Origin of the sequence: Mesorhizobium sp. LHD-90 (assembly GCF_030929505.1) — a bacterium.
In the GTDB taxonomy this organism is placed as follows: domain Bacteria; phylum Pseudomonadota; class Alphaproteobacteria; order Rhizobiales; family Rhizobiaceae; genus Kumtagia.
Map to the genome: position 1 here is coordinate 1 of NZ_JAVFVV010000022.1, position 57,671 is coordinate 57,671.

The 57,671-nt window shown below is 62.6% G+C and carries 45 protein-coding genes, 1 tRNA gene and 1 pseudogene (1 of these 47 running past the window's edge); 21 read left to right on the top strand and 26 right to left on the bottom strand.

Features of this window, described 5'->3' with window-relative positions:
* From RB623_RS25160 to RB623_RS25170, 3 genes and pseudogenes are all read right to left on the bottom strand, one after another.
* Positions 1 to 176: pseudogene (locus tag RB623_RS25160) on the bottom strand (HlyD family secretion protein); the annotation flags it as partial.
* Positions 177 to 179: 3 nt separating this feature from the next.
* Positions 180 to 635 carry a hypothetical protein gene (locus tag RB623_RS25165; RefSeq protein WP_308059861.1) on the bottom strand — a complete coding sequence of 152 codons (456 nt, stop codon included), beginning with the start codon at positions 633 to 635 and terminating at the stop codon, positions 180 to 182.
* 315 nt (positions 636 to 950) lie between these two features.
* Positions 951 to 2,294: an aromatic ring-hydroxylating dioxygenase subunit alpha gene (locus RB623_RS25170; protein ID WP_308059862.1), complete on the bottom strand. Its 1,344-nt coding sequence runs from the start codon at positions 2,292 to 2,294 to the stop codon at positions 951 to 953.
* Positions 2,295 to 2,411: 117 nt separating this feature from the next.
* Here RB623_RS25170 and RB623_RS25175 point away from each other — a divergent pair, with 117 nt between their 5' ends.
* Positions 2,412 to 3,305, top strand: coding sequence for a LysR family transcriptional regulator (locus tag RB623_RS25175; RefSeq protein WP_308059863.1), 894 nt, complete (start codon positions 2,412 to 2,414; stop codon positions 3,303 to 3,305).
* Positions 3,306 to 3,307: 2 nt separating this feature from the next.
* Here the strand turns inward: RB623_RS25175 and RB623_RS25180 are convergent, their stop codons facing one another.
* Complete coding sequence (locus RB623_RS25180; protein ID WP_308059864.1) at positions 3,308 to 4,564, bottom strand: FAD-binding oxidoreductase; 1,257 nt, start codon at positions 4,562 to 4,564, stop codon at positions 3,308 to 3,310.
* Positions 4,561 to 6,555 (bottom strand): prolyl oligopeptidase family serine peptidase, encoded by a 1,995-nt coding sequence (locus RB623_RS25185; RefSeq protein ID WP_308059865.1) that lies wholly within the window; start codon positions 6,553 to 6,555, stop codon positions 4,561 to 4,563. The genes RB623_RS25180 and RB623_RS25185 overlap by 4 nt, the downstream gene beginning before the upstream one ends.
* A 155-nt stretch (positions 6,556 to 6,710) precedes the next feature.
* Between RB623_RS25185 and RB623_RS25190 the strand changes: the two genes are divergently transcribed.
* The 8 genes from RB623_RS25190 (at position 6,711) to RB623_RS25225 (ending at position 16,887) form a co-directional block, all read left to right on the top strand.
* Positions 6,711 to 7,703, top strand: coding sequence for a membrane dipeptidase (locus tag RB623_RS25190; RefSeq protein ID WP_308059866.1), 993 nt, complete (start codon positions 6,711 to 6,713; stop codon positions 7,701 to 7,703).
* Positions 7,704 to 7,875: 172 nt separating this feature from the next.
* Entirely contained in the window at positions 7,876 to 9,435 is a 1,560-nt protein-coding gene (locus RB623_RS25195; protein WP_308059867.1) for an ABC transporter substrate-binding protein, read from the top strand.
* A 50-nt stretch (positions 9,436 to 9,485) separates the two neighbouring features.
* A complete protein-coding gene (locus tag RB623_RS25200) occupies positions 9,486 to 10,433 on the top strand; it encodes an ABC transporter permease (protein WP_308059868.1) in 948 nt (315 codons plus the stop codon).
* Positions 10,426 to 11,298 carry an ABC transporter permease gene (locus RB623_RS25205; RefSeq protein WP_308059869.1) on the top strand — a complete coding sequence of 291 codons (873 nt, stop codon included), beginning with the start codon at positions 10,426 to 10,428 and terminating at the stop codon, positions 11,296 to 11,298. Before RB623_RS25200 ends, RB623_RS25205 begins: the two co-directional genes overlap by 8 nt.
* Entirely contained in the window at positions 11,295 to 12,281 is a 987-nt protein-coding gene (locus RB623_RS25210; RefSeq protein WP_308059870.1) for an ABC transporter ATP-binding protein, read from the top strand. The genes RB623_RS25205 and RB623_RS25210 overlap by 4 nt, the downstream gene beginning before the upstream one ends.
* Positions 12,278 to 13,285: an oligopeptide/dipeptide ABC transporter ATP-binding protein gene (locus RB623_RS25215; protein WP_308059871.1), complete on the top strand. Its 1,008-nt coding sequence runs from the start codon at positions 12,278 to 12,280 to the stop codon at positions 13,283 to 13,285. Before RB623_RS25210 ends, RB623_RS25215 begins: the two co-directional genes overlap by 4 nt.
* A gap of 9 nt (positions 13,286 to 13,294) precedes the next feature.
* On the top strand, positions 13,295 to 15,322 hold the full coding sequence (locus RB623_RS25220) for a CocE/NonD family hydrolase (RefSeq protein WP_308059872.1): 2,028 nt from the start codon (positions 13,295 to 13,297) through the stop codon (positions 15,320 to 15,322).
* A 20-nt stretch (positions 15,323 to 15,342) separates the two neighbouring features.
* Positions 15,343 to 16,887: a trimethylamine methyltransferase family protein gene (locus RB623_RS25225; protein WP_308059873.1), complete on the top strand. Its 1,545-nt coding sequence runs from the start codon at positions 15,343 to 15,345 to the stop codon at positions 16,885 to 16,887.
* A 19-nt stretch (positions 16,888 to 16,906) separates the two neighbouring features.
* Here RB623_RS25225 and RB623_RS25230 read toward each other — a convergent pair whose 3' ends face one another.
* Positions 16,907 to 17,578 (bottom strand): TetR/AcrR family transcriptional regulator, encoded by a 672-nt coding sequence (locus RB623_RS25230; RefSeq protein WP_308059874.1) that lies wholly within the window; start codon positions 17,576 to 17,578, stop codon positions 16,907 to 16,909.
* A 572-nt stretch (positions 17,579 to 18,150) separates the two neighbouring features.
* Here RB623_RS25230 and RB623_RS25235 point away from each other — a divergent pair.
* Positions 18,151 to 21,204, top strand: a complete 3,054-nt coding sequence (locus tag RB623_RS25235) for a glycosyltransferase (protein WP_308059875.1) — start codon at positions 18,151 to 18,153, stop codon at positions 21,202 to 21,204.
* Between the two features lie 139 nt (positions 21,205 to 21,343).
* On the opposite strand, the gene RB623_RS25240 is transcribed toward RB623_RS25235, so the two are convergent.
* The 3 genes from RB623_RS25240 to RB623_RS25250 form a co-directional block, all read right to left on the bottom strand.
* Positions 21,344 to 21,769, bottom strand: a complete 426-nt coding sequence (locus RB623_RS25240; RefSeq protein ID WP_308059876.1) for a hypothetical protein — start codon at positions 21,767 to 21,769, stop codon at positions 21,344 to 21,346.
* A gap of 260 nt (positions 21,770 to 22,029) precedes the next feature.
* Complete coding sequence (locus RB623_RS25245) at positions 22,030 to 23,643, bottom strand: polysaccharide pyruvyl transferase family protein (RefSeq protein WP_308059877.1); 1,614 nt, start codon at positions 23,641 to 23,643, stop codon at positions 22,030 to 22,032.
* Positions 23,640 to 24,308, bottom strand: a complete 669-nt coding sequence (locus tag RB623_RS25250; RefSeq protein ID WP_308059878.1) for a class I SAM-dependent methyltransferase — start codon at positions 24,306 to 24,308, stop codon at positions 23,640 to 23,642. The genes RB623_RS25245 and RB623_RS25250 overlap by 4 nt, the downstream gene beginning before the upstream one ends.
* 164 nt (positions 24,309 to 24,472) lie before the next feature.
* Between RB623_RS25250 and RB623_RS25255 the strand changes: the two genes are divergently transcribed.
* The gene (locus tag RB623_RS25255) at positions 24,473 to 25,198 is read left to right on the top strand and encodes a methyltransferase domain-containing protein (RefSeq protein ID WP_308059879.1); all 726 of its coding nucleotides are present in this window, start codon (positions 24,473 to 24,475) and stop codon (positions 25,196 to 25,198) included.
* 74 nt (positions 25,199 to 25,272) lie between these two features.
* Here RB623_RS25255 and RB623_RS25260 read toward each other — a convergent pair whose 3' ends face one another.
* Positions 25,273 to 26,772: a hypothetical protein gene (locus RB623_RS25260; protein ID WP_308059929.1), complete on the bottom strand. Its 1,500-nt coding sequence runs from the start codon at positions 26,770 to 26,772 to the stop codon at positions 25,273 to 25,275.
* Between RB623_RS25260 and RB623_RS25265 the strand changes: the two genes are divergently transcribed.
* Positions 26,746 to 26,937 carry a hypothetical protein gene (locus RB623_RS25265; RefSeq protein WP_308059934.1) on the top strand — a complete coding sequence of 64 codons (192 nt, stop codon included), beginning with the start codon at positions 26,746 to 26,748 and terminating at the stop codon, positions 26,935 to 26,937. The genes RB623_RS25260 and RB623_RS25265 overlap by 27 nt on opposite strands.
* A 43-nt stretch (positions 26,938 to 26,980) precedes the next feature.
* On the opposite strand, the gene RB623_RS25270 is transcribed toward RB623_RS25265, so the two are convergent.
* From RB623_RS25270 to RB623_RS25300, 7 genes are read right to left on the bottom strand one after another with little or no spacing between them, the layout of a single operon-like run.
* The gene (locus tag RB623_RS25270; protein ID WP_308059880.1) at positions 26,981 to 27,838 is read right to left on the bottom strand and encodes a glycosyltransferase; all 858 of its coding nucleotides are present in this window, start codon (positions 27,836 to 27,838) and stop codon (positions 26,981 to 26,983) included.
* 20 nt (positions 27,839 to 27,858) lie between these two features.
* A complete protein-coding gene (locus RB623_RS25275; RefSeq protein ID WP_308059881.1) occupies positions 27,859 to 29,037 on the bottom strand; it encodes a cytochrome P450 in 1,179 nt (392 codons plus the stop codon).
* Positions 29,034 to 30,341: a polysaccharide pyruvyl transferase family protein gene (locus RB623_RS25280; RefSeq protein ID WP_308059882.1), complete on the bottom strand. Its 1,308-nt coding sequence runs from the start codon at positions 30,339 to 30,341 to the stop codon at positions 29,034 to 29,036. Before RB623_RS25280 ends, RB623_RS25275 begins: the two co-directional genes overlap by 4 nt.
* A complete protein-coding gene (locus tag RB623_RS25285) occupies positions 30,338 to 32,053 on the bottom strand; it encodes a fatty acyl-AMP ligase (protein ID WP_308059883.1) in 1,716 nt (571 codons plus the stop codon). Before RB623_RS25285 ends, RB623_RS25280 begins: the two co-directional genes overlap by 4 nt.
* A complete protein-coding gene (locus RB623_RS25290) occupies positions 32,050 to 32,955 on the bottom strand; it encodes a glycosyltransferase family A protein (RefSeq protein WP_308059884.1) in 906 nt (301 codons plus the stop codon). The genes RB623_RS25285 and RB623_RS25290 overlap by 4 nt, the downstream gene beginning before the upstream one ends.
* Before the next feature lie 8 nt (positions 32,956 to 32,963).
* A complete protein-coding gene (locus RB623_RS25295; RefSeq protein WP_308059885.1) occupies positions 32,964 to 33,251 on the bottom strand; it encodes an acyl carrier protein in 288 nt (95 codons plus the stop codon).
* Between the two features lie 21 nt (positions 33,252 to 33,272).
* Positions 33,273 to 34,535, bottom strand: a complete 1,263-nt coding sequence (locus RB623_RS25300; RefSeq protein WP_308059886.1) for a polysaccharide pyruvyl transferase family protein — start codon at positions 34,533 to 34,535, stop codon at positions 33,273 to 33,275.
* 83 nt (positions 34,536 to 34,618) lie between these two features.
* Here RB623_RS25300 and RB623_RS25305 point away from each other — a divergent pair, with 83 nt between their 5' ends.
* Positions 34,619 to 35,497, top strand: a complete 879-nt coding sequence (locus RB623_RS25305; RefSeq protein ID WP_308059887.1) for a phytanoyl-CoA dioxygenase family protein — start codon at positions 34,619 to 34,621, stop codon at positions 35,495 to 35,497.
* Between the two features lie 143 nt (positions 35,498 to 35,640).
* Here the strand turns inward: RB623_RS25305 and RB623_RS25310 are convergent, their stop codons facing one another.
* Positions 35,641 to 36,468 carry a phytanoyl-CoA dioxygenase family protein gene (locus tag RB623_RS25310; protein WP_308059888.1) on the bottom strand — a complete coding sequence of 276 codons (828 nt, stop codon included), beginning with the start codon at positions 36,466 to 36,468 and terminating at the stop codon, positions 35,641 to 35,643.
* Positions 36,469 to 36,981: 513 nt separating this feature from the next.
* Between RB623_RS25310 and RB623_RS25315 the strand changes: the two genes are divergently transcribed.
* A complete protein-coding gene (locus RB623_RS25315) occupies positions 36,982 to 37,728 on the top strand; it encodes a class I SAM-dependent methyltransferase (protein WP_308059889.1) in 747 nt (248 codons plus the stop codon).
* A 42-nt stretch (positions 37,729 to 37,770) separates the two neighbouring features.
* Here RB623_RS25315 and rfbD read toward each other — a convergent pair whose 3' ends face one another.
* From rfbD to rfbC, 3 genes are read right to left on the bottom strand one after another with little or no spacing between them, the layout of a single operon-like run.
* Positions 37,771 to 38,655 carry a dTDP-4-dehydrorhamnose reductase gene (gene rfbD, locus RB623_RS25320; RefSeq protein WP_374121743.1) on the bottom strand — a complete coding sequence of 295 codons (885 nt, stop codon included), beginning with the start codon at positions 38,653 to 38,655 and terminating at the stop codon, positions 37,771 to 37,773.
* A complete protein-coding gene (gene rfbB / locus RB623_RS25325) occupies positions 38,652 to 39,728 on the bottom strand; it encodes a dTDP-glucose 4,6-dehydratase (protein ID WP_308059891.1) in 1,077 nt (358 codons plus the stop codon). The genes rfbD and rfbB overlap by 4 nt, the downstream gene beginning before the upstream one ends.
* The gene (gene rfbC / locus RB623_RS25330; RefSeq protein ID WP_308059892.1) at positions 39,728 to 40,279 is read right to left on the bottom strand and encodes a dTDP-4-dehydrorhamnose 3,5-epimerase; all 552 of its coding nucleotides are present in this window, start codon (positions 40,277 to 40,279) and stop codon (positions 39,728 to 39,730) included. The genes rfbB and rfbC overlap by 1 nt, the downstream gene beginning before the upstream one ends.
* 188 nt (positions 40,280 to 40,467) lie before the next feature.
* On the opposite strand from rfbC, the gene rfbA reads away from it, so the two are divergent.
* The 3 genes from rfbA (at position 40,468) to RB623_RS25345 (ending at position 45,895) form a co-directional block, all read left to right on the top strand.
* Positions 40,468 to 41,337: a glucose-1-phosphate thymidylyltransferase RfbA gene (gene rfbA, locus RB623_RS25335; protein WP_308059893.1), complete on the top strand. Its 870-nt coding sequence runs from the start codon at positions 40,468 to 40,470 to the stop codon at positions 41,335 to 41,337.
* A gap of 57 nt (positions 41,338 to 41,394) precedes the next feature.
* The gene (locus RB623_RS25340) at positions 41,395 to 44,781 is read left to right on the top strand and encodes a glycosyltransferase family 2 protein (RefSeq protein ID WP_308059894.1); all 3,387 of its coding nucleotides are present in this window, start codon (positions 41,395 to 41,397) and stop codon (positions 44,779 to 44,781) included.
* A 136-nt stretch (positions 44,782 to 44,917) separates the two neighbouring features.
* A complete protein-coding gene (locus RB623_RS25345) occupies positions 44,918 to 45,895 on the top strand; it encodes a glycosyltransferase family 4 protein (protein WP_308059895.1) in 978 nt (325 codons plus the stop codon).
* Positions 45,896 to 46,056: 161 nt separating this feature from the next.
* Here RB623_RS25345 and RB623_RS25350 read toward each other — a convergent pair whose 3' ends face one another.
* The 3 genes from RB623_RS25350 to RB623_RS25360 all read right to left on the bottom strand — a co-directional run bounded on the left by RB623_RS25350 (position 46,057) and on the right by RB623_RS25360 (position 50,918).
* Positions 46,057 to 47,748, bottom strand: a complete 1,692-nt coding sequence (locus RB623_RS25350; protein WP_308059896.1) for a hypothetical protein — start codon at positions 47,746 to 47,748, stop codon at positions 46,057 to 46,059.
* A gap of 677 nt (positions 47,749 to 48,425) precedes the next feature.
* A complete protein-coding gene (locus tag RB623_RS25355) occupies positions 48,426 to 50,336 on the bottom strand; it encodes a glycosyltransferase (RefSeq protein ID WP_308059897.1) in 1,911 nt (636 codons plus the stop codon).
* Positions 50,337 to 50,842: 506 nt separating this feature from the next.
* A tRNA-Thr gene (locus RB623_RS25360) sits at positions 50,843 to 50,918 on the bottom strand.
* A 358-nt stretch (positions 50,919 to 51,276) separates the two neighbouring features.
* Here RB623_RS25360 and RB623_RS25365 point away from each other — a divergent pair.
* The gene (locus tag RB623_RS25365) at positions 51,277 to 52,389 is read left to right on the top strand and encodes a hypothetical protein (RefSeq protein ID WP_308059898.1); all 1,113 of its coding nucleotides are present in this window, start codon (positions 51,277 to 51,279) and stop codon (positions 52,387 to 52,389) included.
* Positions 52,390 to 52,409: 20 nt separating this feature from the next.
* On the opposite strand, the gene RB623_RS25370 is transcribed toward RB623_RS25365, so the two are convergent.
* Complete coding sequence (locus RB623_RS25370) at positions 52,410 to 54,038, bottom strand: cisplatin damage response ATP-dependent DNA ligase (RefSeq protein ID WP_308059899.1); 1,629 nt, start codon at positions 54,036 to 54,038, stop codon at positions 52,410 to 52,412.
* Entirely contained in the window at positions 54,038 to 55,048 is a 1,011-nt protein-coding gene (locus RB623_RS25375) for a ligase-associated DNA damage response exonuclease (RefSeq protein WP_308059930.1), read from the bottom strand. The genes RB623_RS25370 and RB623_RS25375 overlap by 1 nt, the downstream gene beginning before the upstream one ends.
* Positions 55,049 to 55,323: 275 nt before the next feature.
* Between RB623_RS25375 and RB623_RS25380 the strand changes: the two genes are divergently transcribed.
* From RB623_RS25380 to RB623_RS25390, 3 genes are all read left to right on the top strand, one after another.
* Positions 55,324 to 56,229: a methyltransferase domain-containing protein gene (locus RB623_RS25380; RefSeq protein ID WP_308059900.1), complete on the top strand. Its 906-nt coding sequence runs from the start codon at positions 55,324 to 55,326 to the stop codon at positions 56,227 to 56,229.
* A gap of 574 nt (positions 56,230 to 56,803) precedes the next feature.
* Complete coding sequence (locus tag RB623_RS25385; RefSeq protein ID WP_308059901.1) at positions 56,804 to 57,025, top strand: hypothetical protein; 222 nt, start codon at positions 56,804 to 56,806, stop codon at positions 57,023 to 57,025.
* A 111-nt stretch (positions 57,026 to 57,136) separates the two neighbouring features.
* Positions 57,137 to 57,671: the 5' portion of a ligase-associated DNA damage response DEXH box helicase gene (locus RB623_RS25390; protein ID WP_308059902.1), read on the top strand. The gene runs 2,132 nt beyond the window's last position; 535 of the gene's 2,667 nt are visible here — the first part of the coding sequence; the start codon lies at positions 57,137 to 57,139; its stop codon lies off the right edge, out of view.

The following is a 57,671-nucleotide window of genomic DNA, read 5'->3' on the forward strand; positions in this document are numbered from 1 at the left end:
AAGATGAGCGTGATCAGCGTGACCGCCAGGACAAGGCATGCGGTAATTCCCCACCGCAACTCGTACCAGACCGTGTAGATGGTGATCTCCCGGCCGATCCGCTTGCCCTGAACAAAGCGCCGGAACAGATAGTCCGGGACGACGGTCAGCAGCGAACAGAGGAAGACCTCAAGCATTTCTCACACTTTTTTGTCGGCAATGCTTGCGGAGGACAGCAATGGCGGTTGCGGCGTGGCCTGGTCCGCGGGCGCGGACGGAACGGCAACATCCGCCGCCGGAGGCCGGCGCTCGTATCGGCCGGCAATCCGGTTCAGCGAATCCGCGATCGAAACCACCGGCGTTCTGAAATCCGGAAACTGGATGAGCGCCAGAAGCAGCCCCGCGATCCAGAACAGGTGATTGTGGGTGAAGAGCGAAATGAGACCGAGCACACCGATGATCTCGATCTGCGTACGGTTCGCGCGGTGCGCCATTCGTTCCGGCAGAGCATGAAGCCGGAAGTAGAAGGCGCCGAGGAGCAGGACCATGACGATCAGCACCACGACCATCACGTTGAAGAGGACGTCGGTCTCCCCCGGGGACGTGACGAATGGCGGCAGGTGTTGGGTCGCCAGCGGATGGATCGGCTTGTCCATGGCGGAACTGCCAAGATTGAACGGTGTCTCAGGATACGGGCAAGCCGATCACGGAAGCAAGTGCCGTGGCGTAGCTTACCGTAAAGCGAGCCCGGGCGCTTTATGACTCTATCGGCTTTGACGAATGGCGGTGGATGAAACGGCCGAAATGCTGCCGGGGCGCCACGGCTCTTGCGTCCTGGTTTGCGCTGGTCGCCAAGCGACGGAAAGGTCGAGACTATCTCGAGACGGAAGAGATGGCGGCTGAAGAGGGGCTGAGTGGTGCCACCAGCGGTCATTGAAGTGCACAATTAATAGAGATCAATCTCGACCGGCTTAGTCGGACGGCCTTCGAATGGTGCAGGCAGCCTTCGGCGACGCGAAGAGCTGCGAGGGCGCGGCCCACTGCTCCCGCCGCTCGCCGCGCTGGCCTGTCATCAGCGCCTGCATCTGCGAAAGATAGGTCTCTATGAAGAACGCAGTCTGTGATTCCAGCGGCGTGTAGGGTCCTGGGCGATAGACACGCGAAGCGATGCCAAGCGCGTTGTCCTCGGTGATCTTCTTGTCCTGCACGGTGGTGACGTCCCACATCCAGGAGATCTTGTCCGCATCGACGTCAATGTCGGCATCCTTGTCGACCAGCCAGGTCAGGATGACGTCGGTCTCATTGGCGCTGCGCGGGACCATCTGGAACATTGTGAGATAGTCGTTCGGCGCGCTCAGGAACGACAGCCGGCCGATGCGGAATCCGTTCTCGCCGCCGTCATAGCTGATGCGGCCGCCCATCAAGCGGGACACGGGCTGGCCGTCATCCGAAAGGGTCAGGCGGCCTGAGCCGATCGGCTTGCGGTGCATGGCAAACGGCATCGTATCGAGATCGCCGGGCTCCCATATCCCCTTGTTGAATTCGGCGTCGCCGATGACGCTGTGCCAAGCCTCGATCTCGTCCTGCCATTTCCTGGCATTGTAGTCATCGCGCATCGCGGTGACTTTGACGTGGCCGTTTACCCGGAAATATTCGGGGTGCGCCGGGCGGCAATGGTAGCACTCGAGAAAATTCTCAAGCACCAACTTCCAGTTCGCCTTGGTCAGGTAGCTCTTCCGCGCGATTATCCGGGCGCCGTCGACGCCATTCTCGCGCAGGAGGTCCGTGAGGCCGGCTGCCGCCGGTTCGATGTCCGGCAGGCTCGAGCTGTCCAGGCCGCACAGCACCAGTCCGGCGATAACCTTCGTCGGAACCTTGTGCAGCCCAAGTTCCTCCGGATCGACGCCCTCCGGCAGATCGGCCCGCGTCTGCAATTCGCCAGTCAGCCGGAAACCCCAGGCATGGTAGGGACAGACCAGTAGGCGGCCGCGCCCGTCCTTGGTGCAGAGGCGCGATCCGCGGTGAGTGCAGACGTTGTAGTAGGCTGCGATGTCTGCCTCGCCGTCGCCGTGACGCACGACGATGATTTCCTCGTCGAACAGGTTGCGGACGATGTAGCGACCCTTTTCCGGCACCTCGCTGGCATGCGCCACGATCACCCATTGCCGTGGGAACCATAGCTGCCGCTCGAGTTCGAAAATCTCTGGGTCGAGGTAGAAGGCCTGCTGCAGCGACCAGTCCTTGCGGTGTTCTGCGATGAGGCCGAGGACGCGGTTGCGGTCGATGGCCGGTAGGGCCTTCTCGCTAGCGGGCATGGAAACACTCCGGCGGCTGGCTACGATGACTTTTCATCAGTGTTGCGGTGAAGTGCGCGTTCCATCAAGCATGATTTTGGCAGACTTCCATCTCGAAAAGGCATAAGCGATCATCCTATGAAGACGCTGAAGGCCTCGCTTCCGCTGCTCAACGCCATGGTCGCCTTCGAGGCGACGGCGCGGCATGGCAGCCTCACAGTGGCCGCGTCCGAGCTGGCGATCGCGCAATCCGCCGTCAGCCGCCACATCGCCAATCTGGAGACGCGGCTGGCGGTACAATTGTTGGCGCGCAAGGGCAATCGCATCGCGCTCACCGGCGAAGGCAGCACGCTTGCCGAAGCCATCCGCGACGGTCTCGGCACGATACGCGACGCCGTCGAGCGACTATCGGAGCCGGACCGCGACACTTTCGTCATCGGCAGCGGCTACGACCTCGTCCAGGCGTGGCTGATGCCCCGCTTCGAACTCGTCACCTCGCTGGTGACGAATGGGCGGGTCATGCTGCTTACCTCCAGCAATGCGGAAGACTTCAGCCGTCCGGATGTGGCGATCTCGATCCGCTTCGGCAAACCGGAAGACTGGCCGGGATTCGTTGCGCGGAAACTGTTCGACGGCGAGTGGTTTCCCGTCTGCTCGCCCGCATTCCTGAAGCGATATCCGATGCTCGGCTCCGAAGGTCCCTCGGTTTTTGCCGAGGTGCCTCTGCTGCACCTTTCCGCGGCAGCAGATGCGGTCGATAACTGGCGCTCATGGATCGGCACGGACCGCGACCTGCCCGGCCCGACCTTTTCGAGCTACATGCCGATGATGCACGAGGCCATAGCCGGCCGCGGCGCGGCACTTGCATGGGCGGGGTTCAGTGAAGAACAACTGAAGCTAGGCCAGCTCTTGCGCCTGACGCAAACATCCCGTCAGCATGCGGACGCCTTCTATCTCATCACCCGCAAGAAGACGAACGCAACCGTCCAGGCGGTGGCGCAAGCCCTGCTCGACAACGCCGCGGCGCGCTGACCCTATTCGGCTGCTGCCGCGAAGCGATGGGCGCCATGGCGCGCGCTCCAGGCGGGCATCGAGGCCTCGACTGCCGCCTCGTCCTTGAACGCGTCTGACGCATAGCGGTCGACGCGGAAGCGGGTCGGATCGATGATCTTTTCCCTGTCAAGGATGATTTCGGTGGCGAGGCGCCCGAGACCCGGGCCGTGGGTTACACCGCTCTCGTTGTCGCCGCCTACGACGACCACACTCTCATGCCCCGGAACATGTCCGACGAGCAGGCCGACATCGGGTGTGTAGCAGGGAATACCCTGTGTCCAGCTTGCCAGCTTCGAGTCGCGCAGCGGCGGGAAGACGGGCTCGAGTTTTTCCATCTGCTGGTCGACCATCGCCTGCATCAATTCCTCATTGTGCGGCCGACCAGGTTCGATCTCATCGCCACCCAGACGATGCAACGGAATGTAGTGGCTTCCCGTACCCCACATAACCGCACCGAAGGTTTCGCGCAGCCACAAGCGCAACTCGCGGCACTGGATGGTCGGCAAAGTCGACGGCAGGCCGCGATCGTCGGTGACGACGCGCGTGGCGACCACGCGCAGCATTGGCAGGCGCCAGCCCAGGCCGTTGAGGAGTTCATTGTTCCAGGCGCCGGCGGCGAGCACGACACCGTCCGCCTCGATCTTGCCGATCGTGGTCTCAAGCGTCACCTTGCCGTCGGCCTCCGTGATGGAGGTAACCCGCGTTCCGCTGCGGACGGTGCCGCCGAACTTCTCGATCTCGCCAAGCAGCACGCCAAGAGCGAGCGTGGTGTCGACCTGGATGCCATGCGGATTGTAGGCGCCGGAATGGACCTTTGCCGGGTCGACCAGACCGCCCATGATCGCGCCGATTTGGGCAGCGTTCAGGTCCTGCATCTCCTTCGGCGCGTAGGGCGACGTGAGTACAGGCATCACGAAGTCCTCGCGCCCCTGGCTGGTCAGCGCCATCATCAGCGTGCCGTTCTTTCGGTAGCCGATCTCGGTTCCGAGTTCATGCAGCATGCGATAAAAATCCAAACCATATTGCTGCAGCGTCAATCCTTCGGCGCCCATCAGCACCATGCCGGCAGACCAGTGCGAGACGAAGCCCGCGCCAGCGCCGGTTGTGGCCTTGCCGGGCTCGACTGCTTCAAGCAGCGTCACCTTCTTCGTTCCCGCCTTCAGCAGGTGATACGCAGTCGAGCAGCCGATGATGCCGCCGCCGACCACAACGATGTGCTTGTCGTTTCCTTTGGTCAAAGTCGCACTCCCTTGTCTTCTGCCGCGGGCGACGCCCCGCCCACATAGGTGTTCAGCCACCAGACGATGCGGGCGGCGGAGTCGAAATATTCCGGATAGACGCGAATGCTGTGGCCTGCATTGGGATAGGTCACCAGCGCGCTGGACGATCCGGAGCGCAATGCCGCGAAATGGCATTCGAGCGCCTGTGACGGCGGCGTGCTTTTGTCGATGCCGCCAGCCATCACCAGCGTCGGCACCTTCTTGCGCTGTCTGAAGAAAGCCGGGCTGCGGCTGTGGTAGGCGCCGCTGCCGTCCCACGGCGACGCGTCGAGGAACATTGCATCGAACTCCGGTATCTGCGTCGTGCGGTGCTGGCTATGCCAATCGCCGACCGGCGAGATGGGGATCGCGGCCGCGAACCGGTCGCTCCGTGTCGGCAGCCAGGCCGACATGAAGCCGCCATAGCTGGTGCCGGTGACCGCGACACGCGCGGGATCGACCCAACCCTTCGCCACCAGCGCATCGATGCCGCTCAAAATGTCGTCAACGTCGGCGCCGCCCATGTCGCCCTTGACCGCGCGGGCGAAGGCGTCACCGCGCCCCGTGCTTCCGCGCGGATTGGGAAAGAGGATCGTCCAGCCGCGGGCGGCAAGCAGCGGAGCGGCGCGCGTCCGCGCCATCCAGCGGTTGCGATGCGCGGATACGGGACCGCCATGCACGTCGACCAGCAGCGGCGTCGCGGCAGTGGCTTCCGTGGGGCGTACGAGCCAACCTTGTATGATAAGCCCATCGGGCGCTGTCCAAGAAAAGGGTTCGACGGCGCCGTGGCCTTCGATACCGCTCCCATCCGAGGTAGAGAACGAAGCAATTTCCCGCAAACCGCCGTCATCAACTTCCGCGAGAAATGGCGGGGTGGCGTAAGATTCCGCTACCAGCAGCGCGCCGCGGTCTCCGATGGGATAGGAAGCCGGCGCCCACTCGCCGGACGTCAGGTCGGTCGATGCCCAGTGCTCCGTCAATTGCCGCGTCTGCAGATCGTAGTCGGCTACCACCGTCTCATGTCCTCGCAGGCCCGCGAGATGCACGCGTCCAGGAGAGCGCCACTCCACGGAGGTGACGTCGATGCCGTTTGTCGGGACGATGTCGAACGCACCCGTTTTGGCATCGATCATCGCCAGTTCGCCCGCCACCAGGCCACGGTCGCTGCAGAAGGCGCGAATGATCGCGATCTTGCTTCCGTCGTCGGAACCGCGCGGCACCCCGATCTGGTCGGGAGGGAGATGCGAAAGGAGGATCTCGCCCGAACGCGCATCGATGATGGAAAGCCTCGCTGCGTACCAGCTTCCTTCGGCGTGGTGATCGCTGGTGACCGCCGCGACCTTATCAGGGCCGCACCAGCTTGCTTCCCAAACGTTCAGGGGATCGGCAGTCAGAGGCTCTGGTTCACCGGCGCAATCCCAAGTCCAGATCGAGCGCCAGAGGTCTTCTCCCTCGCCCCAACTGACCTCGGGAAGCCAGGGAGGGGCATCCGTTGACTGCTTCTGCGCATAGCCGCCATGGATGCCCGCGAGGTCCGCGCCCGTGCCGGCAACGACCAGCAATAGCCGGTCGCCGGCCGGCGACCAGTCGATCTGCTCGATGCGGCCGGCGACAACCGCGCCAGCGACTGCCTCGTTGCCGGCCCAAACCTCGATGCGGTCGAAGGCAGTCTTGTCGGTCGCGGTGGCGACCGCAAGCCGACGACCATCGGTCGACAACCGTATCTGCCGCGTTTCGCTGTCGCCGAGCCGGACGGGAACGCCGCCGGTACGCGCTACCCGATAAAGGCGATTGGTAACACCGTCCTCGAAGCCGCCGTCAAAGCTCTGCCCGATGAAGTAGGCATCAGGAATGTCTGCATGGCCGCAAGGTCCGCGCGCCGAGAAGACATGCCCATCCAAACCAAGCAGCCGGCTGTAGAGGTCGAGCGTCTCCGCAAACTGCGGCGATGACCGGAAATCCGCCTTCATGACAGCCTGTTCGTCCGCATCAGCCGCTCCAAACACTCTAGACACAGGTGTACAATGGATTGATCCAAGGCCGCGCGCAAGTGCGAATTCCTTGACCGCCGTGCATCAGGATGCACAGTTCGGTGCAGTCAATCTGCATAGCGAGGCGAAAATCCGTGGGCATTTCCGACCAGGTCCAGACCATCTTTGCCGACGAAGTGATCTGGGACGCGCATTCCGGCTTCATGCCAGATCCAGCGGCCAATCTCGACAATCTGCGGATCTGGCGGGACGCCGGCGTCGACTACCTCTCCATCGACGTCGGCTTCGATCTCCTGCCATGGGAAAAGACCGTCGCGACGCTCGCCGCATTCCGCCATTGGATCCTTGCCCGGCCGGACGACTATGCGCTCGTGTCCTCGGTCGCTGAAATCGCGGCGGCGAAGGCTGCCGGCAAGCTGGCAATCACCTTCGACATCGAGGGGATGAACGCGTTGAACGGCCGGGTCGAGATGGTCGAGTTCTATCATCGCCTCGGCGTGCGCCAGATCCTTTTCGCCTACAACCGCAACAACCTCGCCGGCGGCGGATGCCACGACGAGGACACCGGCCTTACCGCATTCGGGCGGCAGGTGATCGACGAAATGAACCGGCTCGGCCTGTTCGTGGACGTGACCCACACCGGCTATCGCACCACCATGGACGTGATGGAATATACGGACCGGCCGGTGGTCTTCTCTCATTCCAATCCGAAAGCGCTTTGCGGACACGGCCGCAATATCACCGACGAGCAGATCAGGGCTTGCGCCCGCACGGGCGGCATTGTCGGCGTCGTCGGCCTCAACAGGTTCCTCGGCAACAATCGCATCGATTCCGAGCGCATGGCGGACCACGTCGAATATCTGATCGACATCGCCGGTCCACGCCATGTCGGCATCGGTCTGGACTACGCTTTCCCGGTTGAGATCGACGGCATCGACACCATCATAGCCGACAATCCGCAATTCTGGCCGAAGGAGGAGTATCCCGATGGCAAGACAAGTTATGCCGAGCCCCGGCAAATGCGGGAACTCGCCGAAGTGCTGTTGCGCCGCGGACAGGCGGAAGGGACGGTGCGCGGCGTGATGGGCGGAAACTTCATGCGGCTCGCCGGCGAAATATGGAAATAGACGTCGGGCCGGCCAAGGTGGGATACGGCGAATCTGATCACGGAAACATGTCGGTACTTTCCTCTGGACACGAGTGTCTGGACGTAGCAGGCTGACGGTTCAGGCTGCCCGCCGAAAGAAGTGGGAACGCCGTGGCCGGCATCAAAGAACGCACAATCAAAGAGGGTCGAACATGAATAAGCTTTCCACCACGAACCTTTCACGCCGGACCGTGCTCGCGGGCGCCGGGGCGCTCGGCTTGGCGTCGCTGATCTATCCGGGCGCGCAGGCGCGTGCCGCCGGATCGACCCTCAGGGTCCGCTCGTATGGCGATATCCAGATTCTCGATCCGGCCTATCGTCTCGCGGCGCCGGAGGGCGACATCACCAATGTCATCTTCGCCGGACTGGTGATCACGACGGCCGGCGACAAGTGGGGCTGGAAGCCGATGGCCGTCGAGACGATCGAACAACTTGACCCGCTGACGGTCGCCTTCAAGCTGCGCGACAACATCGGCTTCACCGACGGGTTCGGCCAGATGACGGCGGAGGATGTGAAGTTCTCGATCGAGCGCATCGCCGATCCGAAAAACGAGTCGCCCTATGCCGGCGATTGGGTGACGCTGAAGGAGGTAGAGGTCAAGGACAAGCTGTCGGGCGTGATCCACCTCAAGGAAGCGTTTGCGCCGCTGTGGACGTCGACATTGCCGACCCCTTCCAGCACCATCCTGTCCAAGCGCGCAGTCACCGAGGCCGGCGGCAAGCTCGGCGTCAAGGCGGTGGCCCAGTCGGGACCGTATTTGCTCAAGGAATGGCTGCCCAAGCAGCGCACCGTGCTCGTCCGCAATCCCGACTGGAAGTATGAGCAGGGCGCCTACGACGAGATCCACGTCCATCCGATCGAGGACGAGAAAACTGCCGAACTCGGCTACGAAGCTGGCGACCTCGACTATACCTGGACCTCCGTGTCGTCGATCACGCGCCTGAAGCAGACGCCGCCGGCGGATACGACGGTGGTCGAAAAGCCGTCGCTGGCCTTCGTCTGGTTCGGCATGAACAAGGCGGTGGCGCCCTTCGACAACCCGGACGCCCGCCGCGCCGTGCAATATGCCGTCGACCGCAAGGCCGTCGTCGACGCCGCCTATTTCGGCGCCGCGGCCACGGCGAACGGCATCATCGCGCCCGGCCTGGTCGGGCACCGCGAGAAGAACCTCTACGACTACGATCCGGACAAGGCGCGCGAACTGATCGAGAAGTCGGGTCTCGCCGGCCAGACGGTGGTGCTGGACATTCTGAACAAGACCGAGCGTCTGTCGGCCGCGCAGGTCATCCAGGCCAATCTTGCGGATGTCGGCGTCACCGTCGAAATCAAGCAGAACGACAGTGGTACGTTCTGGACCCTCGGCTCAAAGGAGAACGAGTACTCAAAGAAGCTGCAGATGGTGGTGCAGCGCTTCTCGATGCAACCCGATCCGAGCTGGGCCACCGAATGGTTCACGCGCAGCCAGATCGGCGTCTGGAACTGGGAAAGCTTCGACAGCGAGGAGTTCGACAAGCTGGTCAACGAAGGCAAGGTCGAACTTGATCCGGCCAAGCGCGACGTCATGTACAAGAAGATGCAGGACCTGATGGAGGAAAGCGGCTGCTACGTCTTCCTTACCCACGAGGTTGCCGGCGTGATGTATCGCAACAGTGTCGTCGCGGCCCTGAAGCCGAATGGCGAGCCCGTCTTCGCGGACTTCAAGCCCGCCTGACGAAATGCGACTGCTAGGCACGGCGTGGGGCCGTTCAGGTCTGTCCTGAGATGCTCCGCTACGCACTGAAACGACTGGGGCTCGGCATCGTCATCGTGAGTGTCGCGATGATGATGCTGTTCGCCATGGTCTACGTCATTCCCGGGGATCCGGCGTCGGTGGCGCTAGGCCCCCGCGCCACGCCGCAGATGATCGAGGCGTTGCGCGCGCGCATGGGCCTCGACCAGCCGATCTGGATGCAATTCCTGAAATTCTATACCTCTGCGTTCCGCGGCGATCTCGGCACCGAGGTTCTGTCCGGCCGCCAGGTGCTCGACGTCGTGTTCGAACAGGTCCCCTTCACGCTCGCCTTGATCGCCGGGGCCATCTCCTGGTCGGTGCTGCTCGGCATTCCGCTCGGCTGCATCGCCGCGGTCAGGCGCGGCGGCTTCGTCGACCGCGTTGTCGGCATATTGTCGGTCGCGGTGATCGCCCTGCCGTCCTTCGTCATCGCCATCTATTCGCTGCTGATCTTCGCAGTGGCGCTGCGGTGGCTGCCGGCGATCGGTGCCGGCGAACCGGGCAATCTGAAGAGCCAGCTCATGGCGCTGATCCTGCCTTCGCTCGCAGTCGGCCTGGGCTGGGTAGGCTACATCGCGCGCATGGTGCGCGCCTCGATGCTGGAGACGCTGGAGGCGAGCCATATCCGCACCGCCCGCGCCTTTGGCCTGTCTGATCGGCGCATCACCTATTCCTATGCCTTGCGGATCGCCATCCTGCCGACGATCACGCTGCTCGGCGTCGGCATCGGCCACATGCTGTCGTCTTCGGTCTTCGCCGAAATTGTCTTCGCCAGACCGGGCATCGGCAAGCTCGTCTATGAAGCTATCTCCGTCCGCAACTATCCGATCGTCACCGGCGCGGTGCTGGTGACGACTGTCTTCTTCGTCGTCGTCAACGTGCTTGCCGACATCGTCATCGGCGCATTGGATCCCCGTGTCAGAGCAAGCTTTGATTGAGCGGCGGCCGCTGACGCGGCTCGGCGGCCTGGGACGGACCCTGCGGCGCATCATGCGCGAGCCGCTTGGCGCGCTGGGTTTGTCTCTCGTCGTGTTCGTCGTCCTCATGGCGCTGTTCGCCGATGTTCTGGCATCCTATCCATCCACCAAGCTCTCGCCCGCCGACCGCTTCCAGCCGGCGAGCTGGCAGCATCTCCTCGGCACCGACCATCTCGGCCGCGATCTTTTCTCGCGTGTGCTTCATGGCGGCCGCATCGCGCTTGCCATCGCCCTCGGCGCAACGGGAGCATCGCTTGTCATCGGCATCGTGCTCGGCCTTATCGCCGGCTACGGACCGCGCTGGCTCGACAATCTGATGCTTCTTCTGTTCGATGCGTTGAAGAGTTTTCCGACCGTAATGCTGGCCCTGACGCTGGTGACGCTCACCGGCCCGTCGCTCACGGCTGTCGTCGTCGTGGTCGTTCTCGTCAGCGTACCCGGCTACGCGCGCATCATCCGCACACAGACATTGGTCCTGAAATCGGCTGAGCACGTCATGGCGGCACGCTCGATGGGGGCGAGCACCGCTCGCATCCTCGCCGTCCACATCATGCCCAACGTGATCGGCCCCATCCTGATCCTCGCCTCCATGGACATCCCCGTCGTGGTGGCCATAGAAGCGGGCCTCAGCTTCCTCGGCCTCGGTGTGCGGCCACCCATGCCGAGCTGGGGCTCGATCCTGAACGACGGCTTCGCCAACATCCGCGACTCCTACTGGATCGTCGTCGCGGGCGGCCTGCCAATCGTGCTGACGACGCTCGGGTTCACCTTCCTCGGCGAGACGTTGCGCGACGTCTTCGACCCGCGGCTGAGGGGGCGCGGATGACGGTTCTCGATGTCCGCGACCTCAGCGTCGACTTTGCCACGGAGGACGGCGCTCTTCAGGCCTTGAAGAAGGTCGAGTTGACCGTGCCGAAGAACCGCATCGTCGGCGTCGTCGGCGAGTCCGGCTGCGGCAAGTCAACGCTGATCAACGCCATTCTCGGCCTGCTCGCCGACAACGGCAGCGTCACGTCCGGGCGCATCCTGTTCGAGGAAGGCCAGGACCTCGCGCATCTCGACGGCGCGGCGATGCGCGCCTTGCGCGGGCGAAAGATCGCCACCGTGTTCCAGGATCCAATGGGCGCGCTCAACCCGGTGCTGTCCGTCGGCCGGCAAATGCGCGACATCCAGTATCGGTCGGGCCTCTCGCGCCGGGAAAAGGATACGCGTTCCGTCGCCATGCTGCGCAAGGTGCGCATACCCGATCCCGAAAAGCGCCTGGCGCAGTTCCCGCATGAATTCTCCGGCGGCATGAAGCAGCGCATCGCCATCGCCATGGCGTTGATGATGGAGCCGTCTTTGCTGATCGCCGACGAGCCGACCACGGCGCTCGACGCGACGCTCGAAGTCACCATCATTGAGCTTCTCAAAGAACTGCAGCAGCAGATCGGCTGCTCGGTCCTGTTCATCTCGCACCATCTCGGCGTCATTGCCGAACTCTGCGACGAGATGATCGTCATGTACGCCGGTGAGGTAGTGGAGCGCGGCACGACCCGCGACATCTTTCACAATGCGCGCCACCCTTACACGAGAAAACTTCTCGCCTGCGATCCCGCCCGCCTGTCGCATCGGGCGGCTCGCCTGCCGACCATCCCCGGCACGCTGCCCGACCTGCGCCGCCGACCGGCCGGCTGCGTATTCCAGGCGCGCTGCGAGATCGCCGACGGCGTCTGCTCCACCATGCCGCCGGACGCCGTCGTCACGGAAGGCCATGTCGCGCGCTGCTGGCACACGAGCGAGGCGCTGGCTGTGGAAGCCACGGCATGACGTCCGAACCATTGTTGACCGTCTCCGACTTGCGCGTGCAATTCCGCATGGGCGGGATCATGGCAGGTCTTTCCGGCCAGCCGACCAGCATCGAAGCAGTCGCCGGCGTCAGCTTCTCGCTGGAGCGCGGGCGCACCTTCGCACTGGTCGGTGAGTCAGGTTCCGGCAAGACGACACTGGCGCGCGCCGTCAACGGGCTCCAAGTCGCCGCCGGCGGTTCGATCCGTTTCGAAGGCCGTGAACTGCGTGATTTTTCGAAGTCCGACTGGAAGCCGGTTCGCCGCCGTATGTCGATGATGTTCCAGGATCCGGTGGGCTCGTTGTCGCCGCGGCTAAGCGTGCGCTCGATCCTGGCCGAACCCTTCGCCATCCACGGACTGTCGGGCAAGGATGCGAATGCCGAGGTCATGCGCCTGCTCGCGCTGGTCGGCCTGCCGCGCGACTTCGCCGATCGCTACCCGCACCAGCTTTCGGGTGGCCAGGCGAGGCGTGTCGGCGTCGCGCGCGCCGTGGCTCTCGATCCGGTGCTGATAATCGCCGACGAACCGACCGCCGGCTTAGATGTATCGGTGCAGGGCGAGGTGCTGAATCTGCTCAACGACCTGCGCGACCGCATGGGGCTCTCACTGCTCATCATCACCCACAACCTGCATGTCGTGCGCCAGATCGCCGACAGCATGGCGGTGATGTATCTGGGCCGCTTCGTCGAGGAAGGCGAGACCGAGGCGATCTTCGCCGCGCCGCATCATCCCTATACGGCGGCCCTGCTGTCGGCCAATCCCGAGCCGGATCCGGACAAGGTGCATAACCGCATCGCGCTGCCGGCTGAAGTCCCCTCTCTGCTTGCCAGGCCATCGGGCTGCGAGTTCCACACGCGATGCCCTTTTGCGCAAGACAAGTGCGCGGCCGATGCACCCCTCCCCGCTCGCGTCGGCGCCAGCCTGTTCACCTGCCATTTTCCACTAAACCCAGAGACCGGGGCGGCACTCGCCGGCGCCGGTTAGGAGAATACTATGAACGACATTCGCGTGGTCACCGAGTTCCCCCGCAAGGTGCGCGAGATCGAGAACACGTGGGTTCCCATGCCGGACGGCGTGAAGCTCGCCGCGCGCATCTGGCTGCCGGAGGATGCGGATGCCGATCCTGTTCCCGCCATCCTGGAGTATCTCCCCTATCGCAAGCGCGACGGAACGGTGGAGCGCGATGCGCTCACGCACCCCTATTTCGCCGGTCACGGCTATGCGGGGGTGCGCGTCGACATGCGCGGCACCGGCGACAGCGAAGGCGTGTGCAAGGGCGAATATCTGAAACAGGAGCAGGACGACTGCCTCGCCGTCATCGAATGGCTGGCGGAACAGAGCTGGTGCTCCGGCGCGGTCGGCATGATCGGCATCAGTTGGGGCGGCTTCAACGGGCTGCAGGTCGCGGCCCGCCGTCCGCCCGCTCTGAAAGCGGTGATCTCGCTGTGCTCGACCGACGACCGCTACAATGACGACGTGCATTATCTTGGCGGCGCGCAGATGTGCGACAACCTGATCTGGGGCACCACCGCCTGGGCGATCGCCATGACGCCGCCCGATCCGCTGATCGTCGGCGACCGCTGGCGAAAAATGTGGGAAGACCGGCTGAACGGCAACGGCATCTGGATGCAGGCCTGGTTCGAGCACCAGCGCCGCGACGACTTCTACAAGCACGGCTCGATCTGCGAGAACTATGCCGATGTGGAGATTCCGGTCTATGCCGTGGGCGGCTGGGCCGACGGCTATCCCAATCCCATCTTCCGGATGCTCGAGAAGCTGCCTGGCATCCGCAAGGGCCTGATCGGTCCATGGGGCCACAGATACCCGCACTTCGCCATGCCGGGACCGCGCATGGGCTTCCTCAAGGAATGCCTGCGCTGGTGGGACCAGTATCTGAAGGGCATCGACACCGGCATCGCCGATGAACCGATGCTGCGCGCCTGGATGCAGGAGCCCATGCCACCGGCTGCGATCTATGATCTGCGGCCGGGCCGCTGGGTCGCCGAACCTTCCTGGCCCGGCTCCGGCATTGGCGAATTGTCCTTGGCGCTGGCGCCCGGTCGCCTGTCGGCGGATGCCGGCAGCGACGATGTCCTGCCAATCTCCTCGCCCGAGACGGCTGGCCTCTCGTCCGGCGCGTGGTGCGGCTACGGCGTCCTGCCGACCTTGCCGATCGACCAACGCATGGAGGCAGGCAACGCACTGATCTTCGAGACCGAGCCGTTGACGGAAGCCGTCGAGATCCTCGGCTTTCCCGAATTCGAGGTGACGCTGGCGTCCGACAAGCCAGTGGCGCTGATTTCGGCAACAATGTCGCTGGTGTTGGAGGACAGCGCCGCCGCGCGCGTAAGCTATGGCATCCTCAACCTCACGCACCGGCACGGGGATCTCGACCTTGAGCCTATGACGCCGGGCAAGACGGAACCCATCAAGATGAAGCTGCGGTGCTGCGGCCAGCGCTTCGAGAAAGGCCAGCGTATCCGGCTGGCCGTCGCGACGGCACACTGGCCGATCGTTTTCCCCAGCCCCGACAAGGCGACGCTGTCGATCCACTGCGCGGGCAGCAGGCTGATCCTGCCGGTCCGCAAGGCTCGGCCGCCGGACGACACGCTTTTGCAATTCGAAGGCGCCGAAAGCGCGAGACCAATGGAGCAGAAGGTCATCAAGGCCGGAGAGCCGTTCCGACGCGAGGTGACGACAAACCAGATCAACGGCGAGACGACCTATACCCTGATCAATGACGCCGGCGAGGTGCTGCATCCGCATACGGGCATCACTCTCTCCGCCGAGCAGACAGAGGTCTTCACCGTTCATCCCGACGATCCGAATTCGGCGCGTGGCACCGTCACCTGGAACAAAGCCTATTCGCGCGGCGACTGGAAGGCGCGGGTATCCGTGTCCGCCACCGTGCGGGCGCTGCGGGATGTCTGGCGGATGGAAACGCACATCGTCGCCCGGGACGGTGATGAGATCGTGGTCGACCGCAACGAGGTGAAAGAATTTCCGCGCGATCTGAACTGAGGCGCGATTTGGAGGAAGGCGTGAACGAAGCGGTGGCGGTGCAACGCGGCGGGCGCCGCGGGCGTGGTGGGGCATCGTCCGCGACAATCCGCAAAGTCGACTATCACAATTTGCGTAGTCCGTTCACGCCGCAACGCGTCTTCTCCGACGACCGGGTCGCAGCCATTCACAACACTGCGCTCCGGGTGCTCGAAGACCTCGGCATTCGTATCCTCCTGCCGGAGGCCCGCGCGATCTTTGCTGCGGCCGACGCACTGGTCGACGAAGAGACGCAGATGGTGCGGATCGGCCGCGATCTGGTCACCGACGCCCTTGCCGCCGCACCGCGCTCGATCCATTGCCATGCCGGCGTGCCCGACCGTGATGTGACGCTCGAGCTCGGCGTAATGACTTTCATCGGCGGCAGCGGCGCGCCGAATGTGACCGACCGCGAGCGCGGCCGGCGAGCCGGCACGCTTCAGGATTTCTCCGATTTCGTGCGCCTGGTTCAGGGCTTCGATGCGCTCCAGATCCAGGGCGCCTATGTCGAACCGCAGGATGTCGACATACGCTTCCGCCACTACGCCGTGACGCGCGCGCAGCTTACCCTCTCTGACAAGCTGCCCTTCGTCTTCGCGCGCGGCACGCCACAGGTCGAGGACGGTTTCGAAATGATCCGGCTCGCCCGCGGCCTTTCGCGCGACGCCTTCCGCAGCAGCGTCCACTGCTACACCGTCATCAACACCAACTCGCCGCGCCAGCTCGACATACCAATGGCGCAAGGCATCATCGACTTCGCCCGGGCAGGGCAGGTCTCGATCATCACGCCCTTCTGTCTTGCCGGCGCGATGGCGCCGATCACGGTAGCGGGCGCATTGACCCTTCAGCATGCGGAGGCGTTGGCAGGCATCACCCTCGCTCAGTTGGCCCGGCGAGGCGCGCCGGTCGTCTATGGAAGTTTCTCGTCAAACGTCGACATGAAATCCGGCGCACCGGCATTTGGTACTCCTGAGCACGTCAAGGCAACGCTCGGCGCCGGTCAACTCGCGCGCTACCTCGGCCTGCCCTGGCGCTCTGGCGGCGGCAGCGCTGCCAATGTTTCCGACGCACAGGCCGCACACGAAAGCCAATTCGCGCTTTGGGGCTCGGTGCTCGCCGGCGCCACCGTCTGCATCCACGCCGCCGGCTGGCTTGAAGGCGGCCTCAGTGTCTCCTTCGAAAAGCTCGTGACCGATCTGGAAGCGCTGCAGACCATCGCTGAACTCTGCCGCGAGACACCGGGGGACGACAATGCCATAGGCTTCGACGCCATCGCCGAGGTTCAGCCAGGTGGCCATTTCTTCGCTGCCGCGCATACGATGAGCCGCTACCGGGACGCGTTCTACGAGCCGCTGGTGGCGGACTGGCAGAATTTTGGCAACTGGACGCAGTCCGGTTCGCGCACGGCGACCGAGCGCGCCACCGACATCTGGAAAAGGCGGCTCGCCGAATTTACGCCGCCCGCCTCGGCCGCCATGTCGACTGAAACGCTCGATGCCTTCATCGCCCGACGCACCGCGGAAGGCGGCGCCCCTCCAGTGTCCTGAAGCACGTCGGCGGCCTTGGCTATCCTCCGTCGCGCGCAGTTACCCGCTGCGCGAATTCGGCGAATGTGTCCATCTCGCGCTGGGTCGGATCCTTGCCGGTATGTGTCTTCACGTAGGAAGGCACAAGCGACAGGCGACTGTTCATGGACTCGACGATCTCGAGCGAATAGTAGCCGATCTGAACGAAGTAGAGGACGCGTGCTCTTACGAAGGCTTCCTTTTCCTCAAAGCCGTGCCGCTGGAACATGTCGCGGATGGCGTCCACGCGCATTTCGTCTGCCTCGTCGACGGTCCTGTGCACATCGGGTGATTGCCTGGCCCAGGCCCGGATCGCGAAATCGAGCCGCGGATCGAATAGCGTTTCGTCGACCCAGCATTCAAAGACGTTGAGAACGCCTTCGGTGATGGTGTCGGCTGACCGCGACGCGCGTTCGACGATGACGCGCGTGTTGCGGTTGCGCCAATAGTCCAGAAGCTGGTCGAGCAGGTCCTGTCGGCTCTTGAAATACCAGTAAAAGCTTGACCGCGAGACGCCGAGGCGCTGTCCGAGCGAAAGTATGCGCACCGCTTCCACGCCTTCGGACGCCATGGCTTCGAGGGCTACGTTCAGCCAGTCCTCGCGCGTCGCCTTGAGGTTGCCGGTTGGGCCGGCGCGGCGGTCTTCGTCCTGGTTGCTGGGGCTGGAGAACATTGAGGGTGAGCGACTTTCAACCAAGGAGGGCGATCGGTGCGACGCTGCTACAGCCGCGCCGAATGTTCAAGCCATTCGCAGAGATATGGATTCAAGACGGTCGATCATCGGCATCCGACTGCGAGGCGCCGCTCTCCTACTGTCGAGCACCTCCGTTCGAGGCCCGCACAGAACGGTTGGCCAGATCGCGACAACAGCCGCCGATCCAAGCTTCGGACGGACGACCTTCGGCGGCACCGAAAGCGCTCTTCTCCGGAAGCTGCGATGCAGATAACGTTTGCATGCAGATCGCCGGAGTGGGAAGTGATGCGGCAGCCCCGCTTGAAGCGGCCTCAAGAGATTGCCGATGGACCAGGAACCCGATGGCGAGAACGGTTCGCGTTAGTTTCAACCAAATTCATGAGCCGGTGCCGGACGGCTATTCATGCCGATGAAAACTCAAGCCTTTGATTCCGCAGTTCGTCACGCATTTTGGCTTTCGGGCACAGATCCCCGGTTTCCCCGGATATTCAGCCGAAACACGAATAGTTATTACTATCGCAAGAAAATAACCAAGTAATTCCAGCGGACCTATGAGTGCAATATCAACGTCTTTCGATGAAAATAATGATACTGAAGACGCTGGAGGCGAAAATCTCTCAGTAAACGGCTGGGGCATCAAGACACAGGATGCCGGATTTCGAGCCGTGTTGTCCAGTTCTCGGCGAGGACTGGAAATTTTCGCCCCGCTGGAAGCAAAGAATCTTCTTTTGGAGGCGGGCCTTCCGATTCCGATCGAGGCCAGCGGTGCGTCGTTGCAGTTGTCCGTCTCGGTTCATTCGGAAGACCGTCAATCCTTGCGCAAGGCCTTGGCGGAGATCGCCGTGTTCAGGGTGAACAAGGCGGGGCGCCAAGCCCCGCTCGTGCGTCTGTTCGACACCATTCTGCGCGAGGAGGGCGCAGACGAACTGAGGGTGGAGGCGGCGGTTTCATGGCCGCTGCGAGAAGCCGAGCATATAGTGTCGCTCCGCTTCAGGGCGGGCACACCACCTTTCACGATCTCGCGGATCGTCGTCTCGGTGGCGTCGCTGCCCGTCGCGAAAGCCGCGGTGCCGGCGCGGCGCCCTTGGCTGGGCGGCGGATCGGCGCCCGCGCAACTGCGCGTGGCGGTCGTCACCTGGGAAGTCGGCGACAATCCGTTCGGCCGCGCCCACACCCTCGCCGACATGATCGCGCGCCGGCATGGCGTGGAAATCCTCGGCTCGGCCTTCACCAGGCCTGGCCAAGGCGTTTGGGCGCCCCTCCGCGACACGGCCCTGCCGGTGCGCAGCCTGCCTGGCGCACCCATGGGCGAATTCCTGCCCGCCGTTCAGGCGTTCGTGGAAGGCGCCACCTGCGACATCGTCCACCTCTCCAAATATCGATTCCCCGGCATGCTGATGGCGATGCTTCTGAAGCACCGTTTGGCCTGCCCTATTGTGCTCGACCTCGACGACCGCGAAACCGCTTTCTTTCCCGAGGGAACCACGACGGCCCGGCTTGAAGACCTGGCCGCCGCAGGGGAGGCGCCAGCCGATCTCGATGCGCCGAACGGCGCATTCTGGACGGGAATCGCGGAAGGGCTGATACCGACATTCGAGGATAGGACCGTCGCGAACAAGACGCTGGGCGATCGCTTCGGCGGTCTCCTCGTTAGGCACGCACGCGACGAAACCGTTTTTTGCCCCGATCCGACCCGCCGTCAACGCGTTCGCACCAAAATGCAGTTGGCGGACGAGGATCGTGTCGTCCTCTTCGCTGGCACGCCCCGGCGCCACAAGGGCCTGGCACGCTTGCTCGGCGTGCTGGACCGACTCGCCGATCCGCGCCTGCTGCTCGTCGTCGCTGGCACCATTCACGACCGCGGCTTCGCGCGCGAACTGGCCGCCTTCACGAAGGCCAGGGTTAAATTCCTGCCTGACCTGCCCTTTTCCGAATTGGTGGATTTGCTTCAATCGGCAGACGGGGTTTGCCTGTTGCAGGATAAGGAATCGCCAATATCGGAATTCCAGACGCCTGCAAAACTGTCCGACGCGCTGGCGCTCGGCATTCCAGTGGCGATGTCGCCGATTGCGTCGGTCGCGGACGCGATAGGGCAGGGCCTTGTCACGCCAGTTGCCGACGACGACGAAGTCGAGGCCTGGCTGCTCGGCATCGCCGAAGGGCGGGACACCCCGGTCGACCGGCAGTACCACCTCGACGGTTTCGACGCCGAGTTCAGTTACGGCGTGAACTGCGCCCGGATCGAGCGCGCATTCTCCCGGGCGCTGTCGCGGCCGGTAACATGGAATGACGAGTGGACCCGCCTCTTCCGCGAGATCAATCGCCGGTTCGGTTCGGCCTTGCCGGAGGAGCCTCCCGACTGGGCGCGCAAAGGTGGCATTGCCGCCCCGGCCGTGCGTCGCAGACGACCGATCGATCTGGTCTGTTTCTGGAAGCAGAACGACACGGGCATCTACGGCCGCCGCCACGACATGTTGCTGAAATATCTGCGGCAAAGCGAACATGTCGGCACGATTGTCCAGTTCGATGCACCGGTGCGCGTGGACCGCCTGCGCAACGAGGAGCGTGAGGGGGCCGAATCCGCCTACCACCACGGCAAGCTGATCGCCGACGCCACCGCTCGCCGCTTCCTCGAGATCGACGATGAGCCCGGTTTGGTGAAGCGGACCTTCGTTTACGGGCGGGAGCCGGGCGTAAGCTATCTCGGGCGTGGCCTGCCAAGGATCGACGACTATCAGAGCTATGTCGCCGATACGATCGCCCGCCATTGCAGCGGCAACGTCGTCGGCTGGGCCTGGCCGGTTGCGCCGATGTATGCCGACATTGCCGACGGGCTCGGCTTCGACCTCAGCGTTGTCGACCTGGTCGACGACCAGCGGGTGATGGCGCGCGACCAGGAGCGGGCTGACGAAGTGGAAGCCGTCTATCGCCAGACGCTGGCGCAGGCCGATCTCGTCTTCGCCAATTGCGGAGCGGTGGGGGAGGCGTTCACGCCGTTGAGCCCGGCGCAGATCCATGTCGTGCCGAACGCCTGCGAGTTCTATGTGGAGGGTGGCCGCCGACCCCGCGAACTCGAGGGCATCGAAGGGCCTGTCATTGGCTATGTCGGCAACCTTCGCTCGCGCGTGGACGTGACGCTGCTCGACGATCTGATCGCCCGGCGTCCGTCCTGGACCTTTGTGGTGATCGGTTCGGCGCACGGCACCACCGACATTCTCAGCCTGCGGCGCCATCCGAACCTGCGCCTGCTCGGACCGAAAGTATATGAGGAGGCTTTGGCATTCATGCGCTGCTTCGATGTGGCCATCATGCCGCATCTGCACAACGCCGTCAGCGAGCGGATGAATCCGCTGAAGCTTTATGTCTATGTGGCGCTCGGTTTGCCGGTGGTGGCGACCGACGTGGCCAATATGGACGATCTGCGGGGCCGCATCGACATCGCCGGCAGTCCAGCGGACTTCCTTTCCAAGCTGGACTCGGCCGTGGCGCGGCGCGCCTTCACCGGACCGCACATGCCGCCGCCGGTCGAGGGGCTTTGGCCCATCTCCTGGCCCAAGCGGGTGGCCGACATGCTCGATCTCTGCAAGCAGGCTCTGAAAATATGATAGCAACGGTCATGATGATCGGCCGTTGTCGAAGTTGGTCTGACCCTGAAGTGGATGGATAAAAACACCACGGCCTGCATCGCCAAGCGCATGGCGCAAGGCGTTCGAATCCCCAGGACCTTGAACCCGCATCCGGCGGTCACGACGTATCGATGCGACCCGCCGCGCGTAAGGCCATCACGCACCGCGCCGTCGTGAACTGGTCCCATCCGAGCACCGGCACGTATCGTGCAAGACGTCCGGCCGACGCGCCGCGAAACACCTGCCCCGCGTGCAAGCCGGCGAACACCAAGGCCAGCGCGCGCAGGCAGCGGGCAAGCCGCAAAGCTTGGGCGCAACTGTCGCCATCCGGCCCCGGAACTGCAGCCGAAGGCATGGCCAGCGCGCCGCCAGCCATCTCGGCAGCCAAACTGCGCGCGACGGCCTCGGAATAGCGCATGAGCGGCAGCAGCAGAAAGCGGAGCGGGAGCGGCAGGACGCAGAGCAGCTCAGCCAGGATGGCCAGCCGAAGCAGCATCACCGCGATGCTCTTCAGCGTCTCGTCCTGGCGTTCGGTCCTATCCACTCCGGCCTCCATTCGACGCGCATGATAGCAGACACGAAAGAAGGATCAAGGTATTTTTTCCTATTCCCTGTCGGCGCGCTGTGTATCGCGTGAAAGAGGAGCCTGCGGCCGGGAGCGAACGCCTCTGGTATCCTATTGACGGTCGATCATTCCGGCCATCGGTAAGTCTCCCGGGTGGAGCCGACGCCAAGTCGGCGGTTCGTACGGCTCGGGGGTGTTTTGGGCAACCGACGCCTCGGAACCGCCTCCTGCTGCGGCCATCAGCCTGACGGGGTATCCGGCGAAAAGGAACCGGTCAGTTCACGGTGCAACGCGGGAGTGAGCGTCAGGGACTGCAGATTGGCCTCATAGAGCGCGCACGCGTTATCCAACTCACCTTGCGCGGCCAGCAGGCGGACCAGCCTGACCACAGGCCAGGGGTTGTTCGGATGTTTGGCCTGCAGGGCGGCGAGGCGAGCATGGGCCGATGCCACGTCGCCCGAGCGCTCCAGCCATTCGGCTTCAAGCAAGGCAAGCCGAACGCTGTTCGGCCAGCGCACCAGGGCGTCAGCGATGCGCTGGCCCAAAGCGGCTTCGGCGGAACCACGCAATGCCGAGGCGATTGCCTGCGCCACGCGGTCCGGATCGTCGGCTGCCGCTTCGTCTTCCGCCAGCGCCTGATCGAGACGCGTCCATTCCTCGAATGGAGCGTCGGCGGAGGAAACGGCTGAGCGCAGCGTCGCGCGGCCTTTGACGGCTGAAGGGGCGGGAGCAGAGGTCGACAGTTGTCGGAGCCGGGTCCCATGGCCGTCGATCAGGTTGTCGGCCGCGTCGAGCCCGTCGAGGAGGGGCAACGGAAGCGGCTGGAGCAGGGTCGTGGCCATTCGCTCGGCGTCTTCCCAGCTTTCCTGCAAGCGATCCGGTTCGCCGATCTGCTCGAGCAGGCCGAGAAATTTTACCATGCGCGTGCGAGCGATGGCGATGCCGGGTCGACGATAGGCGAGCGCGGTGATCAACCCGTGCATGGAGGAGCCGACATAGGCCTGCGCATGGGCGATAAGGCCGGCGATCTCCTTCAATCCGCGCGGCCGGTCGACCACCAGCACGTCGCCGTCGAACAGGGTGGCTGCCTCTCGAGCCAGGGCATCGTCACCGTGGCAGGGACCTATGGCCACCAGCACCGGGACGGCGCCAAGGCCGGCTGCGATCCGGCCGGCGGCGGCACAGGCCGCGGGCAGGCCGGAACCGATGTAACGATCGTTGAGGTGAAAAACGATCCAACGCTCCGGCACCCCCATGCCACGGCTTTCGAATGCCGCCCTCGCGTGATCCGCCAGCGCGGCCGCCGGCCACACCGCGCCGAGCTTCAGCGCCGTGTCGGGCAGGACGCCGATGTCGAACGTGCCGCCGCCGAGATAGACGCGGCTCGCCTCGTCGCGCACGCAGAGGAGATCGGCGGCGTCCAGGGCCAAATCCCGCAGCCGGCGGACCCACGCCCCTTCCAGAGGCGAGGGCACGCCCGGAGCGTTCCAGGCGAGGGCCGCGCCGGTGCGCGCGGCGAGGATGGAGGCGCCCAGCCAAAGCGAGGCATAGATGAAGCGCGGGTCCGGGAAAGCGCCGGCGTAGTCGGCCAGCGGGGTCGGGTTCGCATGAACGATGTTGCCGCCGCCGATCAGGCACAGAGCCGGTGGTAGATCCCGGTTGAAAGCCGTGACCGCACGGGCCGGCACGACGTCTTCCCAGTCCGGCGCGCCGCCCCGCGGCGAATAACAGCGCAGGTCGGTGGGGGACATGCCGAGCAGATGCGCCGCTACATGGGGAAACAGCAGATCGCCGTAGTTCGCAACGTCAAACGTTCCGAAAAGGGCGACGCCGTCCGGCGGCAAGCGGTTCATTGCGCACTTCGTTTTCGATAAGCGCGGCGGTGCTCGCGCTTGGCGTAGCCGATGTCGATTTTCGTGTAGTCCTCATCATGATCCATGAAGAGATCGCAGATCAACTGGACATGCGCGGTCTCGATCTGGTCTTCCGTATAGAGTTCGAGAATGCCGGGGTAGACGGAAGGCCTCAGGGTAGGCGAGACGGCGAAGGACCAATCGTAGTCGTCGAACAGGATGATGCCACCGGGCTTGAGCAGTTCCTTCAGCAGCATCGCGGCCGGGGCGTCGTGGTGAAAGGCGTGGCCGCCATCGAGGAAGACGAAATCGAAGACGGGTGCCGGTCCTCCGGAAGCACGGCGGGCCTGCAGCATCTTCGCCAGCGCCCAATTGTAGCTGTCGAGCTTTCGGCGCGTGTTGCCGTGATAGACGACGTTCCGGAAGCCGAGACCGTCCAGGTCGGGTTTCAGATCATCCAGCCGGCTCGAATAATCGAAAAGGTGAAACTCGCCCCGATTGTCCAGCAGGCGGCAGATTGCCGACGTGGTGGCGCCGATGCCGATGCCGACCTCGCACAGCACCGGGTCGGGATTCTGCGCCAGAACCTGGGTCAGGAGATTGAGGGCGTGCTCGTTCGGCTTGGAAATGTGGAAATTGGCCGGGTCGGTAAGTTTCTCCAACATGCTCTGCCACCCCGCCTGATCGCCGTGAATCTTTTCATTCGACTAAGGCAGCCCAAGAGAGGCTGTCAACCCAACGGGAAGCGGCGCTCGTTCACGATCCTTTCGTTGTGTCCGCCATTCTCGGCATCTTGCGCCCGGCCGCGATGCTCCGTAGCTGAGTTGGCATGATCGAAGCCGCTTTGACCCATCTGCAAGCACCGTTCCGCATGAACGGGCCGGAACCGCGCCCTTCGTTGCCCGCATTGGGCCAACTTCCGCTACGATTGAGGACGTTCCGCTGGCTGCTCTCCGAAACCTGGCCGCAGGCGAAGGGAAAGCGTCTTCTCGATCTTGGCGCGGGACCCGGCCTCTTCGCGCGGATCGCCAGCCGCCACGGCTTTTCAGTGACCGCCGTCGACGCCAGGATGCCATGGACTGCGGCCGACATCGAGGCCGGCCAAAGTTCCGCCGGATCCGGCCCCGTCTTCGAGGACGACGAGTTCCTTTTCATCCAGAAGGACCTGCGCGATGTTGATGACCTCTCCGGCTTCGACGTTATCGCCTGTATCGGGGTGCTCTATCATCTGCCCTTCGCGGATCAGCGGGATCTGCTCGCGCGCTGCGCGGCGCGCGCGATGGTGATCGACACCGAAATCTACGATGCTTCTCGAATTCCCGAGTCCGAGGCCAGCCGCTTCCGGCCTGCGACGGTGGCCGGAGGCTATTCGGGAGCCTTCTGCCGCGAGCAGGGCCAGGTCTACTCGTCGCATGGCGACGCGCTCAGCTTCTGGTTCGACCAGGACAGCATCCTGCGCTTCTTCGCGGATGCAGGCTGCTCGCGCGTCACCATGGTGGAGCCGCAGTATTTTTCGGCTTTCGGGCCAAGGCGCTGGTTCGTCCTGAACGGCTGACTGAACCGAGGGTCCGGCGTATTTCCGGCGAAGTGGAACTCACCGAAGCGGCGTTCGCATTCCGTAGCGCCGCGTCAGCCTTCGACGACCTGCCGCAAAAACCGGTCGAACGCGCCCGTCGCGATCATGTGCGACATGACGTAATGGTGATCGCAGCCGCTCACGGCATGGCGCCGGAAATTGGGCAAGTCACGCAGCGTCTCCACGACTTGAGCGTCTATCCGATGGCCATCGCCGTAGAAGTGGTGGACCTCGGTTGCCGGAGACGCCGCGATCATGTCGACAAGGCTCGTTTCCACGTTGGTAAAGGCCGAGTACATGGCGTTGCGCAGCCTGGAGCGGCTGACTTCGCTGTCGTCGTCGCCGGTTCCCGCCGCGCTCCATTGCAGGGGCCCGGCAAAGGACAAGGCGGCCTTGGCGCCGAGAAGGGAGCCTAACCGGACAGCGCTCGCGCCGCCGAGCGATGCACCGAGCGCAATCGCGGGCACGCCGCCGAGCTGCACAAGCATGTCTTTCAGCGCCGCGACCGTCGCCGCCTCGTCCGGTCCGAGGCTCACAACGCCAGCCGTGAAAGCGAGTTCGTTCCGGTCCTTCAGATAGATCACATTCGCCGGCAGAGACCCCAGAAGCACGTCGGCGTGCGAATACGGGAGGTAGCCGAGGCCGCCCTGCACGCCGGCGAGCACGATCAGCGTCGCGCGCGCATCGGGGACGCGGCAAAGCTGTATGTCTTCGACGGGATCGTTGGAAACGCCGCGCGGATTGCTCCAGGCCCCGTCCGGCCGCGAGCCCAGTGCCGCGAGAAGCGGACCCGACATATGCGCCACCGGGCTTTCCGGCTTGAGCCGGCGCAGGATCGCCAAAGCCCGGCCGGTGTCTTCGTGCCGCAGGCAGGCCAGCGCGAACTGGAACATCCACCGGTCGTCCGCGGCAAGAGCGTCCGCATGCGATCCGAGTTTCAGGAAAAGGTCGTGGTCGAGATCGAACGGGCAAAGGGCGCGATTGTACCGGAACACGAGGAGCCAGTCGTTCGGCCAGCGCTCGAGCGCGTCTCGCAGCAACGGGACCAGGACGTCGGTTCGCCGCGCGAGCCGCGCCGCGAGGATTGCCCGCCGGGCCACGTCGAGGCGATCGGGGCGGGCGCGCAGGATGTCGAGTGCTGCCGCGAGTGCGTCGTCGGCGCGGCCTGACACCATCAGCAGTTCCAGGTGCAAGGGACCTGCCTCGGCGGGGAGAGGTCCCAGCGCAGCAGCCGCGTCGAACAGGCGCGTCGCTTCGGCGCGTTCGCCCTCACGGAAGGCGAGTGACCCGAGCTTGACCAGGACGAAGCGGTCGGAGGCGCTTCCGGCGAGAAGGCTCGTCAGGAAGGACCGGCGCGCGGCGTAGCCTCGCAACGCCGACGCGATGTCGGACAGCGCGCCGACGGTTTCCGCCTCCGCAAGCGTCGAGTTCCAGACGCCGGCGACAAAGGTCGCGGCGGCCTCCTCTGTTTCACCCTTGGCGAGAAGAACGCGAACGATGCGCAACGCCACCCACGGGTTGGCCGGATGCGCCTCCTTCAACCCGCGCAACATCTCCAAAGCCTGATCGGCGCGGCCGGTCTTCGCCAGGAGGTCGCCCTGCGCGAATTTCAGCCTGATGTCACGCGGCCGCTGCCCGATGGCGTGGTTCAGCCGCTGCTCGATGTCGGGCGTGATCGGGCCGCGGACCAGCTCGACGAGGGCGGCGGTTTCGTCTGAAGCAGAACTGGTCAAATTTATGATTCCATGTCGGCGCGGAATTTCATCGCTGGACGGTCTTGCTGGCCGGGTCGTACAGCCAGCCGAGCGTCCGGACCGACGAGAAGGGGCGTCCCCTGATGCGAAAATATTCGCGGCTCATCGCTTTGCCTGCCTCCATAAGGCCGGCGCCGCCGCTCGTCGATACGCCGCCATGCACCTGATGGAACGTACCTTGCCCGAGAATCCGGATCAATTGGACATCCGGCAGCTCGCAGGCGCGAATGAAGATGTCCGGGTTGACCGCGCCCCCACCCGGACTGACGAAGGCTTCGTCCGCTCCGCCCAACTCATCCCAAAGCGAGCGCGGCATGAACAGCGCGCAGCTCTCGATCATGGGTCCGGTCAAACCGCCCTTGGCATCGAGGGTGGAGATTTCGAACAGGCGCTCGCCGTTTTCGGGCCAGCCGATCGAGGCCAGCAGGGCGTCCTCCGCTTCCCGCGTATGCTCTTCGGCGGCGCTGAAATACTGGAGCCTGCGGCCCAGATGATAATTGAAGGTCGCAATCACCGGCCGGGGATGGAGGCGGGCCGCCTTGACGCAGGCGCTTACCAGGCCGGGCGAGGCCATCCGGGCGGCGTCGACCCAAAGCCCGATCAGAGGCGCGCGCGCAAGCCGCAGGCCGCGATTGATCGCCGGCGCGGGGGAGACTGTGGGTTTTTCCACGGTTTCGACGATGACATCGGGCCCCTGCCCGTCCAATGTCGCGGGATCGACGGGAGGGACCGAGCCGTTGTCGACGATGATGATTTCGTAGTCCGCCGGGGCGATGCCGCGCTGATAGGGCGGCGACAGCGAGACGAGGGTTCGCGGCAGTTCGCGTTGCATCTGGAAGCTGACAAGCACGAGGCTGGCCGCCAACCCACCACCTAAGCTTTCGTTCATGCCTCGAACGCCACGTCAAGCCGCTGCAGGCGGCGGAAGGAGACGTGACGTTCCCATTCCAGGCCCGGCTTCACCGGCACCATCGGCGCTTCGTCCAGCATGGCGTCGAGAAAGATCCTGGCTTCGAGACGGCCGAGGGCAGCGCCGAGACAAGCATGTGCGCCGAGGCCGAAGGCCATGTTCGGCGGTCCTTCGCGGTTGATGTCGAACCGTTCTGGATCCCGATAGGCGACGGGGTCGTGATGCGCCTGCTCCAAGTCGACCAGCAGCATGTCGCCTTTTCGGACGGGCTGTTCGCCCACCGTCGTATCCGCTAGCGCGACGCGCGGGGCAGCCGCTCGCATCGGCCCGGCATAGCGTACCGCCTCCTCGACGAAAGGGGCGATCAGCCCGCGGTCAGCGGCAACAGTCTCGCGCGCGTCGCGGTTGAGATGCAGCAGGAGGATCATGTTGCCGAACAGGCCCGTCAGCGTTTCCACGCCCGCCAGCACCAGAAAGAACACGTACCGCGCCAGGGTGCGCGTCGAGAAGCCGAAGCCTGCATCGTTCAGCGCTACAAGCGCCGCCAGCCCGCCTTCGGCCTTGGACAACTCGTCGAGGATCGCACTTTCCGCCGCGACCGCGTCGGCCTCCAACTCGGCCAGCACCGTGAGCGGCAATGCACGCGCGTAAACCGGGAAGATCGAGAGCGAAGCCTTGCGGATCGCTTGCACCGTGTTCAGCGAGATGCCGAGCGCGTTGGCCATGACGGCGGTGGGAATTGCGCGGCAGATGTCTTCCATCGCCTCGACCTGGCCAGCCCGACGCGCCGTGGCGAGCCGGTCGCGTACGACCGCCGACACGACGTCCGGGGCGAAAGCCGGAGCCGACTGGGCGAGCGCCTTGCGCACAAGCGTCCTGAGGCCCGGATGGTCGGGGTCGTTCGGGCTGAACAGCATGCCCTGAAGCAGATTCGCAAGCCCGGAAAAGTCGCGCCCGGCACGCTGCCCGACGCGAGCGATCGCTGTCCAGGGCTCGGTCGGACCGACAAGCGGATTGCGCAGGACCGACATGGCGTCGGCATAGCGTGTCACGAACCACGAGTCGCCGCTTGGCGCCGGCGTGAGCGGCGCGTGCCGGGGCACGATCCAGGTGCGCTGGGATATTGGCGCGCCGCCTGTGACGAAGGCGTTCATAGGCCCGTCCCCGCCGCCGCCTTGCTTGGGGTCGGCGTCCGCGACCGCCTGTCGTAGCGATCGTTGAGAAGCGGCGCGAGCAGACCGTCGAAGCCGTCGCGGCCAAAGCTCGTTGTGACGGCCAGCCGCAGAAACGCAGCGCGCCGTGCCCGGCCGTGTTCGGGATCGTCGATCGCCTTGGCGACGCTCTCCCAGTGCCGATCGAGGGAGGGCGCGACCGAACTGCCGTGGTTTGGCCGGGTGTTTATGCGCTGGGCGGCACGCTCCAAGGCGTCCGGCCAGTTCCGCGCCACGTCGTCGGTTGCGTCGATCTGACAGGCGAAGCCGACGAATTTGTGGAATGCCGGCCTCGCCACGATCACGCCGGGCGTGGCGTAGCAGGCCGCCGCGACATAGCCGTGCATGGAGTTGCCGACATAAAGACGCGCGTTCGCGATGGCCGCCGCCATCTCGCGCAGGCCCGCCGGGTCGTCGAGCAGGATATGGCGGATCGGCATGGCCTGGGAAAGCTGGCGCAGCACCTCGACATCGCCGAGGGATGGACCGAGCGACAAAAGCAGCGGCGTCAGCCCGCGCGACTGAGCGAAGTCGGCAATCATGGCTGCCAACGCCGTGGGTGAAACATTGCCGAGCCCGCCGGGCCGGGCCTGCACCGCGAACAGGGCATCTTCGGGGACGATACCCTTTCTTTGGCAAAGGGCGTCAAAGTCCGCAGCCAACGAGGCGGCTGGCCAAACGTGGGCGAGATCGGCGACCGTATCGGGAACCAGGACGGCGGAACCGCCGTCCGGCTGGAGAAAGCGGCGGCTCGCCTCGTCGCGAACCGAAACGTAGTCGGCCGCCGCCAGCGCGGGATCGAGTGCCGATTCCCGAATCGATGCGGAAAACGGCGCGGGAGCACCCGGAGCGTTCCAGGCGATTGGAACATCCAAAAGGGATGCCACGAACGTGGCGCCGAACCAGAGGGCGGGATAGGCCTGGTTTGCTTGCCCGGCCCGGCCATATTCGGCGACGAAGTCGGCCGGGAAGGCGTGGACGATCTCGCCGCCGCCGATCAGCACGGCATCGATCGTGGCGCGGCCGACCGCGGATGCGAGCGCTATGCTCGGCGCCGCATCTTGCAGGCCGCACGATCCGTTGGTTGGAGAAGCGGCCAGAACATTCCAGCCGAACGGGCGCAGGCGATGGGCGGCGACGATCGGAAACAGGAGGTCGCCGAAATTGCCGACGTCGAACGTGCCCGAGATCAGGGCGGTGCGCGGGCGCGAGGGATGCGGCCGAGGAGGAAAGCCGGAAGACGTCATGCGTTTTCCCGCAGCGAGACCGGCCTGCGGGGCGTGAAGCGGGCCAGCACGTGGAGTTCGCCCTTTGCTAGGCGTTCCGCCGTGCGAGCGCGCTGGAGCTTGCCGCTAAGCGTGCGTTCGATGGTGCCCGCGGGCACGATAACGAGGTCGAGCGGCAGGAAGCCGTGCGCGTCCGCAACGGCACTGGCCACCCGTTCAAGCAGCGGCGAGTGGTCGGCGGATGCAACTGCGCGGCCAGCCTCGCACACGATCGCCAAGCCTTCGGTGACCGTAGGATCGGCCGCGACCGGCAACGCGACGACGGCGCCGAGCAGCGCGGCTTCAGGCAGTTCCCTCATCGTCAGTTCCACATCCTCGGCATAGATGTTCGCGCCGCGAATGATAGCCATGTTCTTCAGGCGCCCGACGACGTGGAGCTCGCCATCCACGATCGCCCCGAGGTCGCCCGTCCGCAGGTAGGAGCTGCCGCCGAGAGCGACCGTGCGATCTCGGTCCGGCACTATGCCGCCGCGATCCGGATCCCAGAAACCGGGGCTGACCTGGTCGCCGCTCACTGCGATCTCGCCGATCTCACCCGGCGGCACCGGATGGCCGGCATCCGGCTGGAGCAGCAGTACCGAGGCGCCATGGCTCGGCGTTCCGCAGGAAACCACCGACACGGGAGCGCTGCCGTTTCGCGCGATCTTGCGCTCGCGCACCCCGGTTCCGGGGCGGCCGCCGGTAACGAACAGCGTCGCCTCGGCAAGGCCGTAGCAGGGATAGAACGCCTTCTCGTTGAAACCGTGTGACCGGAAGCGCTGCGCAAAGCCGGCCAGCGTCGCCGCTCGGATGGGCTCGGAGCCGCAAAACGCAAGCCGCCACCTCGACAGGTCGACGTCCGGGATCTGGTCGTCGGTGATCATGCGCGCACAGAACTCATAGGCGAAGTTCGGCGCGCCGGCCGTCGTCGCACCATAGCGCGCCATCGCGTTCAGCCAGCGCGCTGGGCGTTGGAGAAAGGCGATCGGCGACATAAGAATTGCCTGCGCGCCGAGATAGAGCGGTTCCAGCACACAGCCGATGAGACCCATGTCGTGATGGAGCGGCAGCCAGCTCACCGTGCTGTCGCTTGCAACCTGCCCGAAGGCGGCCTTGATCATGGCCAGGTTGGCCATGATGTTGCGATGGATGATCGCGACGCCCTTGGGCCGGCTGGTGGAGCCGGATGTGAACTGCAAAAAAGCCACGTCATCGGGCGAAGGGTTGCGGAGATCGGACGCGGGATGGCCGTGCAGCAGGTCGCCGGCGCTCAGGAATACCACCTCGGGATGACGCTCGCGCAGGCTTGCCCAGCCGCGGCTTTCAAAAGCTTCCGCCGGCGCGATGACGGCGGCGGGTCGGGCTGCCTCGACGATGCCGGCGACACGCTGCGTGGCGCGAGGGTCGGTCAGTGCCGGCGTCGGGATCGCGATGGCGCCGGCATAAACGCAACCGAAGAAGCAGCGGACGAAATCGAGCCCCTGGGGCAGGGCGAGCAATATAGGGCGGGCGGCCAGGCCGGCGGCTGCGAGGTTGCCGGCCACTATTGCCGCAGCCTCGTGAAGCGCGCCGTAGTTGGCTTCGTCGCTCACCTCTTCGCCACGGCCGAGAAAGCGCAAAGCGGTGCGCGCGCCGTCGCCTTGTGCATGGTCACGCAGCATCGAAAGCAGGGAAGCGGCGGGCGCGCCGGTCATTGGCCGACTGCTCCGGCGACGATCTCACTTGGCCCGTCGCATGCCAAAATCGCGTTTTTGGACGCGTCGACAACCCATCCGAGCTTTCTGATCGGCTTGAGCGGTTGCCCGCGAAGCCGCAGGTAGAAGCGGCTGCCTTCGTTCAAGGTTTGAAGCGCCAGCGCCGCGCTGCTCGTCGTCATCCCACCATGGATCTGGTGGAACGTCGCTTCGCCCATGAGGCGGATGAGCTGGGTTGCCGGCAGCGCGCAAGCGCGAGCCAGCGTATCCGGATTGACCATGCCACCGCCCGGCTCGGTGAATGCGGGGTCATAGCCGCTGAGTTCGTTCCAAAGGCTCTTCGGCATGAACAGCGCGTTGCTTTCCAGCATTGGGCCGAAGGGGGGATTTTTCATCTCGGGCGTTGCCACCTCGAACAGGCGGTAGCCATCGCGCGGCCAGTCGATCGAGCCAAGCAACTCGTCTTCCCGTGCGCGATCATAGCCTTCGGCGGCGCTCAGATGCTGCCGTTGGAAGCCAAGCTGGTAGTTGGTCGTCGCAACGATCGGCCGGGGGTGAAGCGAGGCCGCTGTCGTCGCGGCGTGAAGCAGACCTGGCGACGCAAGCCGGGCGCCGTCGATCCAGGCGCCGACAAGCGTTCCGCGCGCCGCCGCCAATCCTTCGTTCAGCGCCGCGACGGGTGAGGGCGAAGCGCTGCTGCATCGCAAAACCCGCAGAGTCAGTCCGAAGTCCGCGAACTGCCTCGCCTCGGGCGGCTCGGCCGATCCGTTATCGACGACGATGACCTCGTAGCGCCCAGGCGAGACGCCGCGCTGGTAGGCGGGCGAAAGCGATAGAAGCGTCCGCGGCAGTTCACGGGCCATCTCGTAGCAGACGACAACCAGCGAAAGGTCGGGATCCATCGGTGCGCTCAGCCGGTTTTCTCACCCGCCAGGGATTGCTCGGAAGGCTTGGCGTAGGTCTGGACGAAATCATCGATTGTGTGGTGCTCGAAGAATAGCATGGGATCGACCTGCACGCGGAATTCCTCCTCCATCACGCCCGCCATCACGACCGCCTCGACCGAATCGAGGCCGTAGGTCGTAAAACTTTCCGAGGTGTCGAGCTTGCCTTCCGGCAGGTCGAGCACCGTGGTGATGTACTGGACCATCCAGGCGCGCAACGTATCGCCGTCGATATCCTGCAATGTCGTGGCCAAGGGCCTGCCTCCTTCTTGGTTTCAAGCGGTTTCGTCGCGCCGCAGCGATTTCGTTCCCGACGGGCTGAGGAATGGTGCAAGTGCCCAACTCGGCCCCCTGTTGTCGAGTCCCATTCGGAGAACGTCGCGCAGGAAGTCGCGTCGCGCCCCGGCGCCGCGGCCGGGTTCATTGATCCCGTCGAGGATGCGCGTCCAATGCTCGTCGAGCCGGGCGAGAACCTCGGCGGAAATCGGCGGCGCGGCTCCAACTGGCTTCGCCGCCGCCTTATCAAGGGCAGCGTCCCAGTCGCGCGCCATGTCTTCCGATCGCCCGGTGTGTTCGAGAAAGCCGGCGAACTTGCGATAGGCGGGCCGCGCCACGAGGACGGACGGAACCCGGTGCGCCACGCAAGCCACGTATCCATGCAGCGACGCGCCGACATAGAGCACCGAATGCGCGAAAACCGCCGTCATCTCGCACAGGCTCAGCGGATCATCCAGCAGGACATGAGGCTGCTTCAGATGCTCTGCCAGCCGGCTCGCGGTCTTCGGGTCGTCGTGATTGCGGCCGACGGCGACGAGGAGCGGGGTCAGCCCATTGAGCTTTGCGAACGCGTCGATCTTTGCCGCGAGAACCGCCATATCCAGGCCTGCGACCGACCGATCGCGCAAATGAAGGGTCATGTAGCGCGCCGTCCGGTCCGCATCCTTGCGTTCGAGGAACCCTCGGAAAGCGGCTTCAAGCTGCTGCCTGGACCACAAGGCGCCTATCCCGGCGACGGTGTCGGGAACGATGGCGAGCGGCAGGTCCGGCGGCGGGGAAAGCAGCTCGGCGGCGCCGCGATCGCGCAGCGAAAGATAGCTGGCGGCTCGCACAGCCGACATCGCCAGGGGATGCACGCCCCGGCCGAGGAGATGCGGCACGCCGGGCGCGTTCCACAAGACCGGCACATCGGCCAGTGCGGCGGCGAGCGTCGCGCCCAGCCACAGCGCGGCGGACGCCCAGTCGCTGACCTCGTCATTGATGTATTCGGTGAGAAAGGTCATCGGGTGATTGTGGATGAGATAACCGCCGCCGATGAGAACGGCGTCGAATTCCTCCTCGCCGGAAAGCATCCTTGTGGCCGAGATGGGGGCGATGGCATCGGCCAGGTCCGGCGATCGGCCGGTCGGCGCGACGGGCACGATCTCGATGCCGTGTGGGGCGAGCCGTTGCCGCGCGACGAGCGGAAACAGCAGGTCGCCGTAGTTCTGCATGTCGAACATGCCGGTGATCAGCACACGCCGCTCGCCCGACCGGGTCATGATAGCTGCGCCCTGTTGCTGACCAGTGCGGGCGAGGGCATGATCGGCGTCGAAAGATCGCGGCCGCGGCGGGCGCGAATGGAATGAAGAAGAGCATGCGACCTGACGAGGCGTTGAAAGCCCGGTTCGAACACGACGGTCTCGTGTTCCCGATCCCTGTTCTGGAAGCCGACGAGGCGGCCCAATATCTGAGCAGCTATGAGGCAATGGTGGCCGCACGAGGCGGACGCCTGCCCAAGGCGTTCAACGCCAAGACGCATCTGCTCGTGCCGTGGCTCTGGGATCTGGTCCACGATCCCCGCGTGGTGGATGTGGTCGAGGAGGTGCTTGGACCAGACATATTGTGCTGGGGCACGAGCTTCATCACCAAGCACGGCGGAGACGGCCGTTACGTTACCTGGCATCAGGATGCCACCCATTGGAAACTGTCTTCGCCCGAGGCAGTGACAGCCTGGGTGGCGCTGACGCCCAGCGACCGGAACAACGGCTGCGTACGCGCGGTTCCAGGAACGCATCACGTGCAACTTGCGCACGATCATCCCGAGGACCCGAACAACATGCTGGGCCGCCGCGAGCAAGTGGTCGCCGACATCGACGAGGAAACCGCGGTCGACATCGTGCTGCGGCCCGGCGAAATGTCGATTCATCACCCGCTGATCATCCACGGCTCGGAGCCAAACCTGTCGAGCGGTCCGCGCGTCGGCTTCGCCATTCGCTACATACCGGCCAGCATCCGCCAGCTCGACGGGCTGGAGAACTCCGCAACGCTGGTGAGGGGCCGCGATCATGGCACTTTCGTTCTTGAACAAGAACCTGAAGGCGAGTTCCACCCCGAGGCGGTGAAGCGGCATCGCATGGTGCTGCGGCGTGGCATGAGCGTAATCTTCGGCGATGCCGTACCACCTGCTGAAGTCAACGGCGGCGCGCTCCATGAGGGGCAAAAGCTCGATCCTTCTGTGTAGGCATCGAGCGAGATGCGCGTGTGCCTTGGCCACGTCCGCTGGCATCTTACCGGATCGAAAATCATGGCCGGTCCGATCCCTTTGTTCCATGTAGCCGCGCCGCGTTCCCGCGAAAGCCACGACAGGTTTTTTGTCTGATGCCATCAGGCTTGCGCCTCGTGGCTCCGTTTCACGGCGGGATACACGATGCTCATCCAACTCCGAAGGCTTTCGCCGTGGCGGCGAACTGCTTCGGGCGCGAACTCACTCGCCGGCGCCTGCTCCAGATCGAAGGTTCCGTGATCCCGCCCGCTGACCAGGGTTGCCGATCCTCTCATGGACCCGTTCTGCGTCAGGTCGCCCGCGATGTAGCGGACGGCGAAACCAAGGCGGCGTGTGCCGGAAATGTTCGGCTTCGACCCGTGAATCAGCAGCAGGTGATGAAGCGACATCTCGCCGGGGGCCAGATCGACATGAACCGCCAGGTCCTCATCAACATCGACACGGATTTCTTCGCCGCCCGCCAGCAGATTGTTTTTGGAAGCCGACGGGCCGTGTTCATGCTGCCGGGTGTGGCTGCCGTAGACGACCTGCAGCCCTCCATTCGTTCGCGTCGACGGTGTGAAGGCGATCCATGCCGTCAGCGCATGAGGGGCCGACAATCCCCAATAGGTTGCGTCCTGGTGCCAGGGAACCTCGCTCGGCTCGCCTGGACGTTTGTCGAAGAAGCTTGAGGCCCAGCACAGCACGTCAGGGCCAAGTACGTCGGTGACCGGTGCAACGACGCGCGGGTCGGTGACGAGATCCCAAAGCCACGGCACCAGCAGATGCGGCTTGAAGTTGAGCACCGGCGGCAGCCGACCCGCCCGCTTCTGCTCCATCTCCTCGATGCGATGCAGCCGGTCGGCCGCTTCCTCGCCGGTCAGCACACGGATCGGGAACACCACGCCGTCGCGCTGGTATCTAGCGGTCAGCGAAGGGTCGATATTCATCAACACATCATCTCGAATTCAAGCGCTCGACGCGCGCGGTAAGAACGCGATCGCGTCCCGTCCAGGCCTTCAGCGCTCTTCATATTGTTCTGGTTCGACAAAACCGCAGCACAGCTTTTCTTGGGCGAAAATAGGTGCAAGTCAACGCCCACCTACGCCCACCTACGTGTTCAAAGCACGTTGCGATCCTTGGAGACACGGTTCATGCTGTGGAAGGCGCCAAGGCGTCCGGCGCCTCCGGACCGCAGACGATAGGCATTGGCGGCGGGAAAGGGCCAAGAAATTCGCGGGCGCGACAACGGGGGCTCGGGGTTTGCCTTGGCAAGGTCGCGAAAGGGGTCTTTAGGGAGCCTCGCGGCAGACTGCTTGTCGCGTCGTATGGCAGTCGTCAGCACGGCGCGGAGCGAATCGGAACTGGCCTTCACGTTTGGCTCGGGCCGCTTGCACCGTGAGACAACGACAAAGTGAGAAACACCGTTGTGCGGATGAATTCGTAGGGAACGGAGAAACGGATTGGATACTTCGGTTGTCACGGAGGAATACGAGGGTAAGTGCAATATATGCGGCGTTTCAAATCTCTTCAAAAGAGAAAATTTCAGGACGCGTGAGACGTTTCTTTGCTCTTCGTGCCGCGGTTCGCTTCGCTATCGAGCGCAAGCCGATGCGGTTTTGAGGGAGTACGCGGCAGAAGGCGTGTCGACGATCGAAGCCTTGATCGAATCGGAAACGTTCCGGCACATCAGATTATATGAGCCTGGTGTAGTAGGGCCGTTCAGGAAGCTGTTCCGCACCATGAGCAACTACGAACAGTCGTTCTATTGGGAGGATGTGGCCGAAGGTGCCAAGAAGGACGGGATGGTCTGCCAGAATCTCGAACGGCTTACTTATGCCGATGAAACGTTCGATCTTATCGTTTCTTCCGACGTTTTCGAGCATGTGCGCAGGCCGTTTCAGGGCTTCGCCGAGATAAGAAGAGTGTTGAAGCAAGGCGGGCGTCACATCTTTTCCGTCCCCGCGAACGACAACCTCCGTGCCGATTCGGTTTCGCGCGTCGATACGAGCTCGGATAATGACGTTCTCCTCCTGCCTGCTGTGTATCACGGCAACGGCACCGCCGGCGGGCGGTCCTTGGTCTACACCGATTTCGGCGCTGATGTGGTGGACAAGCTCGGTGAAATCGGCCTCCCGACCCAGATTTTCTACTATACCCCGGCTCCCGGGTTTCCAAGGCAATTGACGTTCGTTTCCCGTCGAGCCTAACGTTCATCCTTGAACTTGCGGCAAAGCGGCAAGCCGTCTTTTTCAAAGGCCCTTCGAGAGGATCTCTCGCACCAGCATCGGCAGCCTTTCACGCCAGGACGCAGGTTTCAGCCCATAGTCGCGCTCGATCCGCGCTGTGGAGAGTACCGAATTGGCCGGCCGGCGCGCCGGCGTCGGATAATCGGCCGACCCGATCGCCTCGAGCTTTGGGACGGGATAACCAGCTTCCCGGCACGTGGCAAAGATGGCCGCCGCAAAATCGTGCCAAGTGGTCGGGCCCTCATTGGTGAAGTGGAAGACGTCAGTCGGAGCATGCCGGTCCGCAATCATGCGCATCGTGATCACTGACAGCGCCTCAGCCAGGTCAGCAGCGAGTGTCGGAGAGCCGTGCTGATCCTGCACCACCCTGACGACGTCGCGCTCAAAACCGAGGCGAAGCATTGTCCGAACGAAATTCGAGCGCCGGGCGCTCACGACCCAACTCGTACGCACGACTGCCGAGCGCGGATTGCCGAGCCTGACGGCCCACTCGCCCGCGGCTTTGCTCGCGCCGTAGACACCGAGCGGATTGAGCGGCGCGTCGACCTCATAAGCACCGGTAGCATTTCCGTCGAACACGTAGTCGGTCGAGATGTGGATGAGCGGGATGCCAGCCAAACATGTCGCTTGGGCTAGCGCAGCCGGAATGAGCGTATTCGCCGCGAAGGCCGCCGCGACGTCCTTCTCAGCCTTGTCAACCGCGGTATAGGCAGCGGCATTGATGATTGCAGAAACCGCGTGGTCCGCAATCAGCCTGCCGACCGCATTGGCATCGCATAAGTCGAGCTCTCCACGGGCGGGCGCGACGATTCCGACTTCTTCGGGCCAGCGCATGGTGACAAGCTCATGCCCCACCTGTCCGGTACTGCCAGTGACAAGGATAGTCACCCCAGTCCGCGCCTCGCGAGCGCGCTGCGTTCCTCATTTGCAATCAAGGGCGCCCACCAATCTCGGTTAGCAAGATACCAGCGCACGGTCTTGGCAAGGCCGCTCTCGAAAGTCTCCTGGGGCCGCCAGCCGAGTTCCCGCCTGATCTTCGAAGCGTCTATTGCATAGCGCTGGTCATGGCCTGGCCGGTCTGCGACGAAGCGGATCAGTTCTCTGCGGGCAAAGCCCAAAGGCGGCGCATAATCATCCAGCAATTCGCAGATCGTTTCGACCACCGCGAGGTTGGTTCGCTCACTGTCGCCGCCAATGTTGTAGGTCTCGCTGGGCTCGCCGCGCTCCATCACAAGGCTGAGGGCGCGTGCGTGATCCTCGACAAACAGCCAATCCCTGACGTTTGCGCCGTTGCCGTAGACGGGCAGTTCTTGTCCCGTCAGCCCACGCAGAATCATCAGCGGAATGAGTTTCTCAGGAAAATGATAGGGACCATAGTTGTTCGAGCAGTTGGTAACAATCGTCGGCAGCCCGTATGTCTCGCGCCATGCTCGGACGAGGTGGTCCGAAGCGGCTTTCGATGCCGAGTAAGGGGAGTTTGGTCGATAGGAAGACTGCTCATCAAAGCGACCCTCGAGACCAAGCGATCCAAAAACTTCATCTGTCGAGATGTGGTGAAGCCGGAATGTGGAGCGTTCGGATGACGACAGGCCGCGCCAATGGCGCAGCGCCTCCTGCAACAGGGTATACGTGCCCACGACATTGGTCTCGATGAACGCGCCGGGACCGTCGATCGAGCGGTCCACGTGGCTCTCCGCAGCGAGGTTCATGACGGCCGTTGGCCTGTGACGCTCAAAGACGCTGCGCAGGGCCGCGCTGTCGCGGATGTCGACCCGCTCGAACGCATATCGGGCGTGCCCCGCCGCCCCAGGGAGGGAGGTCAGGTTCGCCGCATAGGTCAGGGCGTCCACATTGATGACACGCGCCGCGGAGTCGGCCAGCAGATGCCGGATAACTGCCGTCCCGATGAAGCCCGCGCCGCCCGCGACGAGGATTGTTGCATTGGCAAAGCGGGGCGACATCAGAACAGGTCCGTTGCTTCCGCCAGCGTCGGCGCCGCCAAGTCTCTTGCAGAAAGCGTTGTGTCTTCGGGCCGGCAAGGCCAGTTGATTCCCAGTGCCGGATCTCCCCAGAAGATTTCCCGATCGCATTCCCGCGCGTACGGTTTCGAGACCTTGTACTGGATGATGGTGTCGGCCTCGAGCGTGCAGTAGCCATGTGCGAAGCCGACAGGCACGAATAGCTGGTTGCCACGCTCGGCGCTCAGCACCATCGAGACATGGCGCCCAAAGGTCGGAGAATCACGTCTGATGTCGACAGCCACGTCGAAAACCGAGCCAGCGACCACGCTGACAAGTTTCGCCTGCGCCATCGGTTCAACCTGAAAGTGAAGGCCGCGCACGGTTCCTGTTCTTTCTGAGTGCGCCTGGTTTTCCTGCACGAATTCTGCCGGGACACCCGCCGCCTCGAACGCGGACCGCTTGAAGGTCTCGGCGAAATAGCCGCGGGAATCGCCAAGCCGCATCGGCAGGACCTCGACGACGCCTTGGATGGCCTGCTGAAAGAACTCCATTCCCCCGCCCGATACGTTCTCAGATACACTGGCAAAATCGCATTTCCTGCCGCAGTAAGTCCAGTAGCCGAGATATGACTCATTCTACCACGGAAATTCGGGCAGCCGAATCGCTTGGATATCCGGGTGACAACCTGTATGCGAAACTGGAAGACGGCCAAGCTCCACCGCCATGTCGAGGACGCGAAGTGAGGGGAATCATTCTGGCGGGAGGCAATGGCACACGCCTGTACCCGGTCACCAAGGCAATCTCGAAGCAACTCCTGCCAGTCTTCGACAAGCCGATGATCTACTATCCGCTCAGCATTCTGATGCTGGCTGGCATCCGCGACATCCTGGTAATCTCGACACCCCACGATCTCCCACAATTCGAACGTTTGCTGGGCGAAGGCGGACAAGTCGGTCTTAGGATCAGCTATGCCGTACAGCCCGAGCCGGGCGGCTTGGCGCAGGCCTATCTAATCGGTGCTTCTTTCGTAAGAGGCGAGCCCTCTGCCCTCATCCTTGGCGACAACATCTTCTACGGGCACGGCTTGGTCGACCTTCTCGCCAAAGCGAGCTGCCGTCAGCGCGGGGCGACCATCTTTGGATATCAGGTGAGAGATCCGCAACATTACGGGGTTGTCGAGTTCGACGCCGCGGGCCGAGCGATCTCGATAAAAGAGAAACCACACGTTCCGCAATCGGAATGGGCGGTGACCGGCCTCTATTTCTACGATGGCGACGCGCCGGAAATGGCGGCCAGGCTCAAACCTTCGGCGCGTGGCGAGCTGGAGATAACCGACCTCAACAGGGCGTATCTCGAGCGGGGCGATCTTCATGTCGAGAAATTTGGCCGCGGATTCGCATGGCTCGATACCGGCACGATGGACAGTCTACTGGAGGCTGCAACCTTCGTCAGGGCTCTTGAGCGGCGTCAGCGCTTGAGAATAGCGTGCCTGGAAGAGATTGCCTATCGCAACGGCTGGATTTCTCGTGAGGAACTACACGCCCTCGGGTTGAAGTTTGGAACGAGCGAGTATGGCGCCTATTTGTCTCAGATTGCATCTGCAGAGTAGTTCAACGATGGCCGATTCAAAAAACAAAGATAACATCTGCTTTCTGGGCTACCGTCCATGAAAACCATCAAATACGGGGAAATCAACAAGAAGGTGACGAACCGGTTGCGCGGCTGGGCATTGGATCCAGGCGCGACTTTGAATCGCGCATTCATAAGAATATCAATCGATGATCAGGATTTTCCTCCGATTATTGCGAAGGAGTTTCGACCAACGATGGCCGGGCGTCTCGGGAGTGATGGCTATTGTGGATATTCAGTTGTGCCACCGCTCTCATTCTTTGACGGTCAGGAGCATCGCGTTAGCGTTTCCATTGCGAAGACAGGGAATACTATATATTCTGGAACGATCAAGTTCGATGATCTGCGTGTCGCTGCGAGCGAAGCGAACATTTATGGCGCGGTCACCCAAATCAGCGCGGACGGTGTTCGCGGATGGGTGCTTGATAACGACAATCGCGGCAAACCGATAGTCGTGTCAGTGCATATCGACGGAGCGCTTCGTTTTGAAATTGCTGCCGCCGATTCTTCCAAGGGCGGACCGACCGAAGCAGCCAAGCATGGCTTTGGTTTCGAATTTCCGAGCGATCTATACGACGACCGTGAGCATACAGTGGCGGTGTATGCGTCTGGCGTGAATGTTGTCCCCTGTTTGGTTTCCCCTGTCATCATGCTTGCGTCGGTCGATCGGCCGCGCATCGAGCTTGAGGTACTGGGATGGCGCGACGGCAAGCTGCACTGCATCGGGCATGACACAACAAGACCTGATGGCCCCGCGCCGTCCTTCATGCTGGTGGTGGGTGACAAAGCCATCGGTCCAGACGTTCGCATGAAAAGTGCTGTGGGGGAACCTCAGCAGTTTGAATATTACTTCGACCCATCTGCGATCAAGCCATCGTTGTTAATTTCGTCTGGTGCAAATATAGTTAAGGCGCGATCAAGAGAGTTTCTCAAGGAGGTGTCGGCGAATATATTGTCTGAATGTGCCCGGCTTGAAATCGAAAGAACTGACAGTGCTGAAGCGCATGCATCAATCTTTCTTGCATATGTGCCGCAGCAGCAGGACAGGTTTTTTGTTTTTGTTAATGGCGCCTTGCAGTGTTCGATAAGCACCGCGCGGGCGCATCTTGATGGCAAGTTGTCAGTGCCGCTGTCTCATATTATTGAGGACCGAAGGCGTCCGATCGAGTTGGAAGTACGCTATTCCGACGAAATAACTCAAATCACTAGCTCGCCGCAGCGACTTAATTTGCTTCGGGGTGAAGATCTGGTGAGGAACGGCAGTTTGGAGAATTGGACTGGAACTGTACCAGGCGACTGGAATGTTCATCTTGGCGCCGGAGCTGCGCTTTTCAAAGCGCGTTCCCCGGGATTTGATTTTGCGCGAGTGGCAAACGAAACGGCTGAGCCTGCCTCCTTCCGCTTCTCGCAGGAGTTCACAGTCGACCCGGACGAGAGCGTGCTTGCCGTGGTTTTGAAGGGGCGTTCCTCTGAAGCCACTGGTGCCAGGCTTCGGGTAGCGCTAGTGGGCGCTGAAATGACCCTCGAAGAGGCTCAGTTTACATCTGTTCCGCTCTATCGCGCCTGGTCGGTGCAAACCATGCGTATCCCACTCCCTCGCTCTTCGGACATTCATTGGGTGAAATTGGTCATCGAGGCCTCTTCGCCGGCTGCCGGCTGGATCGATATAGCGCAAATAGCCGCCGGCGAGCCCGGATTTGTAGCCGGTTCTCGCCACCACCTCGAAGCCGACAGTTCCGAGGAGGGCGACCTCAACGCGGTGACGAACGGAGACTTCAGCAATTGGGTGGGCTCATATAGACGTACAGCATCATCTCGCGCCTCCGAGCTTGCGGACGGCTGGACCTTCCGCTGCAAATCCGCCAATCCGGCCTTAACCGTTGCGCTTTGCCAGGGAAATCTAAGAGACGTCACTGTGCCTGAACGAGGGCCCCTGGCGTATGGGGTCGCCATTTTCGGTCAGATTAACGAAGGGTACGCTCGGCTAGAAACAAAACTTGACAAATATCGACTTTCGACCTCGAGATCGCTTTGTTTGGCGTTTTATGCGCAGGGTGCCTCTGTTCTCGGCTTTGAGAATACCGCGGCAGAAGTCAAATACGAGATCGATCACATAGGTGTCCTCGAGCGCAGCTACGAGAACCGTGACGGGGCCCGCTCCCACAAGGATCGTCGACTCGTTGTTATCAAACGTCGGGTCACCGTTACGCGGACCGGTAGACATGTCGAGATAATTTTGAAGCCGGACGATGTTGCGGCTCTATCGCAGGAATCTCGCCTGAATATTGATAATCCTGATAATGAATACCTACTGTATTTTGTGTGGACAGCCAGTGTTGACGTTGCGTTATTTTCCGTCCGGTTAGGGGCGCGCAGCTCACGATCCGATACCGAATATGCTTCGAGCAGATATTTTGCCTTGGAGGACCCGAATATTGCCGCGCAGCTCAATCGTACCGCCGGGTTAACCTCCTGGGTGAGCCAGGAAAGGATATCTGCGCCTTTGCCCATGTGCTTTCCCGCATCAGATCCGGTCAAATGGAGTTGGAATGAGAGTCATTCCGCCGAAACGACTGCGATTGTAATACCAGTTTTCAACGCAATTGATGAAACGTTGGATTGCATTTCGTCGATCGGTCATTCGACTGATCGGCCAGTATTGGTCACGTTGGTCGATGACGGGTCGACAATTCTGAATCGCGAACGTCTGCGTCGCTTCGTTGCCGATGTGCCCTGGATCAAAATTGTCGAGAACGAGCGGAACACAGGTTACACAAACGCTGCGAACAGAGGAATGAGCGACGCGCGATCCAAATGGATCGTCCTGCTGAACAGCGACACGATCGTTACCAGGGGTTGGCTTGATGGGCTGCTGGAGGCTGCACTCGCTCGCCCGGACGCGGCAATGATCGGCCCTCTTTCGAACGCTGCATCGTGGCAATCTGTTCCGGACGTCAAGGATGCCAAGGGAGGATGGAGCACGAACCCTCCTCCCTCTGGCATTTCGATCGAGGACATAGCCGACAATGTTCGTCGGTTCTCCGAGAAGGCGTTCCCTTACGTCCCGCTATTGAATGGATTTTGCACCCTCATTCGACGGGCAGCGCTTGACGAAGTCGGATACCTGGATGGTCAGTCCTTTCCTATGGGATACGGGGAGGAGACGGATTTATGCATAAGGATGGCCAAGGCAGGTCACAAGCTTGTTCTCGCCGATCATGTGTACGTATATCATCAGAAGTCAGCGAGTTTTGGCGAAAAGCGCCGATCCGTTCTAACGAAGCAAGGCAATAAAGCGTTAGCCGGCAAGCACGTTGATATAAATCTTGTCGCTCTTCAGCAGAGCCTTTCTGAACTCAGCTCCCTGATAGGAATAAGGAAAGCGCTCCGAGAGATCTATCGAGCGGCGAATACTAACATCTAGATTGAGATCGAAACCCGTGGCGAAAATACCATCGGTAATTTTTGTTCTACCTGTTAGGGGAGCAAGTGGCGGAGCGAATTCCGTTGTGCAGGAAGCCTTTGGGCTTTCAGAGTTGGGCGTAAGGTGTGTCGTGGCAGTGGATGCCAAGAACTGGGCCTCATTCATCGACAACTATCCTGAGCTTACGGGAAAGGCGGTCGTATTGCGCTCTTATGACACGCCTAAAGCCTTGGCGGAGTTGATGAGGGATTGTGATGTTGCAGTTGCGACGACCAACGTGTCCGTGGCGGAGGTCTCGATTGCCCTCGAGGCGCTCTCATCACGGGAGCGGGCGGCCTTGAAGCTGGCCTATTATGTCCAGGACTATGAGCCTCTTTTCTATCACCCAGAGAGCGAGGGCTGGCGTGTTGCCCACGCGTCGTATGGTGCTTTGAAGGATGCGGCGCTTTTTGCCAAGACGAAGTGGCTATGTGATGTTGTTTATCTCAACCATGGGATCAAGGTGAGAAAGGTTGTTCCGTCGATTGATCACGGTATTTATTATCCCGATTTGTCTGTAGAAAAAGATCACATATGTGTCGGCGCTATGCTGAGAGTGAAGACAGCCAGGCGCGCGCCACAAAGGACCGCAAGGATACTTCAAATCTTGCGTGATACCGTGTCGCAGAAAATCGTGCTGCAGGTGTTCGGCTCGAGCAATGAGGAGCTTGAATCTGCAGGCATCGCAACATCGGATGGGATTGTAAATCGTGGGCGGCTAAAGCGCATGGAGGTGCCGGCGTTCATGCGGGCGTGTGACCTTTTCCTCGACTTGTCCGATTTTCAAGCCTTTGGCCGAACGGGGCTTGAAGCGATGGCTTCCGGGTGCATTCCCCTGGTTCCAACGCTCGGCGGGACAGCCGAATACGCTATCCATGGCAAGAACGCTCTTGTTGTCGATACCAGGAGTGACCGTGATATTCTCGACGCGGTAAGAATGTTTTTGAACTTGCCAGATCGTGACCGGCACACCATGCAACAGGCGGCATTGGAGACCGCGGCGAATTTTTCGGTCCGAAAGGCTGCGCTTTCCGAACTCCGCTTGTTCCAGGAAATGTGCTGGCAGGACCCTTGACCACTTTGATTCCTGGCCGGTGACATTGCATCTGCAGGGCATGCGTGCTGAATAGGTGCGACCGGCCTCTCAGGTGGGCGACTGTTCTGGTGCGCTTTTGGGAGGGTGCGAGTTTCCGGGCCGGGATAGGTCCGGACGCTAGCGGAACCGCGCCCTGCCGATCAGGGCATAGCCAGTGTACGATTGCGCTCTTGCTTTCGAGCAATGCTTTCCCTGATCACCTTCTCGGACGCAAGCAACTTGTCATGTTCGGGATGGCGCCGAAGAGCCTCCACTATCAGCCGCAACGCCGCGTGAGTTTCGCCCCTAATGTAGTGAGCCCGCGCAATAAGCCACATCGGCATCGGATCATCCGGAACAAGCGCGTGCGCCCGCTCGGCGCATTCCAATGCCGTTTCAGTCAGTTGCGGCGATTTCCCAATGATTCGCCGGGAGTAGTAAGTGAGTGCTTCGCTGCTGGCATCCTTATGAAAAGCGGCAGCGCGAGCGTTGTTAAGACCCGCCTGGTCAAGGCCCATCACGAAGTGGAGTTTAGCCAGCAACATCAAGTCGTCCGAATCGCCCGTATGCGCTGCCAACGTCTTGCCCCAAACTAGAGCTTCTTCGTGATTCCTAGCTCTGTGGCATAGTATTATATATTTTCTCAGAATTTCCGGAAAATCAGACTTTAAGATTCGTCGCCTGGCGATCCCGAGGTGGGCCACCCTGGAGAGCAGTGACGCCGTCTGATCCTGGTCAATGGTATTGGATGAAACCTCCGAGCTCGAAAGCAACACATCGGCAACTTCGGAAATCTGCTTCTCCATGGCAAGGAGCAGCGTCGTCGCCGTTCTAAGTCGCGTCGTCTCGTCAGCGGATGAACTGTGAGAGCCGATCGTGATTTGTGCCTGATATTCCTCGCAATGCCGCCTGACGATCGATCTCAAACGATCCTGATCCGAGATGTCGACGAAAAACTCCGAGAGAAGATATCCGATGCCCCGCGTAACCTCTTGCGATTGCGGCGACTGCACCGCAAGAAACGCATCCTCCAAATCCCGCAGGTCGTCGACCGGCTTGGTGAGATGGCGGTATTCGCTGGCGGCCAGGCCATACACGGCGGCGCCGTGGATTAGCGCCTCAAGTCCAACACCGGAATTCAGCACCACCACCGAACGCGCGGCGGGTATCAGTTGATGGACAGACGCGTCCGAAATCTGGACGTGCGAGTGCTCGGCCGCCCAGGTGAGGGCACTCTCAATCAGCTTGGACCTGCAAAGCGGATGGCGCTTGAAAATGACCTTGACCTTGTACGTCTCACTTAGATCAACAAGACGCCGCATGACGTCGACCTGGGTAAATGAAGATAGGTTCAAAACCTCGTCATTGTTCATCTGCAAAGGAAAGAAGATAAACGTCTTCCGTTCTGCTTCTTCAATCTTAATCGTCATGTCCCGTTGGACATACTTCGATTCATTGCGCTCAAGGAATCTCGACCGATAATGATCGATCAGGCGGGTCGACTCCACGATATCGCAGCTTCCGGCCCTGCTGCGAATTCCAGAGTCGAGCGCGATACTGCTCCAGCCGCTGTAACCATCCTTATCTAGGTACCAAAGACCTCTGATCGGTCCGGGACGGATGCAATAACTATTCTTTCCGGGTGCTCTGGCATGGTAGACATAGGATATCCCATCCTCGCTTCCAGCGTCGTATCCATCATTTATGCGACTTCTGTGCGATGAAACGACAAAGCAATTGTTATCACGCAATATTGCTTTCGATATCGACATGTAACCATTCAGCACTTCCTGGTGTAAAGCACTGTCTTTGTTCCATACATGGTTGGGTATATCCAGATAAAACTTAACCATTGCGTCGAGAATCCCAACCATCAACCGCAGGAGGTCGAGCCTTCTGGAGCAAGGGCACGGCTCGCGGTAAGTTGTCCTGCGCTAGACATCTCCCTGGCATATGTTCGCTTCATCTCCTTCGACTCTGCCTGCGCGGCAACGCAAGCAATGACGCTGCCGGCCCGACATCGCGCCAACTTCGTCGCGGATTGGATCTCCGAAACCTCACGGCATCGGACCGTCGCCACACTTTCGCGCATGCTACAGCACACAGGGATGCATGCGCCAGGTTGTCGGACGACAATCAGAGGTTAGGATCGGTTCGAGTGTCCGCCTGGTGGCGGTTGCCCAAAAACGTAGCTGCCTCGTCTCCGCCATCAACACAACGTCCGAAGCCAGCAATGGCGATGAGTGTTGCCCGATCGCGGCCAGCCTCGAACTGTTCCTCGGTAAAACGCGAGGGGCGCATGGTCCGTCTCCAGGACCGAAGGACACTACCCAAATTTGGAGGAAATTCAGGATCTTGGCACTCAACTGGTCAAGCGTGCCGCCAAGCGATCCCAAGATCACAATCTCAACCGTGCCTTTTCATGTCGTCACAAAGAAGGTGCGGTCACGGCCTTGCCTACGAGACATTGCGGTCCGACACGGGTATGCGTTGGCATTGCGCCTATACATGTCAGAAATGCAGCTCAAGGCTAGAAACGCATATCTATATTCAGTAATTTTTTCCAAAACATGGTCGCTGTGGATAGGGAACATTTGTTCTGGTTCGCAAGGCGGCAAGCCAATGCCATTCCATATGTACGATCTGGGTTGTCAGCAAGCGATTGTAGGGCGCCTAGCCACGCATCCTCGGTGTTGCTCACCAGCAAGCCATCATTTCCGTCATCGACTATCCCTCGATATATCTTGGCGTCGGTAAAGATTCCAGCGGCTCCCAGTGAACTGGCGTCGCAAAATTTTATTCGAGACTTTGCACTGTTATAAGCATGGTCAAGCAATGGCGCCATCACTATATGACAAGGGCGCTTCTTGGCGAAGTCCTTATATTCTACCCATGGCATAGGGTCCATTACGTTAACGCGATCAAGTCCGCGCGCCATTTCGCGAACCGCTTTGTGACCAAATAGATCAAACTCGGCGCCAGGGTTTGCGTCGCTAAACCTTTTTATTGCAGGAATGAGGAACTCCAGATCGCGATAGTGTGTACTCGACCCATGATACCCTATGCGCAGTGCACTGCCGTCCAGGTGGTGGTTAAGCGATTCGCTCTCGCGTATCGATGGTGGTTGGAGCAAATGCGTCTTTGGTGTATTGAAACGCTCCGCCAAAGCTGGTGATGAGACGATCAACAGGTCGGAAATATAAAGCAAGTACTGAAAGTCGCAAAAAGTTACATCAACCAAACGGCGTCTATATACTGCGGGAAGCTCAATCGTATCCACGGCGGATGGGATGTCGTCATCAAATAGATAAACGATTTCCACGCGGCCCTTTCGCTTGGCTATTTCGTCAGCCCAAACTGCTGGAATGTATCGGACAACAACGACCATACTAATTTCGCGAAAAAGTTCGTCGTCCGGAGGCTGGAGAGTGGTATCGACCACAACAAGTTCACATTGTCCCAACGAGCACAATTGAGCAAGAGGTGCGAGTACATAGATTTCGTCCGTGGGTAGCGGGCGAGGGCGAAGTAATAAAATCCGATACGTGGGCGCCCGGTTATTTACTCGCCTATCGCCTAAAGATGTAACGGCAATCGGTTGACGGAACGCGGCCGGAGCGTCCTTGAAGAGGATCCTTGAATTCCTGATAGAAGCTTTTCTCTTTTTGTCCGCATCAGTTAGAGTAAAGCTATATGGGTTTATCCGAACGTCAAATATATCACTGTCCGCGATTTCAATCGGAGAGCTATCTTGATTGGAGCGCGCATGACAGCGCCATCCGTCGTCATCGACTGTTATCTGGAAGGGTATTGCATCACGAATAGTGTCTCCGGAGTTAAGGAAGATGTCACAGCGCTTTTGTGATCGGAGCGCTTCTCGGAATAGCTCGAATCCGGGTGACCGCCACCGCCAAAGAGGCAATCGGGTAAAGGTACCGTCTTGAGCTAAAACTTCGAGTACAAGAAGAGAGTCTCGGGTCTTGATGCGAGCTCGGCCCATATCCGAAGAAGGCGTAGGTAAAAAATCGACTATGTCGCGTGCCGGTCGGCCATTTATATATATTGTATAGTCGATCGGGCATCTGACATTGAAGTCAATAAAATTGGTGACGTACCCGTCACGCTTGATCACATCACATTGGAGGAGGCTATTTTCGACCCAAAGCGGAACGGCGTTAGTGACGCCGCAATACACTTGACCATCGTCAGTCAGAAGCCATGCATGGACAGCGGCATGCGATTCTGACGTGATTGGAGCGTCCCATGTTCCATCGCTCAGGACGTTGCTGCGAGATACCAGCCGACCGAACGACCAGAGTTCCAGCGTATGTGGACGCAGATGATCGGACCGAGCAAACCCCTTTAATCGGTTCCCTCCGGATTCTGTGGGAGCGAGCGCAAAATAGACATTGGGGCAATGGGGTTGGGGACGACTCGGCATGTGCCCAGTCTTCCTTAAAACGAGGTGGACGGGAAGGCGCGGATCAACGCCTTCCCACAACGGGGCCGTGCCGAGGCGAGATTGGGAAACGGTGCGCGCGTGAGCCAAACTGGGGGACAACTGGCGTTGTTGGGGCCTTCGCCGAACGCGATCGTTTAGCATGCCGCAATCGGCAAAAACCTCGAGCGCGCTCCAATCTGGATTTTCTTAGCCGTCCTTGGCATGGTGCCTGTCTTTCGACCACGGGGTCAGCATAGTTTGCCTCCCGAACGCGACGGGGCTCAGATGGCCCAGTGTCGAGTGCCGTCGCCGAGGGAGGTTGTCCGACACTGCGGTGCGCTCGCTGGTATCTTTCGGCCGTCCACGGCGGTGCGGCAGAGCACGCTGAGCGGTCGCCATGGCCCGAAATGGCGCCAAAAGCTGCGTCTCTTCGGCCGAAATCATGAAAGTCGCGGGAATGTCGGGGTGTTGCGAGACGCGAGCGGCGCGGTTGAGGAGGGACTGAGTGGTGCCGCTTGCGTGACTCGAACACGCGACCCCATCATTACGAATGATGTGCTCTACCGACTGAGCTAAAGCGGCGACCGGCCCTTCGAGCGCAGGCCCGAATGATGCAGGCCTGATAACCGCATTGCGCGACAAATACAAGATGCCTTGCGTCGTGCCTGCGGCACGTCACGGGCTGACGCCGGCGTCGATGTCGGCCGGTTGCTCGAAGCGGGCGCCGTCGGCGCCCTCGGTCTCGGCGGGCGCTGCGGCGTCCGCTTCATCCTGCTTTGCTGGCGGGGAGCAAAAGGTTGTTCTGACTTCGACCAAGGTCGAAATTGGCGGCGCGTGGGCGCATTTCTGGTTGTCCCGCCATCTTTGCACCTGCCCCGCCGTTGATCCGGGGCTCTGCTGCCGTTAACGATCCATCGGGGTGGTAGGTGTGGAGAACGGTTTGGACCCGATCGAAAAAGCGATCCGTAGCGCCTTCGAGAAGGGCGACGCCGAGGACAAGGCATTCCGCGAGAATGTCTACCGCAAGGCATTCGCCGCGCTCGACCGCGCCTTGCAGGCCAATCCGAACCTGACGGTCGAGGCAGCGATCAACCGCCGCAAGGTGCTGCAGGCCAAGATTGCCGAGATCGAGACTGAATTCATCCCGGCCGCTCCGGCAGTCGAGCCCGAGCCGGCCGATCCGTTGGCCGGCGCCTTCGAAATGCGCATGGAGCCCGGCGCCGCGCCGCCGATTTTCATCCCCGAAGTGTCGGTCGAACCGGTCGGGCCGGACCTCGCGCCGTCAGGAGATGGCACTCTCGGCGACATCGATGTCCGTGGCGAGAAGGCGGTCGAACCGTTGCTCGCCTCCGCAGAGCGCGGACCGGCCGTCGCGCCGGATCCCGACGCCTGGCGCGCACGGCGCGGCCGTAAACCGCTCGCCGTGTTCTTTATTGTCGCCTCGCTGGCGGCCCTCATCGGCATGGGTTTCCTGTTCGCCTTCCAGACCGGACTGTTCAAGTCGCCGGCCGAGCGCGACACGTCGGTGCCGAACCCGCCGTCGACCGCCGAGGGCGAGGATTTCATCCCCGAGAACGAGGAGCCGCCGGTGCTGTCCAGCCGGCCAGAGGAGAACCGCGACTGGATCGGCATCTTCACCCCCGCCGACGCCACCTCGGTCAGCGCGCCGGGCGGCACCACCGCCGAGGCCATGCAGGATGAATCCGGCAGCTTCATCCGCATCCGCTCGGGCGAGCCAGGCTCCGCCGTAGTCTTCGATGTGGGGCAGGGCGTGCTGGAACGGATCGCCGGCAGGAAGGCGACCTTCGACATCGTCGCCCGCGCCGCCGAGGGCCAGGAGACCGAGATGGCGGTGGACTGCAATTTCGGCGAGCTCGGCGACTGCGGCCGCAAGCGATATGCCGTCGGTTACGAAAAGGCCGATTTCCTGTTCGAACTCGGCCCGCCGGCCGAAAGCCCCGGCGCCGGCGGCACCATCGCCATCGTGCCGGACTTCGCCGAACAGGGCCGGGCGGTCGATATCTACGAGATCAAGGTGTCGGTCGCGCCGTAAGGCGGGCCCATGGCCCGCCGCTATCCGGCACTCGTCGGCGCCACAGGCTCGTCGAGCAGCGCCTGCAGCGTCTCGATCCGGTCGGCCTCGGCGGCCGGCTTGTCCCAGCGCAGGCGCGAGATGCGCGGGAACCGCATGGCGACGCCGGATTTATGCCGTGTCGAGCGGTTGAGCCCCTCGAAGGCGATCTCCAGCACCAGTCCGTTGCGGCGGTCGGCGCGCACCGAGCGCACGGGGCCGAACCGCTCTATCGTGTTGTCGCGCACATATTTGTCGATCTGCCGCAACTCCTCGTCGGTGAAGCCGAAATAAGCTTTTCCGACCGGCACCAGCTCCTCGCCGCCCTCCGACCCCGCCCAGACGCCGAACGTGTAGTCGGAATAGAAGCTGGAGCGTTTGCCGTGGCCGCGCTGTGCATACATCAGTACCGCGTCGACCGTGTAGGGATCACGTTTCCACTTGAACCACGGGCCTCTCGGCCGCCCGGCGAGATAGGGCGAGACCTTCTGCTTGATCATCACGCCCTCGATCACCGGATGGGGCGGATGGCGGCGCAAATTGTCGAGTGCGCTCCAATCGGAAAAGGCGATGACGGGCGAGAGGTCGAACCGCGCGGGATCGAGCCGCGCGACAAAAATTTCCAGCCGCGCCCGCCGTTCCAGCAAAGGCAGGGGGCGCAAATCCTCCGGCCCGTCCTGCAGCAGGTCGTAGCAGCGCACGAACACCGGAAAGCGCTCGCGCATCTTTGGCGACACGCTCTTGCGGTTGAGCCGCTGCTGCAGGTCGGAAAACGTGCCGGTATGCTCCGGCGGATGGCCGACCAGCAGCTCGCCGTCGAGCGCGCCGTCGAACGTCATGGCCTCGACCAGGTCAGGAAAGGCGCCGGAAATCTCGTCGCCGGTGCGCGAATAGAGTTTTCGCAAGCCACCCTCGGAAACGGCCTGCACGCGGATGCCGTCCCATTTCCACTCGGCCGCGTAGTCTGCGGGATCGATCCTCGCGAGGTCGTTGTCCTCGACCGCGTGCGACAGCATGACGGAGCGGAATAGGGCGCGTGCCGCCTTTTCCGGCCGCGGCGCCTTGCCTTCCAGCCATGCGAACAGCGACCGGTAGGGCGGGTCGAGCCCGTGCCAGACCTCCTCGATCTCGGACACGTCGACCGTGCCAAGCCCGGCCAGCGCCTGCTTGGCGAGGCGCGCCGAGACGCCGATGCGCAAGCCGCCGGTCACCAGCTTGATGATCGCGTAGCGCGCGGAAATGCCGGCGGCATCGAGCAATTGCGCCAGCACCGCCGGCCCGTCCGAGCGGCTGGCTGATTGCAGCGCGCCGACCACCTCGCCGAGCGTCGGCGTATGGTTCGGCTTTTTGTCGGCCGGCGGTTCCGGCCAGACCAGGGACACCGTCTCCGCCAGATCGCCGACATAGTCGTAGGAATAGCCGAACAGGACCGGATCCATGCGTTCCATCACGAGCGTGCGCAGCATCGCCGGCTTGACGGCCGCGATACTGAGATCGCCGGTGATCGCCGCCAGCGCCAGACCGCGGTCCGGGTCGGGCGTCGTGGAAAAATAATCGGTGAGCAGTTTCAGCTTGCCGTTGCGCGACGGCGTCAGCACGAGGCGGTCGAGAAGTTCGGCGAAGGCCTCCATCAGTCGCCCTCGTCTTCGTAGCCGACGAGGTGCAGCGGCTGGGCGGCGATGCCGGCGAGCTCGCACCAGCGCACCAGCGCCTCCTCGCGGCCGTGCGTGACCCAAACTTCCGATGCGCCGGTCTCCAAAATCGTTTCGGTGAGTTCGATCCAGTCCGAATGGTCCGAGATGATCAGCGGCAACTCGACGCCGCGCTGTTTTGCGCGCTGGCGGATGCGCATCCAGCCCGAGGCGAAACAGGAGATCGGCTCGGGAAAGCGCCGGGCCCAGCGGTCGGCGAAGGCCGACGGCGGGCCGATGACGATCGCGCCGGCGAAGTCGCTCTTGGCGCCGGGCTCCAGCGTCGCCGGCTCGATGTCCCCGAGATCGATGCCCCGGCCCTGATAGTAGGAAGTCAACTTCGCCAGCGCGCCGTGGATGTGGATCGGCCGGTCGAAACCGGCCTCGCGCAGCAGCTTCATCACCCGCTGCGCCTTGCCGAGTGCATAGGCGCCGACGAGGTGCGCGCTTTCCGGGAATTGCCCGACCGATTTCAGCAGCCGTGCGATTTCCTGACGATCGTCGGGATGGTGGAACACCGGCAGGCCGAAGGTGGCTTCGGTGATGAAGACGTCGCAGGCGACCGGCTCGAACGGCGCGCAGGTGGCGTCGCGCCGGCGCTTGTAGTCGCCCGAGGCGACGATGCGGATGCCGCCGTGCTCGACGGCGATCTGCGCGGAACCCAGCACGTGGCCGGCCGGATGGAAGCCGACTGTCACGCCGTTGAGGTCGAAGGTCTCACCCAGTGTCGCGGCCTGTATCGAGCCCGCGAACCCTTCGCCATAGCGCAGGCCCATGATGTCGATCGTTTCCCGCGTAGCGAGCACCGCGCCGTGGCCGGCCCGCGCATGGTCGGAATGGCCGTGGGTGATCAGCGCACGGGCCACCGGTTTTACCGGATCGATAAAAAAATCGCCGGGCGGGCAATAAAGGCCTTCGGGACGGGGATGAAGCAGGTCGCGGGCGCGCATGAGGCGAAGATAAGGCTTTGCGCGGACAAGCAAAGCCTCTTGATGTTGGCTCCTGACTCTGGAATTTGACGATGGTCGGCGCCGCACCTCACCTGCCTGCCGGCATACTCTCCCCGTGAGCGGGAGAGGCACGACTGCCGCCTTGGCTCCGCCAGTCGCCGGGATTGCATGGCGAGCGCTTCGGCTGCGGCCAACACCTCCTCTCCGTTTGCGGGGAGAAGGTCCCGGCAGAGGGATGAGGGGCGGCGCCAACCTTGCAAAAGGGTGTTCGTCACTTGCAACCGCTTCCCGCCTCCTCTGGCGACCTGATCGCCGATCGCCGCGCCGATTATGCCGAAATGCTGTTCGCCAATGGCGAGCACGCGGCGGCGGCCGAACTGATGCTCGGTGCGCTGGAACTCGCGCCCGGCTGGGCGATGGGCTGGTTCCGGCTCGGTGAGTTCCAGGAGGCAGCCGGCGCGCTATCCGAGGCGGAACGAGCCTGGCGCATGGCGCTGCAACTGGAGCCGGACGACCGGCCGGGTGCCGCCTTGAAGCTGCAACTGATCGGGGCGGCGCCTGTCGCAGCCGCGCCGCCCAGCGCCTTCGTCGAGACGCTCTTCGACCAGTATGCCGACAGTTTCGACGAGGCGCTGGTGAAGTCGCTCGGCTACCGGGCGCCGCACCTGCTCGAAGCGGCCATTCGGGCGGCCGCGCCCGATCGCCGGTTCCGGCGGGCCATCGACCTCGGCTGCGGCACCGGGCTGATGGGCGAAAGGCTGCGGCCATTGGTCGATCGTTTGGAAGGCCATGACATCTCCGCCGCGATGCTGGCCAGGGCGAGAGCCCGAAACCTCTACGACCGGGTGGAAAAATCCGATCTGCAGACGCTTGCGCTCGAACCGTCCGCCGCCGATCTGGTCACCGCCGCCGATGTCTTCATGTATGTCGGCGCGCTGGAGCGGGTTTTTGCCACGGTTGCCAAGGGGCTGGCGAAGGACGGCCTGTTTGCCTTCACGGTTGAAAGGCATGATGGCCCTGAGGATTTTGTGCTGCGCGAAACGCGCCGCTACGCGCATTCCGAAAACTATGTGCGGCGGGTGCTAGGGGCTGATGGCCTGGAAATCGTCTCGCTGTCCACCGATACGATCCGCATGGATCGCGCCGAACCAGTGACCGGTCTGATCGTGGTTTGCATGTGACCGTTGCGGTTTTGTGTTCATGCCGGTCTGGCCGGTTCGCCACCAAACCGAGCAACGGTTTTTTGGACAGCACCGATCGCCGCCACGCCCGCCTTCGCGTCTGGCCATTGTTGAGAGAACGCTCCCTTTCGGGAGTAGTCGGGAAGCGGGGCGCGAGGCCGTGCCTCCTAATTTATGATACGTGGCGCGACGTCCGCGCCCCGCCAGCGACTTTGGGCTCTGTCCCGTCCTGCTTCGCGACAGCTCCGGCTCCGGCTTTCGCCTCGGCTGGCCGTGCTTAAGCGCGTCGTCCAGCGCACACCGCACGTAGTTGCGGAGGGAGGACCTTCGGACAAAGCCTCCCCGGGCGCGGGTTACGTCTTCCCGCACCGGAGGCGCCGGTTCCTCCCCGCCTTCACACCGTCATGATCGGCGTTCCCGCAGGAGAAACTGGCAGCAAGTATGCGCGTGGTTTTGGGGAGGGGGACGGCGGGCACGATTTTTTTGTCGAAGGCGGTTGCGTCGCAGAAGTGCCTGCGGGCGATTTCAACGGGTTGGCGAAGGGGCGACCGACATCAGCCGAAAAATTTTCCCGATGGCGGCGATTTCCATCCCCTTTTTCGAGCGGTTTTGCTCGGCCTTTGACCACTGGCGCTACCCTTCATCGCCCTGCCGGTCACTTCTCACCGTGAAGAACGGGGAGAAGGACGACGTGGCGCCGATTTCGCCAACCAGCACGCCGGAGATTTTCGAAGAGATCGCGGCAGGCGGGCCTCTCCCCGTTCTTCACGGGGCGAGGATGCCGGCAGGCAGGTGAGGGGTGGTGCGGAAGGGCCGGGCCATCCGTCGGCGAATCCGGTCCAACCTGACGGCGGCACATAGAAGACGCCTTCTCCTTTTTCGTGTTCTGGTTTAGTTCTTCCAAAACATGAACCGGACAAGTCCAGTCGAAGCCGAGACCGCGCCCGCGCTGCTGCCCGAGCCGTTCGTAAAATGGTTCGCCGAGCGCGGCTGGTCGCCGCGCGCCCATCAGATCGAGCTTCTGGCAAAGGCGCAGGCGGGAAATTCGGTGCTTCTGATCGCGCCGACCGGGGCGGGCAAGACGCTGGCCGGCTTCCTGCCGGCGCTGGTCGACCTGGCGACACGGCCGAAACGCAGGCCGGGCGAGGCGCATCGCGGCGTGCACACGCTCTACATCTCGCCGCTCAAGGCGCTGGCCGTCGACATCGAGCGCAATCTCGGCAAGCCGGTGGCCGAGATCGGCCTGGCCGTCTCGATGGAGACGCGCACCGGCGACACGCCGGCGCACAAGCGCCAGCGTCAAAAATTTTCGCCGCCCGACATTTTGCTGACCACACCCGAGCAGCTTGCGCTGCTGATCGCCTCGCCGGATGCAAAGCGGTTCTTCGCCGGGCTGCGTTACGTAGTGCTGGACGAGCTGCATTCGCTGGTGACGTCGAAGC

What these genes read in the sequence shown, in the direction of transcription:
- RB623_RS25165 (WP_308059861.1), bottom strand. Translation starts at nt 635, where the DNA reads ATGGACAAGCCGATCCATCCGCTGGCGACCCAACACCTGCCGCCATTC.
- RB623_RS25170 (WP_308059862.1), bottom strand. Translation starts at nt 2,294, where the DNA reads ATGCCCGCTAGCGAGAAGGCCCTACCGGCCATCGACCGCAACCGCGTC.
- RB623_RS25175 (WP_308059863.1), top strand. Translation starts at nt 2,412, where the DNA reads ATGAAGACGCTGAAGGCCTCGCTTCCGCTGCTCAACGCCATGGTCGCC.
- RB623_RS25185 (WP_308059865.1), bottom strand. Translation starts at nt 6,555, where the DNA reads ATGAAGGCGGATTTCCGGTCATCGCCGCAGTTTGCGGAGACGCTCGAC.
- RB623_RS25195 (WP_308059867.1), top strand. Translation starts at nt 7,876, where the DNA reads ATGAATAAGCTTTCCACCACGAACCTTTCACGCCGGACCGTGCTCGCG.
- RB623_RS25200 (WP_308059868.1), top strand. Translation starts at nt 9,486, where the DNA reads ATGCTCCGCTACGCACTGAAACGACTGGGGCTCGGCATCGTCATCGTG.
- RB623_RS25210 (WP_308059870.1), top strand. Translation starts at nt 11,295, where the DNA reads ATGACGGTTCTCGATGTCCGCGACCTCAGCGTCGACTTTGCCACGGAG.
- RB623_RS25215 (WP_308059871.1), top strand. Translation starts at nt 12,278, where the DNA reads ATGACGTCCGAACCATTGTTGACCGTCTCCGACTTGCGCGTGCAATTC.
- RB623_RS25220 (WP_308059872.1), top strand. Translation starts at nt 13,295, where the DNA reads ATGAACGACATTCGCGTGGTCACCGAGTTCCCCCGCAAGGTGCGCGAG.
- RB623_RS25230 (WP_308059874.1), bottom strand. Translation starts at nt 17,578, where the DNA reads ATGTTCTCCAGCCCCAGCAACCAGGACGAAGACCGCCGCGCCGGCCCA.
- RB623_RS25235 (WP_308059875.1), top strand. Translation starts at nt 18,151, where the DNA reads ATGAGTGCAATATCAACGTCTTTCGATGAAAATAATGATACTGAAGAC.
- RB623_RS25245 (WP_308059877.1), bottom strand. Translation starts at nt 23,643, where the DNA reads ATGAACCGCTTGCCGCCGGACGGCGTCGCCCTTTTCGGAACGTTTGAC.
- RB623_RS25250 (WP_308059878.1), bottom strand. Translation starts at nt 24,308, where the DNA reads ATGTTGGAGAAACTTACCGACCCGGCCAATTTCCACATTTCCAAGCCG.
- RB623_RS25255 (WP_308059879.1), top strand. Translation starts at nt 24,473, where the DNA reads ATGATCGAAGCCGCTTTGACCCATCTGCAAGCACCGTTCCGCATGAAC.
- RB623_RS25265 (WP_308059934.1), top strand. Translation starts at nt 26,746, where the DNA reads ATGCGCCTCCTTCAACCCGCGCAACATCTCCAAAGCCTGATCGGCGCG.
- RB623_RS25260 (WP_308059929.1), bottom strand. Translation starts at nt 26,772, where the DNA reads ATGTTGCGCGGGTTGAAGGAGGCGCATCCGGCCAACCCGTGGGTGGCG.
- RB623_RS25275 (WP_308059881.1), bottom strand. Translation starts at nt 29,037, where the DNA reads ATGAACGCCTTCGTCACAGGCGGCGCGCCAATATCCCAGCGCACCTGG.
- RB623_RS25280 (WP_308059882.1), bottom strand. Translation starts at nt 30,341, where the DNA reads ATGACGTCTTCCGGCTTTCCTCCTCGGCCGCATCCCTCGCGCCCGCGC.
- RB623_RS25285 (WP_308059883.1), bottom strand. Translation starts at nt 32,053, where the DNA reads ATGACCGGCGCGCCCGCCGCTTCCCTGCTTTCGATGCTGCGTGACCAT.
- RB623_RS25290 (WP_308059884.1), bottom strand. Translation starts at nt 32,955, where the DNA reads ATGGATCCCGACCTTTCGCTGGTTGTCGTCTGCTACGAGATGGCCCGT.
- RB623_RS25300 (WP_308059886.1), bottom strand. Translation starts at nt 34,535, where the DNA reads ATGACCCGGTCGGGCGAGCGGCGTGTGCTGATCACCGGCATGTTCGAC.
- RB623_RS25305 (WP_308059887.1), top strand. Translation starts at nt 34,619, where the DNA reads ATGAAGAAGAGCATGCGACCTGACGAGGCGTTGAAAGCCCGGTTCGAA.
- RB623_RS25310 (WP_308059888.1), bottom strand. Translation starts at nt 36,468, where the DNA reads ATGAATATCGACCCTTCGCTGACCGCTAGATACCAGCGCGACGGCGTG.
- rfbB (WP_308059891.1), bottom strand. Translation starts at nt 39,728, where the DNA reads ATGTCGCCCCGCTTTGCCAATGCAACAATCCTCGTCGCGGGCGGCGCG.
- rfbC (WP_308059892.1), bottom strand. Translation starts at nt 40,279, where the DNA reads ATGGAGTTCTTTCAGCAGGCCATCCAAGGCGTCGTCGAGGTCCTGCCG.
- RB623_RS25340 (WP_308059894.1), top strand. Translation starts at nt 41,395, where the DNA reads ATGAAAACCATCAAATACGGGGAAATCAACAAGAAGGTGACGAACCGG.
- RB623_RS25350 (WP_308059896.1), bottom strand. Translation starts at nt 47,748, where the DNA reads ATGGTTAAGTTTTATCTGGATATACCCAACCATGTATGGAACAAAGAC.
- RB623_RS25355 (WP_308059897.1), bottom strand. Translation starts at nt 50,336, where the DNA reads ATGCCGAGTCGTCCCCAACCCCATTGCCCCAATGTCTATTTTGCGCTC.
- RB623_RS25370 (WP_308059899.1), bottom strand. Translation starts at nt 54,038, where the DNA reads ATGGAGGCCTTCGCCGAACTTCTCGACCGCCTCGTGCTGACGCCGTCG.
- RB623_RS25375 (WP_308059930.1), bottom strand. Translation starts at nt 55,048, where the DNA reads ATGCGCGCCCGCGACCTGCTTCATCCCCGTCCCGAAGGCCTTTATTGC.
- RB623_RS25385 (WP_308059901.1), top strand. Translation starts at nt 56,804, where the DNA reads ATGGCGGCGATTTCCATCCCCTTTTTCGAGCGGTTTTGCTCGGCCTTT.